Raw genomic sequence first — 57,671 nt, forward strand, 5'->3', positions numbered from 1 at the left:
TGCGACCACTTTCACGACGCAGTGTACTTCGTGGGCTGGGTACGTGCCTGAGTCTGCCCTTGCTTGACGCAATGGTCCCAACAGCGCAGGCGGCAGCGTCGAAGTTCAAATCGTTAGGGCAGTCATTGCATCGGCAACCCCGCATGATCTGTTGCTATGTTCCCAATGGTGTGAACATCTTGCAGTGGCAGCCTGAAACAACTGGGGAAGACTACCAGCTTTCGCCGACTCTGCAGGCTCTTAACAATCACCGAGACGAGTTCACCGTCCTGAGCGGCCTGGGACACCCGTCGGCTCGCGGAGGTCATAGCGGCGCCGATACTTGGTTAACGGCAGCCGATCTGAATGCAACCCCTGGTAGTGACTACACCAACTGGGTTTCAGCCGATCAAATTGTCGCAAACCATCATGCCAGTGACACTCGGTTCGGGTCGCTACAACTATCTGACCGCAGTGGCACAGGGGCGGCCGGACATTCCAATACGCTCTCGTTCGGTCGAGGTGGGACGCCGCTACCCGCGGAAAGTTCCCCGCAGCGGCTGTTTGAACGACTGTTCGTTCCCGACAGTGCGGGTGACCGGCAAGCGACGCTGCAGCGTTACGCTGATCGCAAATCGATTCTGGACAATGTCTTAGGCGAGGCCCGGACGTTACAAAAAAGTCTATCATCGCCGGACCGGCAGAAACTAGAAGAGTATCTGCATAGCGTCCGCGAGACCGAACGGAGTGTTGCCCGCTCGCAGGCGTGGATCGATGTGCCACGAGCGAAGGTCGACTCCAAACATCTCCTTCTGGCGAGCCAACCGCACGATGCACACGACCGCTCGATGTGGCTTGATGTGATGCTGGAACTCTCCTACCTCGCATTCGTCACCGACTCCACGCGGGTGATTACGTACCAGTGGTCGCGGGAGGCGAGTGGCTATGGTGGTGGAGGTGAGAATCACCACGAGTTATCTCATCACGGTGGTGATCCGGGGATGCTAAAGAAGCTTGGGGTAATTGATCGCTTTCATCTCTCCCGCCTGAGTCGATTCCTGGACCTGTTGAAACAGACCGGGGACGGAGAGGGAACGATGCTCGATCACACCATGGTACTATACGGCAGCGGCATGAACTCGGGCTTGGGTGGTGGTCATTCACCCAAGAATCTACCACTGCTCCTAGCGGGTGGCCGTGGTTTGGGTATCAAGCATGGTCGGCACATCGGTCACGACGAAGACAAACACCCGCCGCTCAGCAATTTACTACTCAGCCTGATGCAGAAGATGGGAGTCGAGTCCGACTCATTTGCCGATGCCACTGGCACGCTGACTATCTGAACGAGCATGCGTCCCCAACGAGTGGTATGTCCTCGCAGCATACGTTGCACTATCGGTTGAATCGCGGATAGGGCGAGCCCACGCAGGGATTCCCCACACGTTCACCGCCCCGCATGTCCACCGCTCCCACGCGAGTGCCGGGGACTCAGTTGAACGATCACAATCTCTGTAGCTGCGGAGCGGGCACTCCTACATGAGAGGTCGCTCAAATGTGGTTATGAGCGCGAACTCTCTGCTGGCGGTCAGACGCCGTCCTGCTCTAGTTCTCCCAGCAGTTCGTCGAGCATGGATTGATCGAGGCGACGTCTCTCGTCGTCCAGTGCACCAGGCTCGGTGTGAATAGCATCCACTTCGGTGGTGCGCTCTGATGAGCCTGTATTCACAGGCAGTGTGATGTCGCCTTCCCCCAAGGTGCGAGCAACCATGGTCAGTTGCTGCGGCTCACTAAAATCTTCTTTCGCAGCAGCGATTGCGAACGCTGGGCGGACGCCTTGATCGGCCAATGCAGGTACGATCATCGGAGCGGCTCCCGCCAACGCCACATTTCGAACACCGACTGTATCACCGTTATGCACCCGGTGCCGGTCGAATGCAAATCGAACGAAGTAATATTTGAAGCCCTGTTCCACGTCGACATTAAATTCGACCGACTCCCACTGGCCCTGACTCGTCGAAGCCATATTGGCATGCACGAGCTGTCGATAATGAGGCGCCTCAATGATGCCCTCGCTGCGGATGGGGGTGCGATCGATTTTATACTGCTCAATGCCAAAGTAGTCGTCAACGCCGAATACAGAAACCATCATCTTGGCTCCTCCTTCACTTGAAATTCGGCGATAGTCAAACTGGAAATCGACGGCACCCGTCAAACGATTTGAATCCGTGATAATTTGATAGATCACCCCCTGACCCCAGCCATTGGCTGGGTCGATCACGGCGGTGTTATTCTGAATTAAGAAGTCACGTGCGGTCCAACCATCGTCTCGTGTGGTCTTCGAGTTCGCTGGACCAGTGAAATTTGGATCGATTAAAACGTTGCCCGTGGGCTGCTCGCTCACGCTGATCGTGCGCGTCGTGGTCGCAGTGCGGGCAGAACTATCCCATACCTGCAGTCCCACGGTGTAGGTTCCTGGGCTCAAATAGGTGTGCGTAATGTCGGCACCGATCCCATCATCAAATTGGCCGTCGTTATCAAAATCCCATGCATAACCTACATATTCCGCACCGACATCGGCATGGAAGTCCATTGACAAGCCGCCACGAGAAGTGTCGGAAAATGTGGGCGTAGCAGCTAGGCCCGCGACGCCGATCGTGTTGATCTGACCGATGTCAAACAACTCTGAAAACGGTGTACCAGTACCCTTGGTGGACGCCACAAACGCTTTTGACACATGAGAAAATGTCGCCTGATCAATGGAACTGATACTCAAGCGATTAAGGTTATTCGAACTATCGTTATGCGGAATAAAAGTTTGGAATCCGTATTGAAACCCTTCCACTCGCAGCCCATGGAAATCGATGCGATTGCTGTCGCCCTCGTTGTGGGAAACGCCAACGCCCTTGCTGTTGTTCCCTTGAGTGCTTCGCTGGAAAGCGACGGGTGAATCAATGTTTCCGATGACGAGGCCATCCTCATACCGCATCAGGCTCGAATAAAAGTTATGGACACCATTAACGACTCCCCAAATGGTGTAATCGCTAATCACAGATTTAATATCGTGAGCGGTACGGAGTCCAAATGTAAATGCGCCTTCTTGATCGTCGCTATCACGGTTATGCAACCACGTGTGGATGCCGCGGTACGCATTGTAGACCTCGACGCCGACCATCCCGCGCATCGGGACATTGTTGGGGGTGAATGTCGTGATGCCAGCATCGATGTAACGCTGGCGAACGGCAGGGTCATAAATCAATGAGACCGGGAGGGTTTCCACGTGCTGCAGGCCATCGGTATGATGCACCAGGTCAAAGCCAGCCCCATTGATACTCGCAGCAACATTGTCTTGCATCAGCAAACCAAAGCCGCCACCCTGCACCCAATACCCACTCCCAGTAAACCCTAAGTCGAATCTCGGTCCCCGTTGACCGTTCAAAAACGCTTCGTCATCGAAATTATTCTTGAGATCGCCAGTAATCTTGACGACCGTATTGCCAATCCATTCACCAATTTCATTTCCGTTCTCGGATACGATACCTGCGCCGACGACATCAAAAACGACATTGTCTCGCAGCACCGCATAGCTATCATGCTGAACGATCCCCCATCCCGGTGTCCCCCAAACCACGTTACCCGTTAGTTCGGCTTTTGTCCCGTTGTAGGATGTCGCGCCGATCATGTGCAGATGCAAGCCGTAACGTCCGCGGGGGTTATCTCCATTGCCTGGCGAGCCATCAACATTGACTACTGGATCGTCCACGATCTCGCGCTTGTCACTGCGGCCTAAATCCTTAAACTGCGCATAGGCGATATCGGCATTCGGATTGTGCATGATCATCACATGCCCGCGCTGTTGGTTGGGAACCGTCGCGTCACTGGACCGAATGACGATATTTCGAGTCAGGTTGATCACATAGAGTGATAATTCGTCGACAGTGAAAGTGTCACCGACTGGACGGACGTGTTCCCAGGCCGTTCCCGATTCCAAGGTCACAAGATTGCCATCAATCGCGGCAATGGTTACGACATCGTCGTGGAAACGAGCGTTTACGGCGTCGGCTTGATCGTACTGGTTGACTTGGAGTGTGCGATCGGTACTGGTCCCTGGAATCAGCAATTGGTCACCCACACGCCAACCGGTCACGGCGTCTGCGAGAACCAACTGAGTTTGACCAGCGGCGATGTCGGCTTGCGAGACGGCACGAGATGTCTTGACAGCACCATGAATTTCCGTGCTACCGTGAGAGATTAACCCACGCCCCAAAAGGGTCGGGTCAGTCGCTTGATCGATTACACCTCCGGTCGTGTCGATCAGAATCTCGGCGGTAACGTCGGGTTGTATCGGCTGCGTCACCGTACCGATTTGAAGTTCTCCCGTCCCCGTGACGGCCAGTGTCTCGACCATCATGGTCGTATCCATGTCGGTCCGCCAGCTCAACTGACCATCAACACGGATCCAGTGGAGGGGTAGCGTTAGCTGTGCGTCGAAGGCGACATGAATGCCCTCCGCAATCAGCACCTTGTCTCCCGCAGCTGGTTTCTGTCCATCTTGCCAGATAGCAGAATTCGACCAGTCGCCTGACTGAAGTGCCACGGCGTCTGCGTCCTGCAACGGCACTAAGTCAAGCAACGATTGGCTAGTGTGCGGCATCAACATGTCGCTGGAGTGATCCATCTCCGCTTGTTGAAACGACACGGGGGTGATGTCGTTGAAACTGGGAGACTCTGCTCCGACGACTGCCGCAACTGGCTGGGCACCGCTGGCAAGGGCTGTTGACATCGTCGGCATTTCCTCTGCGAGACCGGCGAGCAAACGGCGACTCTCGAGCAATTGATGAGTCAGGCGTCGAGGGCGAGATAAAGTCATGGTTGTGCCTTGACATACGTGGCAGCGATGTAGCTCGTGAAAGAGTTCATCCCAAAATGCGGATGAAGCCAGACCAAGAAGTGCCCCTTGCCGCCAACTCGGGAAGAGGACGTAGTATAGAGTGATCTATCATAGGTCGTCGTCAGCTCACCTGAAAGTTAGCGAATTTTGTTTCGTTAATTTTTCCATCAGCTCTGTGCGACGCGTATGGTTTCCATTTTAATCTGATGGCTCTGTCATGATGTGGTGCCAAGCTGAAGGTTAAAACGCCGTAACACGGTGATTCTCAAATAGCAAGTGACTGGAGTATAACCTGATTGATTTTGAACTGACCAAGACGATCGGAACCATCGCATTTTTGGTTACCACGGCGGCCTGCATCACAGCGGGGTTCTACAGCCCCCCTTCGCATCAACGATGGTGGTGGTGCATTGCCTTGATTTTTGCAGGCTTGACGCTCGACGTCGTTGGCGACTTTCGACACGAGATTACTTCGGTCATTACGGGCCGTATAACGCGTGCGGAGTACGCGGGGCGTCGACCGTTTCAGATCATCGTGCTGAGTGCGGTTGCGGTAGGGATCTGTTGTTCTGCAGGGGTGTTGCTTTGGCGATCGCCCTCGCGCTTAGTCCGCATAGCAGTCTGTGCTACCGCCCTTGCGATACTACAATGGGTGGTAGCAATCGTATCGTGGCACGCGACTGATAGCTGGCTCTATCAATCGGTGGGACCGACTTGCGTGGCAGCGGCGCTCTGGGCGTTGACAGGCCTGTCCGCGACGGTCCCAGCGTTCATCGTATGTTACGAGCGGAATGTCGGATGAGTGGCACATCCCTCTACGGCATGCGTCTCTGGCCAATCATTGGTTATCTAGCGGGCTCGCTGTTGCTGCCGATTGCGCCGTTCGGTCCACAAGCTGAAAATCCGAACTTCTTTACAAGCGTTCTTGGCAATGCTCTGCCATACGGTCCACTGATTAACCGCGCCACGATTTTGGGAGGGTTGTCACTGCTGATGGCAGGCCTGATCGGATGGTCAGCGCCGTCCTCCTCAAGGAAGCTGAGGTGGTTGGATGTACCGATGCTGTGCTGGATCATTTGCCCCACAGTGGCGGGTGTTTTCAATGCGAGCCCGTTTAGACAGGACATTCAGCAGAGTGTTTATTTGGCATTTGCGTGGGGGGCTCCCTACGCAGTCGGTCGTCTGTGCATCACGCACTGGGACGATTTACGAATCTGCTTGCTTGCATTTTTGATTGCCGGTGGCGTGACATTCGGCTTCGCGCTCATCGAGTTTGCTGGTGGGCGGTTTTACTACGAGGCGATCTACGGACCTCATCCCTTTCAAATGGAGGGCGAAACTCGCTATTTTGGATATCGACCGTTGCTCATGATGGAAGATCCCAATCAGTTCGGGATGTGGTTTGCCACCGTCGCGATCATCGCTTGCGCCTTTTGGCTGAACTCGCGACAATCCAATCAATACCAAACTGACGCAGGCCCCTGGCTGAAAGCCAGTCGGGTTTTGGTCCTTCCGGTGTTCCTGTTCCAAGCCATTGGCGCGAGCGTTTTGTCAGTTTTCGGGATGTCGCTCTTGATCATTCAGAATCCACGCGTTCTGTCTCGCGGACTACTGTTTGCAGGGGCCTTGGCCATCGTGCTATTCGCTTGCCGAGGACCGATTCTGCATTACGCTCGCCAATCACTGAACACGGTCCCAGCAGCACGCAGTGCCAAGGCGTGGCTGCAAGACCACTCCCTGGGATCTCTCAGTTGGCGATTGGCCCGAGAGGACGATCATCTGGCGCTGATCCGCCAACACCCCATCGTTGGCTGGGGTGATATTAATTTCTGGCGACTGAATTCAGATCGAGTCCGACCTTGGGGACTGGTGACTTTAATCGCGGGCGCGTACGGAACCCTCGGGGTTTTGTGTTGGGTTAGCCTGACCGTGACACCTATCTTGGCGTGGTTTCTATCTCACCACGCTGACGATCAACGGTTCTGCGTTTTCGGAAAAACGGTGCTCGTTTTGTTACTTGTCCAGCTGATCGATGCGTTTCTCAACAGTGGCTATCTGCTAACACTGGTCGTACTGCATGGCGGAATGACCTCCAACTGTACAGTGTTTTGCCGAACATCCACCCCCGGCGTCTCTACGGTAAAAACAAAAAAATAAACGCCATTCCTTCTCGGATGAGGTGGATGACGTTTACAGAATCATTCGAAAGTCGACTGAGTCAGACGATCAGGCTGCGAGAGGTGCAGCCTGGTTGCGACGACGACGCATCATGACGACACCAGCCACCGCGCCGAGACCGAGAAGAGTCATCGTGGCAGGCTCTGGAACCGCAGTCAGGCTCGCCATCACCTGAGTGCCAACACCGACGCCGGTGCCTTGAACTCGGAAGGTGACCTTGCCGTCCGAAGCGATCGAAGCCAATGTCGCGGCACTGACATCGTAGACTTGCGTCAACGTGGTCGCCGTTAGCACCGATGAAATCGGCGCAGCAAAAGCGAACCCGTCTAAGCGAGCTAAGGTGATCGCGGGAGTCATCGAAACGCCAGCAATGCCGGTGCTGTTCAACAACGTGACGGTAAACTTGCCGGTGTCGTTGGTTCCTGGAACGAAGTTCTTAGGAAGTGACTGAAAAGCTACCGTACTCCCCGAAGTCGGCAAGGAAGGCCCTACCTGGACAGTAACGGGCATCGCGGATGCCGCGCTGCTAAAGAGAACGCTAAGCGTCCCTAAAGCTACACTCAAAACAAATGTCTTCATGGATTGTCCCCTGAAAGGTGAAGAGAAGACGCCTCCGTACGTTCGGAGGTTGGCGGAAGTTTAGACAGCCCCCCCAAGCGATGCAAGCGTTACCGCGTACTGCGTGAGCCGCTGATCGATTGGCACTTGTCCCAACATTGAAACATGGGCACTCTTGATCACCCAAGGGCGGAACAGAGGACCTCTGACTGTCACTAAAAAACCTGGGAAATGTGAACGGCCTCAGCAGCGTGAATCATGATAAGTTGTTCGTTTGGGAAAAAATCCTGACACGAATGGACGCTTAGGGGCGGGGACCGTTCGAACGTCTCAACCTGGGGGTGGTCCTCCTCAGGCAGCAGCATTAGTATCCTGGCTCGTGGAGACAAAGGGGTGCCACCATTCCGTCACACCGTTGAAATTTGAACGATGATGCAGTCAGTTGACAATGGTTCCGTTGTGGCAGAATCCTTGGCGAAGGTGCCGCCCCCAGCTGACGCCGTGGTGCAATTGCAGGGCGTTTCCATCGACAACCTGACCGAGCAAGAGGTGATCGACAAAATCGCGTCGGGCATCAACCTCGGTTCCGGCGGTTGCGTCGTGACCGTGAACCTGGATCATATGCGTCGCTGCCATTATGACCCCAGCTACCTCGAACTGGTCAAGGAGGCTGAATTGGTCGTCGCCGACGGGATGCCGCTGGTGTGGGCAACTCGGCTGCAGAACACACCGCTACCCGAGCGGGTTGCCGGTTCATCACTCTCACTCTCTCTGGCGCATCGGCTCGCGGAAGATGGCCGGACTTTGTTCCTGCTGGGAGGGAACGACGGCGTCGCCGAAGAGGCTGGCCGAGAGCTCTCCAAGCGTTTCGCAGGCCTGAAGATCGTAGGTAGCTACTGTCCACCATTCGGATTTGAAAATGACCGAAACGAGCTCGATCAGATCACCCGCGTGCTGAAGTCAGCACAACCCGACGTCGTCTATGTTGCGTTGGGGTCACCCAAGCAGGAGCGTTTGATACAAATGCTACGGCATGAGCTTCCCCAGACCTGGTGGCTCGGCGTTGGAATCAGCCTGAGCTTTGTCACGGGAGATGTCAGCCGAGCACCCGAGTGGGTACAGCGGCTAGGTCTCGAATGGGGCTACCGGCTCATCCAGGAACCAACTCGATTATGGCGACGGTACTTGGTCGAGGGGCTGCCGTTTTTCGCACGAATGATGGCAACGTCACTGCGGCGACGCTGGCGAATTTTTAATTGACTCCATGTAGCAACGCAGCCAACTCAGCTCAGCTCTCAGGCGTCGATCCCAAACGCTCCATCAGGGAATCATAAGCTGCAAATTCAAGTGGGTGGAGCTCGGCTCGTTTTAGGCCGGCCCGCACAGCCCGCCGCAGATGCTCGGCGGCTGCGGCAGAATCGCCAGCCTTCTCCATCGCCTGCGCAAGATGGAATGTCACGATCGGGTGCGGGAACATCTCTGCCGCTGCGAGGAAATCCAATACGGCCGCTTTGCTTTGACCAGCAGCTAAGTGACAAACGCCTCGGGTGTCGAGGGTCACCAACGTTTCGCCGTTTAACTCGATAGCACGATTGATGAGCTCGAGGGCGCGGTTGGCATCCTGCTTTCGTAGCGATAGTAACGTCGCGAGATTGTTCATGGCGGCGAAATGCTCGGGATCACGACGTAAAATCGCGTCGTAGGTCTGCATGGCTCGTTTGTAATCGCCTTGCGCTTCCTGAAGTCGTGCCATTAGAACCGCGTAGACGATATTGTCCGCCTGCTCCCCTCCGACGCGGCGTAAAATTTCAGCGAGATTCCCGTACACCTGGTCGCAACCAGGATGAACCAAAACCGCATCGGCAAACGCCACCAACTCATCCTGGGACGCAGTCGATGCAATGCGATCGATAGCTTTAACCGCAGCCTCACATTCACCCCGGCTGAGCAACTGCATGGCGTAGCCAGCTCCGGGATACTCCCCGGAATCCGCAAGTGTCGCGGCCATTTCACGGGAAGCCTGTTCGAGCCTGCTCACGATGAGGTCACGATCCGCAACCGCGGTGCCAACCGTTCCTGACGCCTGTCCTGCGGCTTGATCTTCTTCGGAGCGCTCGTCAATGCCATTGATCAACCTTGTCGTCAATCGGTTCAGCAAGTCAAACCGTTGGGAATACGAAAGGGTGGTTGCGAACCACTGCTGCTCCGAGTCGGCCGTAGCCAGCTCATCGGCTTGAATCGTTAGCAGCTCCAAGAGGCGATCCACGTTCCCACGGCGCAAAATCACCTCAGCAGTTAATTCGGCAGTCTCCTCGTCATTGACCCCCGAATCCTGCAATTTGTCGAGCCACAATTGCGCCTCTGCAGCGTCGTCGTTGCCGAGCAACAGACGAACATAAGTTTTCACGTGCATGGGTTCACGGAGCTCATCGCTACTGAGTAGCGGCAGCATCCAGCGGCGTCCACGCGTCCAATCGCCGGTGAGGGCGGCTAGCTCTCCCACTACGAATTGATCCACCGTCGAGGGCTGCCAGCCCTCCAACTTCATCGAATCAAACTGCTTCAGGGCAAGATCCGGTTCGCTGGCAGAGCGGAAGATCGCATCGATAATGGCGGCCGCTCGCCGATCTTCAAACGCCATATCACGTGCTGATTTCGTAGACGCTGCCGCTCCCGCTTCCTGGAGGTTTTCTGCTATCAAGCCTTTTGCCTGTCCGTAAACGGAAGGGTCACGACTCGACGCGAGTAGCAGCGCGAGCTGCCGCCGAGCCCAACGTACTACCGCCGGGTCCAGCGGGCGATCCGAATGCCCGGCGTCTCCAACCTCTGTTTCAGTAACGGTGTCGCCACCGCCATCACGAGGCCCGCCTGAGGATGAAATTTTGGCTCCAATACCCAACCAACGGCTCAATCGAACAGCACCCTGGGCCGGTCCGTCGGCCGCGACAATAATTTGCAGGTAGCGTTGATAACTTTCCAGACCTTTCAAACTATCTGAGGGCACTTTGCGCAGCACGCGTGCTGCGTCATCGACCGAACCAATCCGTTGGTATCCGTCGGCAAGAGTGAGCAGCTGACTAGGATCATCCGATTCGATCGTCTGTTCATACGCCGTCAGAGCGTCACGTGCTTCGCTCATCCGTGAGTTTCGCTCCAAGTAACCAACCCAGGCTAGCATGGGGGCAGCGGCACCGGGGGCGATTTCCATAGCGCGCTCATAGGCCAGCCCCGCCGCCTTCGGATCCTTGCTCATCTCGCTGAGTTGCGCCAACCATAAGAAATCCTCAACCGCCCCGGAAGACTCCGCCGCCTCCTCCGCCAAGCGAACAGCACGTCCCAGATCAGCTACCTCGACACTCACCTCAGATGCGATGCGTGCCATCTCGGACGTGAAGGGCTGGCTACCGGTACGAAGCCGGCGAATCACTGAATCGGCTTCAGGAAAGCGTCCATGCTCTGTCAGCAATTGGATCAGCCTCCTGAGCATCTCAGGATTTCGCCAACCGAGGTCAACGGCTTGGTTGTATCTCCTGATCGCCGTTTCAATGTTGCCGGCGCGGTCATGCATGGTCGCTGAGAAGGCTGGAATCAGACTCCAATCCGGTCGTTGCGAAGCCGCCTCGGCAAGCGACTCTTGGACACGAGCATTCGTTTCTGCGGTGATCTCGAACATCTCCAATGCGACGTCTTCTTGAGTTTCGTGGTGTTTCGCACCCTCCAGAGAAATTGCCATCGCGTTACCATAGTACCAACGAGCATCTCGCCCGGAGATCTTCTCCAGTGCAGCCAGCTGCTCACGGAGCAGGTCCGCCTTCTGCCACTGAAACGCGATCTGCATCAATTGCAGGCGGGCAACGACGTTGCTGGGTTCAATTTCACTTGCCAAGCTCGCTAGACGTGCAGCATCTTCGTACTGCTCATTAGAAATAAGAAGCGGGACGATCGACCGAGCCAGTTCGAACTGTTCCTCCCGTGACCAGGAACTCGGCGGCTCGCTCCATTGACTCAGAAGCTCAGCCAGGTTCTCACGATTAGCCGCCGTCGCAACCGTGGCTTGGGCGTACCGCAGGGCGGGGCTGTCACCAATTGCCGCAATTGCTTCGGCGATTTTTTCTTCGGCGGCGTCGAAATCCTGCTCGGTGACCTCAAGCAAGATGCGAGCAGACCAAATACGGGGTTCTCCCGGCGCGGTGGCCAAGGCCTGTCTGGCGAGGTCCGGCTTTTCCTGCGCCACTAAAATTTCGGCATTCAGCAGTGCCACGTCAGCCGAGAACGAGGGCTGCTGAGCGAGAATCGCGATTAGCGACTCCAACGGTCCCCAATCACGATCTCCAGGCTCGCGGCCCAAGTTCTGCATTAGCAATAAGCGGGCGTAATTCAGCGGGGCTTGGATCGGCACATCCGGTCGATTCGCAATCAAGCTATACTCCTGCACCGCTTCGTCGACCCGCCCCGAACGCAGATAAGCCAGTGCGAGCCGCTCGCGTACTGGAAGCCATAGTGGGTCGTTGGCGATCACTCGTCTTAGCACCGCAATCTGCCGATCGGTATCTCCCATCTCCTCGTACAAATCGGAGAGCGTCAGGTCCACCAAACGAACAAGATCTGGCCGCTCAATGACGTCCGACCGGACCTTTGTCATTCGTTCCGCCGCTACGTTGACATCACCTCGCGCCGCTATAATTCTCGCATCGAGATAGCTCACCAGTTGTCTGGCATAGTCAATTGAACGCAGTTGGTCGGTGATGCGACGCGCGGATTCTACTTGATCATGTTCGAGATAGTCCGAAGCAAGCGCCCACAACAGCACTGCATCCGCAGGCAATCGCTCCACTCCTCTTTCAAGTATCGACGTACCACGATCGGACAAAGACTGCTGGACGTCAGGATCGACCGCCTGCTCACGCAGAGATTTGAGTGCTGAATGGGTGAGCCGATAGAACGCGCCATTGCCGGGAAACTTTTTGACACCCTCTTCGCTCCATTTGATCGCATCTTCGGGTCGCTTATCGGCGATTGCGACAGTCGCAGCAAACTCAAGCGAATCCGCCACCAACGATTGCGATTCGATGGTATCTTCAGCACTGTCACTGCGTGACGAGGCGGCGGCCATCTTCATCGCGGTCTCGGAGTCCGCAACCGCTTTCTGTAACGCTTCAGCCTTCCCACTATCGTCCGCACCCATGCCCAATCCATCTCCATAGACAGACAGGTGCCATTGACCACGCGAGATGTACGCCTCACCGCGATCCGGAAACTGATGCACCATTTGGTTGACCACCACCTCGCCCTCCGCTGGCAAATCCGCCAAATCCGTGAGCGTCTGGGCGAGCTTAACGTAGGTCTCCATGGAAGCTGCGTCCGTGGCGACCGCCTCCCGGTAGGCCTCGATGGCTCCTTCAACGTCACGGTTGCCGAGTTTCGCATCACCGAGCATCCCTTTCAATTCAGCAACAGTTCGCCCCAACAACGGGGGCAGTTCGGCACTCATTGACCCCGGTTTCGGCTCGAGACTGCCATCATCTTCCGGCAACGCATCAAGATAGGAAATCGCATCAGTGAATCGCCCTATCTGCAAACTGACTCGGGCGAGGCGAACTCGGTTACTGATATCATCCGGGGCCAATCTCGCTAGCTGCTGCGAAATATTGTAGGATCCGTTGAAATTCCCCACTCGTTCATAGGATTCCGCAAGTCCCACCAGTGTCATCTGGTTTTTGGCATCCATTTTCAACGACTGCTGATATAGCCGAATGGCGCCGCGGTAGTCTTCGGCCAATAACGCCGTTTTCGCCTGCTGGCTAAAAAAATCTGATTGCCGATTGAATTGAAAGTGATGGATAACGACAACAGCAACGACACCTACCACTATTATGGCCAATGTGGCCGCGAGAAATTTACGATTCAATTGATTCATGACGGAGTAATTGATGATGCTTTGTCAGACCTGGCAATGCGCACAAGCGGTGGCTCAGGCTTCGATTTGGAATACACCGTTTGAAAGAAACGGTTCGTTAAGGTAGGGGTCACTCGAATGACAACCCGCAGTTTTCGTGGCAGACGAGACAAGAATACGACGCATCACGCATGGTCACGGAGGCGACTGGAATCTCGGCCTAGCGCCCAGAAGCCTCTGCCAAGTTAATAATACAGGGCATTGCGACACTCGCGACTGTCCTGAATTGGCAAATCCAGATAACGCCAGCTCCGATGCCCGATTCAATGCTGAGCCCGATTCAATGCTGAATACGATCAGTACTGATATAAGTACTCGCCGTTCTTGGACGGGCAACCACTTACCACCACGCCCATGACGGGAACACCATGAGCTTTCAGTGTCTCGTGAGCAGCAACGACCTGAGGAATCCGACTCTTATCTTTCATCACCGATAGAACTGCGGCATCGACATGCTCACCAATGACTCGTGTGTCGACCACAGGCAGTACAGGCGGCGTATCGACAATCACGAAATCATATTCCGCCCGCAGTTCGCTGAATAACTGAGGAAGTGTTTTGGCGCCAACGGCTGATAGGTTTACCGGGCGACTCGAACCAGCCGTCATGAAGAATGCGTTAGGACTCGTAGCATGCACAGCATCCTTCCAATCGACATTGCCGCCCACTGCGTCAGAAACACCGACGCCTAATTCATAGCCAAGATTCTCATGCAGCGATGGTCGCCGCAAATCAAAGTCAATGAGAATCGTCCGGTAACTTGCTTGCGTCAAACCTCTCCATAGACTCGTTGCCAGCGTCGTTTTGCCCTCTCCCGAAACACCGCTGGTAACCATCAAGACGCTGGCCCGGTCAAACCGCGACATATTGACCAACATCGCAACAATCGAGCTGACAGAGTTACCAAATTCACAATCGGAGAAATTCTCGTTCGTCAAAACCTCATGGATCTTGCGATGGCGGGGGACTGATCCCAGGATAGGGACACTCAATTCTCGCCCGACACCTGAGACACTGTTGACGCGTTTTTTGGTAAGGTCCAAGCCGATGAAGCCTAAAAACGGCAAGCAGAAACCGATGAACCCCAACCCAGCGGTACCCACATATCTCTTCTTGCTACTGGAGTCGGCAACAGGGGTCGCCTCTGAAATCACGGCTACTCGGGAACCCGAGTTCAGTTCGATTCTGGTACGCTCAATTTCACTCCCGAGGCGGTTGAGCACGTCATCCAAAGACGCAATCTCCGCCCGCATCATCTCAATATCAATCGAAGATCGGCCGAGCTTTTTAGCCTCGGAGTCTAGTTCCACGAGGTCGTGCTCAATCCGTTCCTTCTGTTGCTGCAGAATACCAACTTGAATTCCTCTCGCCACGATGCGTTTGTCATGCTCCTCAGCATCGGCGAGGAGCCGAGCATGGCGCTGCGCCAGCTTTTGATCCTCGGGGGATAACGAAAGGTCAATTTGGCCCATTTCGCCCTGCGCGATTTTTCGCCCCTTTTCCTCAGCTGCCAGCTTGAGAAGTGTCGCCTCGCGTTCTTTCGCGTCTGATGTGAGCCGATCAAACCGATCAATTTTGTACTGGATCATCCCTTTGCCGTACCGCGTTTTGTAGAGCTCAATCTCCTCCTCCAAGGAACGGGCCATCGCTAGCAAGGATTGATAGTCTCGATCACTGGACAGAATGCGATCCGTTTCGTACGCGGTCAAAACCGACGACTCTTGATCTTCCTCACCCTCTTCACTATCTGCGGCATTGGCTTTCGCCCGGGACTCCAATTCTGTGGCGATCAATTCGGCTTGACGACGCATTCGCTCGGACAACTGCTGATATGCCTCGACTTCTCCCTGCGTCCGCATCAAGTCAAAGTTGACCTTGCCCAGCTCGGTCTGAACATGACCATACCGCTCGACGGAAAGCTGCTGCGCGATACTCAATGACTCAGAGTCTCCCGTTCCCAATGTGTCAGCGAGCTTACGAATTTCAGCGCGTCTGGCACGGACCTTGCCTTCCGCCTCGGCATAGACTTCCTCCAGACTATTCACGCGCTGCATCCGCTCATTGCGTTCGTCTAACACTGCCTCATTCATATAGGCTTTGACGACCGCGTCGACGATAATAGTGGACGCTTTTGGATCTTCCGTCTCCAAGGCGATCGTCATGACTTCCCCCTTACCCGGAAACTCGACTCGCAGGGACTCGGACAGCCATTGCAGGGGACTTGGTTTCTCCTTGATCTCCGGTAGATCTCGAACCTCGGGAACGGCTAATGCTTCATTAAGAACAAATGGCGTCTTGATCAGTTGAGCCTGCGTGTTCTTGTACATACTGAACGAATCTCGCCCGGCGTTGAGCCGATCGGCAGTCTGGAATACCAGCAGCGAATCGACTGAGTCGATTCGCAAGTACGCCATGGCGGTATCCTTCGGCGCTAACAAAAACCAGCCCACGACTGCCATTGGCGGCGCTAGCAGCAGCCCAGTTAGAAGCGCAACGGGCCAATGCCGGCGAAGAGAATGAAAGACAGATAGCGGGTCAAAGTTTTCTTGCGATTCAACCTCTGCCCGCGGTGACTCTGACCAGCCCGACGAATTGTCCGCATAGGATATCGATTGCCCACTGGACGACGAACGCTGGCCTCTCGAGGGTTCGAGAACAGCAGGAACCCCTGTTCCGTTCAAATGGTGATTGTCCATGGCTCTTTTGTCTGGTTAGTAAACAGATAGCCGACCATAACTCAACTGATGTTGGTTACGCTCTCTCGGCTTTGACGCTGCGTATCATGTTCGGTGTCAGGTTTTTCGAGCCGCTCGTCGCTACTGTCGGGAATAAATTCGACAAGAACCACAACACGCCCCACAATAATCCGATCGCTAGAAACATCATCCCCAGTCCCGCCCAATCGTGGACCGTGTCGGCCCAACCCGGGCGGTAGTAAGTTGCAACCGCGACCACCACGACTCGCCACGCATTGACGATCACGGCAATCGGAACGATGCATAACAACAGAATCGCTCGGTCGCGCAGAGGTCGTTCGACAAACATCGCCAAAGCCGATACCAAGGCTGTAAACGCGACGAGCATACGCAGCCCAGAACAAGCTTCGGCCACTCCGATCTCGGCTTCAGGCAACACGATGACGTTTCCCCTTGCGATCGCGGGAAGACCGAGGGTTTGCAATGCGAACACACTGATGGATGTCGCGACCGACTGAAGACCTGAACGTAAGGGCATTACGAAACCACCAGGCAACGGCAGCATCAATAGTAGGAACAGACAGGCAGGCATCATCACCCACAGGGCCCGCCACCCGCAAAGCAGCAAGATCAATCCAGCGACCAACGCAATGACGGAATACCCCTCCACGGGCAGTGCCCTGACAGCGATCCCCACCAACCGCAACAGAAACCCGATGCACAGCATGGCGATCCCCACTGCGACAACGGTTTTGGGCTGCTTTCGATTGAAGCCTTCAATCAGAACGCCTCGATGGATAAACATATAGGCAACGGATACAACTGGCACAAAAAAGCCATGTGAGTAATCCGCATTCCCCCACCAGACTTCTCCCAGCCGAACAATTACCGTGGCGTACGACAGCAACAGCGTGGCCAATAATGCGAATGCAAAAAGTGCCGACGAGGACATCGAAATTGGTGGCTCAAGCCTGCACTGTTGCATTGGTTTGCCTTACTGCCCCAAAATGCGAATGTTTTTCGCTGCCCGCCCCGCAGGGTAAACGCGACTAATGAAAACGATAGCTGTATCCGAGGTGGCGTCAGCTTAGGCTACCCCAAACATAGACGCAACCATTTTCGGGGGGGGTGCGCCGCCGTCTGAGCCCTTCGTTCGATCCGGATGCGTTAGCAACATTGCAATGGAAGGTAGCAAGCCTTAAAATCGACAAACTTATTTAAGCAAGTCACCCGTCCGCTGCCGCGTCAATCGCAGCGGCGAGCTAATTGACGAAATCAGCGAAGTGCTCGAGTTAGGCAGCCTAGACAGTTAATCGACATGCCGATTGCTGCCTTCGCTTTTTGATCGCCATTACCATTTACATTCACGAAAACTAACGTATCCTCTTCGGTCTTATCTGGCATCGACGTGTCCCCTGACACGACTTCTCTACCAATGCTATACGTCGCCCATTCGGAGGCAACCGATGAGACGATCGCGTTCAACATCTAAATCATCCTCGCGATTGATGGGAATTCAAAGACGTTGGCGGCAATCGAAATCGCTTTTACCGGGCCCCCTTGACGCCGGAGCGGATGCCCACGAATCATCGCAGTGGGTCGCGGGAATGCCTCTTCCGGTAAGTGACAGGCCCGTGGCCTTGAAAACCAAAAATAGAATTCAGGCTCGGCCGTATGCGGCAAGAAACTCAGGTCCAGGCTTCAGCCGGACGGGCGCCGCGCCCAACAATCCTGGACGCCGAAGCGCACCCCAGACCTCTGTTCGCAAGTGGTTTCTAATCGGATTCAGCAGCGTTGCGATCGTTTCACTCCTAGTGCTAATGAGTCAACCATTGCCAGTCCCTTCCGATGAGGAAACATGGACCCAATCATCGGGCGACGTGGCCAGTGCACAAATACCACAGAACGCTCCTCCAGAATCGCCAGCAAAGCTGGTTCCTGAAGTCTCCCCGTTAATCGTCGAAAATGAGATCCCAGCAAATTTCCTGTTCTGGCCGGTGATCGAGACTGCGATTGGAAAGACGTCGGGAGGTCTGGTGTTCGCCGCTTACAAGCATGACCCTGACACACCGGTACTTTTAGGCAACCTAAGCAGACTCGGCCCTACGGGTGGCCTGGATAAACAAATCGATGCACTGGACGTGTTCGCTTCCTGGCATTCAGTCTCGCTTTTCGACCCTCTGACTCGGCGTGCCCGGGGAGTCTGCACGAGCCGCCCAAAGATCATCCCAGGTGCCCGCCCGTTTCCCGCCACCTCACCTCATGGAGATGTTTTTGCGATTGGCAATCTGCCGACGAAACGTCTCAATGCATTGCCACTGGCGACGGAAAACCCGTCCGTGGATGACCAAGCTTGGGTCATTTTACCAGTCCAGGACCAGGGCTTCCGCGTGGTGTCGTGCCGTATCGCTGACTTCGACCATAACTGGATGAGCTTCGTTTTAGATGACACGGCCACACATAACCTGACCGGCAAGCTCCAATGGGCTGAACTCGCCGACGACAAAAGTCAACTTGATATCGGGGGTGCCCCGCTCGTGAATGCGGCAGCCGAAGTGATCGGCGTGGTCTCTGCACTGCGACACAATGACGATCGATGGACGGGCCAAGCGTCGTTGACGGCCTACTTCCAGGACTATCTCTAAGCCCGTAATCACCACCCCAATGCATTCCCCCCAGCCACCCACCCGTTCGCTGCCAGCGTTGGCCGCAGAGCAAACAAAACTCCTTCTCGATGCAAGGTTCCCCTGACCACTGCAGTCAAGCCTGACTTTTGAAGCGTCTAGACTCACAGCTAGCACGCATCAAAAAAAATCGCTGACAACCGTCTGAGCAGCAACACTAAAAGCTAGCAACGGGGAACTGCAGCCCCTAACAGCGGCAGCCGCGTGAGCCACTCTTTCCGGGTATTGATTGATCGTCGCAGGAACCTATCCTGAAGCCGCTTTAACGGCGGATCCTAGCCGGGCAGCTAGAAGCCTACTTCCTATTCACCGCACTGCTCGCGCTCAAATTCACGAAAATGATATCGCTTGTCGTTCCACGGCGAGCAATCACTTTCGCCACAGATTGAAAACGGCCCCACACGTTTGTCACTGAAGACAACCTGCCTCTTACCGTTACGACTCTCGTTGAAGGATAGCGATCTAATGAGTACGACTACAGCCGAACAGTGGGGATACGCTGATCCATCATCAGTGGCCGCCTACCAGGCACCGGCTGTCGATGAGTCGGCCCGTGTTTCCGATGGATATCAACGAATCAGCACTGAAACCGCCCTGCGGATGGGGCGATTGCAAGCATGGTACGACGTTCGGTCGTCACTACCCCTTGTCGTTGCAGACATGGCGATGGCAGCATCCGCCGCAGCACTGGCCGCCGCCGCGGGCCATTGGGCGGGGGAGTCTGTGCCTGCATGGTTCGTGCTTGGTGTGGTAGCGATGACGTTGCTGCTTCAACATTCGCAGTCGCTGTATCCCGCCTGTGGCACGACATACTCCATCGAATTTCGACGAGTTCTGAAGTCTTGTTTCTTGGTATGCGCCGGAACAGCGATCGGATTGCTCTTCGCCGCCCACAGCTCCGCATTGCCCTGGACTTGTTGGATAGTACTTTGCATCACTTTGACGCTATTGCTCAGCATTATTCGTCCCATCGTGCGGCGGCTACTCGCCACGAGCACCTGGTGGACACAGCCTGTGCTGGTGATTGGCAGCGGCGAGCGCGCCGCTCGCTTGTTTGACCGCCTTCAGCAAACCCGCAATGAAGGCTTGCGGCCCGTTGGCATTGTGTTCGACCAGCTCACTCACTGGACCAGTTCGCTGAAATCAGGGAACAGTATTCGGTCAACTTCGCACGCTCAAAACCAATGGCAAAATAGTGCGATGGCTAGAGCAATCGTCGATCGCGCGGGCAGCGACCAGAAGCTTCACATTGGGCCCATCTCGGCGCTTGAGGAAATTCTTGGTGACGCGAAAGCGTGCCGGGTTGTGGTTGCCGATGCCAACCGCCAAGACATGCGGTCATTCCAGAGCTTCCATGGCATTCCTCACGTCACCGTGCCTGTTCAATGGGACCATTATCCGACCGAGTCAGTACGAATTGTCGAGGCTGACGGCCAAATTGAAATGCATTGTCGCACGAATCTCACGTGCCCGCACGCACTGCTCGCCAAGCGGTGGATGGACCTGCTGTTGGTCGTGTCGACGTCCCCGATCTGGGTTCCGGTTATTCTACTGATTGGGCTGATGATCAGAGTCTTTGATCCAGGCCCTGTTTTTTATCGACAAATGAGAGTGGGGCGTTATCGCCAACCGTTTCTAGCTATCAAATTTCGCAGCATGGTGTGCGACGCTGATCAGAAACTCGCTGCATACCTCGACGCTCACCCCGAGTTAAGAGCGGAGTGGGCAGGTACCCACAAACTTAAAAATGATCCCCGCATCACACGTCTGGGTGCATTTTTACGCAAGACGAGTCTGGATGAACTTCCGCAGCTTTTGAATGTCCTGGTCGGCGAGATGAGCCTAGTAGGCCCGCGACCGATCATTGACTGCGGCGATTACGATCGCGAGTATATCGAGCAACACCCCAAGGTGTTCAGGATGTACCAAATGGTACGGCCTGGTATCACCGGTTTGTGGCAAGTAAGCGGTCGCAATGGCACCTCCTATCAGCAACGCATCCACTTCGATCGCATCTATTTACATAACTGGACGCTCGGCATGGACATTTTCATTCTCTGGCGAACCATCAAAACGGCTATCTTCCGTGAAGGGGCTTGCTAGGAGTTCCAGCTCATGATTTGGGATTCGCATTCTCGTTGGCAGTTTCAACCTGAGGGTCTTCCATGAGACAGACTGAGTCTCGGCTCCCTAACAAAACTGCTCCTCCTGAAGTGCCTTAAGCACGGGGCGCTTGATCGCACTGGCTACCTGCGGAATCCTTCCAGAGAAATAGAATGGCTCATCCGAAAAGACTTCTCATCACCGGCGGCGCCGGATTCATTGGTAGCAACCTTGTCCGCTTAGCGTTGTTGCAGGGCCACGAAGTCCTCAATATCGATTCTCTGACCTACGCAGGCAACGTCGGCTCACTCCGTGATGTCCAGAGCAACTCGCGATATCAGTTTGCGCGGATTGATATCACTGATGCGGAGTCGATTAATCAAACTTTACGAGACTACGCCCCCGATGCAGTCATGCATCTGGCAGCGGAGAGTCATGTCGATCGCAGTATCGACGGGCCAGGACAGTTCATCCAAACGAATGTCATTGGGACATTCAATTTGCTACAGGCCAGCCTGCAGCACTACCGCAACTTGCCACCGGAGAATGCAGATCATTTTCGATTCCTGCACGTCTCGACCGATGAAGTCTACGGCAGTCTAGGGGAAAGCGGTTTGTTTACCGAAGCCTCCCCCTACGATCCTCATTCCCCTTATTCGGCCAGCAAAGCGTCTTCAGATCATCTCGCTCGAGCGTGGGCGGACACCTACGGCTTGCCCGTCCTGGTGACTAACTGCAGTAACAATTATGGCCCCTACCAGTTTCCGGAAAAGTTGATTCCGGTGGTGATCCTGAAGTGCCTGCGTGGAGAGCCGATCCCGGTCTACGGCCTCGGTGAAAACATTCGCGATTGGCTGTACGTCGAGGACCACTGCCAGGCACTCCTTGCCGTTGTTGAAAAAGGGCGACCAGGGCAGACTTACAATATTGGCGGCAATAACGAGCTTCGGAATATCGATTTGGTGCGTTCATTATGCGAGATCATGGACGAACTCAAGCCAATGACGATGTGTGCCTCGCAAGTGGAGAGTGGCTCGGCGAGCGAGGCAAATTCAGGTTACTCGCAGCTCATCACGTTCGTCACCGATCGCCCCGGCCACGATGCCCGCTATGCGATCGACGCCAGAAAAATCAGCGAAGAGCTGAACTGGCAACCTCAACAGAACAAGCAATCTGGTTTCCGCAAAACGGTGCAGTGGTATCTCGATAACCAAGCGTGGTGGCAAGATATTTTATCAGGCGATTACCAACTTGATCGACTCGGCCGAGGGGCACGCAGCGCCTAGCTCGTTTTCATCGATAGCTACCCAGGCGTCGACGAAAATGGCTGAGTCAGCTTTCGTTTTCAATTTGGCGACGCCCATTACACCGTTGAGCCGAGCGACGATTTCTGCGCAACGCACGAGTCGGAACATCTCGCTGCTCGGCGATTCTTTCCCCCGCATTTGGTAATAAAAAAATGCCCCTCTCAACTAGCAATCCGTCGCTCGCGACTCAGTCGGCCGCACCGAAGGGAATCATCTTGGCAGGGGGGTCGGGCAGTCGGCTCCATCCGATCACCCGTGCGGTGAGCAAGCAACTCCTGCCGATCTATGACAAGCCGATGATTTATTATCCGCTGTCCACACTGATGCTCGCCGGGATTCGTGAAATCCTGTTAATTTCTACACCACACGATTTACCAGCATTCGAGCGTTTGCTGGGTGACGGCAGCCAATGGGGAATCAAACTCACTTATGCTGAGCAGCCCCGGCCCGAAGGCCTCGCCCAGGCATTCATCATCGGGGCTGATTTTGTTGATGGTGAGCGAGTCGCTCTGGTACTCGGTGACAACATTTTCTACGGCCAGGGGTTCCGAAAAATTCTAGCCAATGCCTCGACAAGAAACTCGGGCGCGACGGTATTCGGATACCGTGTGTCCGATCCCGAAAGATATGGTGTTGTGGATTTCGATGGGCAAGGGAAGGCTGTTTCGATTGAGGAGAAACCAGCTCAACCGAAGTCGAACTACGCCGTTCCTGGGCTGTACTTCTACGACAATGATGTGATCCAGATTGCTGCGAATCTCAAACCATCGCCACGCGGTGAATTGGAGATCACCGATATCAATCGCCACTACATGGAACGTGGTGAACTGATCGTCGAGCTATTCTCCCGCGGCTTCGCTTGGCTGGACACGGGTACCAAGGACTCGCTGCTCGATGCATGCAACTTCGTCGCGGCAGTAGAAAAACGCCAAGGCCTTAAAATTGCTTGCCTCGAAGAAATTGCTTTTGAGCAAGGGTTCATCACTGGCAGTCAGCTGCGCACTCTCGCCGCCAGTTATAAAAATGACTACGGCGACTACTTGATGCGATTGGCGGGCGCCGCTCCTTAGGACGCGAGGCCGCTTCGAACCCGTCAGTGGCCTTTACTCAAACCAAATCTTGTTTGCGTTTGGTGCGACGGCTGCCGGCACAGTCGCGGCAGATGCCGTGGACGATTAGACGGTGGCCGGTGACGCGGAAGCCGTGCTCGGCGGCGACATTATCCCGGATGTCCATGAGCGATTCGCTACGGAACTCAATAAGTTTGCGGCAACGAGTGCAGTACAAATGGTCGTGCTCGGGGTAGCCGTAGTCCAGTTCGTAGACCGTGCGGCCGTCGAGCTGGAAACTATTGAGCAGGCCAGCATCGACAAATTCACGCAGGGATCGATACACCGTGGCCGGACTGACGTAATCCGAATTGCCTTTTCGGGGCAGCTTTTCGATCAGCTCATCGGCATCGAAATGGGCGTGCTGAGCAAAAATTGTCTCGACGAGAAACTTCCGTGGTTTCGTTTGACGCTGCCCTCGGCTCTGCAGGTATTCCTCAAACCGCTGCTGTGGGGTGAGGGCAACTTCGAGGCGTTCGAGAGATTCGGCGCTAGACATAGGGAAACGTTACAGCAGATGCAGAAAAGATTGGTCACAGCGTAGGATAGCAAAAAAAAGGCCCGATGCCTCCGGGAAAGAAGCATCGAGCCTAATTTGCATTCGTTTTTCGTGAATTTCCTCAGCAGACGTTTATTTGTCTGTGAAGTCGAGGAACCACCAACCGTCGTCCCATTCCAAGCTTACCTTACGCCATCCCAAGGGGACTTGCGGGTAGGGGTAGAATGGGCCAATGAATGGGAAAGCAGACGGGCTGTATTGTTGCGGATACGAAACTGCTGCGTAATTGCCGTTGGCGGCGTAACCCGGCCATGCGTAGTTGGGGAGGTTGGGCGAATCGTAGCGAGGAGCACCCGCCGGAGCGGCAGGAGCCATTGGCACCGGTTGCCCCATCATCGGAGCTCCGCTGGCATACTGTCCGCCCGCCGCACCTGGGTAGGTGTCCCCCGTAGGCCCGTGGTTGACGATGCTTCCAGGAACGACCCGTTCGCCGTTGATCACCTGGGGACTACCGTAGCTGCCATAGGATGCTTGCTGAGCAGGCACGCCACGCTGCTGCATTTGAGCATGCATGGCTTGCATTTGCATTTGCTGTTGCCGCTGCATTTGAGCATGCATGGGCTGCGGTTGCATCGCATTGGCTGGCGGAAGTGGTTGCAATCCGCCGCTCGAAGCTGTCATCTGCGGCGAGTTGGTACGGTGCGTGGCTGTCATGGCCGGTGTCGTCCCACCAGCTGCATTACCAGAGGCTGTCACTTCGATGCGGTTCAGCACCCCACGCGCTCCCGGAGCATGCTCAGCGACCTTTTCAAGAAACTCGCGTTGCTCTTGCGAGGCAGCATGTCCTTCCAGGTCGATCATGCCATTGGAGACATTGACATCGACACCGAAATTCTTGACGTAGCCTTCCGCCTGAGCTCGTCCGATCGCTCGCACGACGGCTTGGGTGATCTGTTCATCATTCGCTCCGCTGCCTTCGCCGACCTGCTCGGCCATCACTTCCGATGCGGGCACTGGAGAATTGAGTTCAGCCCCCTCGTAAGCCGCAGTTGGACGCACGATTCCAGGCATAACCTCTTGCTTTGCGAGGCCGACTTTCTGCCCTGGTTCCGCCAACGCTTGAGCGAAGCTGAAGTCACTTTGGTCCTGCTTGGCTGAGGCAACCTCAGGGGCAGGGGCGGCGGTTTTGATCGCAGCGTTTGTTTTGTAAATTTTCGCGGGTTTTGAGCTGGCGACTTCCAACGCCGTCACTTCGAGCTCATCGACGACGTCGCGGATCCCGGCGATGCCTTCGGAAGCATCCAGAACGAGTTGGCGCTGTTCGTCACCGATAACCTTGCCGCGGAACAGGACGACGCCTTCGTCAACCTTCATGTCCAGCGAAAAGTCCTTCAGGTCACCGGTGTCACGACTCAGTTTGAGTCGTTCCATAATCGACTGCGCGATCTCTTTGTCGCCACCATACACCTGAGCAGGGCCCAGGGTGGCAACGGCAGCCATCGCCAGTCCAAAATATTTGCGTCGCATTGAAATGCCTCCCTACGGCCCTAATTGTTATTTTCCGCACCGGCTTGGCCCCATCAGGTTTGTCGATCGACGTCAAATCCTAATGCAGCGATTTCTAAAACCGCCGTCCGGTCCAACCGGTGCTACAGACTGTTTCGGTTGTAACGGGCCATGACCGGCAGGTTTTTTCGGATTTTGTCGGTAAATCGAACTTGACGTATCTGGAGTTGCTGTTTTAGGCAAACTTTGCGACTTCAACTGCTGTGATCCACAGAAAAGCACGAACCGCACCCTAAGAGTCGGCATGCGGGCGCTACCTGCCGTGATTCCCATACCTTGCCCCAGCGGCCGCCACTCCCACGCCTCGCCACTCCCACGCCCCGCCACTCCAAGGCCTCGCCAGTTCGGCCGCCTCGTCCCGGGCCTCAGTCTGCTGCGGTGACGTGGTGACCCGATCGAATTACAAGACGTTGCTTTCCGCCAGATAGGGCTGGCCGGGGTGAGCGAAGCAATGAGCTTGGCAAATCAATCGTCCTCGCCGTCCTCCTGCCCACTCGATCGCATCTCTTCGAGTGTGATCCGCAATTGTTTGCGAGCCCGGTTGAGGCGACTGCGGACGGTGCCAATGGAAAGGTCGAGGATCTCCGCGATCTCTTCGTACGACGCCTCATTCATTTCCCGCAGGACCAAAATCCCGCGGTGCTGCTCGCTGAGTCCATCAAGAGCGGCTTGGACCAGATTAACTTGATCCTGGCGGATCATGTTGGCATCCACTGCGTCGCCGCGATCGATCACGTCGCTTCCGAGTTCTTCGCGTTGGGCGTCGAGTGAAATCTTGACACGCTTGCGGCGTTTTCGCGAGAGCGCGATATTGAACGCGACCCGGTACAACCACGTAAAAAACTGACTGTTCTGTTGAAAAGTATCGAGTTTCAAGAACGCTCGGACGAAGGCTTCCTGTGTTACTTCTTCGGCGTCGTGGACTGAACCGGTCACCTGCGTCATCGCGCGAAAGAGCCGGTCCTGGTGTTCGAGAACGAGCAATTCGAATGCCTGCTCTTCGCCCGCCAAGGCTCGGCGAATCAGTTCGATCTCCTCACTCTCGGTCAATTCGCTGCTCAACACCTGGCGGATTTTCGTGTTTTGGTAGGACGCGGCCCCATCTTAACGGGTCCCGCAACCACAATGGAATCAGAAGCGTCACCAAACCATACGTCATCAGTACGTGCGGGGTTGCCTGTTCGGCCGGCCACCACCCGGAATCTGAGAGCGGGCGCCAACACGCAACCTGCACAGTCAGTACGACCGGCAGACAAATGGCAAAACGGCTCAATGCGTCACGATGCCCCACTGGCTCGGGTCCCCGCAGCTGTGCCCGCCCGCATAACCACGCCAGCACGGATGCGACAATCAGCACACCACTGGTTGCCTGCCAACCAACCATCAAACTGACTATTGCGATCAATAGCGTCAAATCGATCAGCCGCCCGGTTTGCTCACCCAACGGATCGAGTTTCAAATCAGCCCGCGGACAACACGATTTGGCGAGCACCCGTGCAAAGAAACCGGCCGCGGCCAGCGCCGTCAGGACGCGTAAAATTGCCTCGACCTGCATTGTGGCGTCGAGCACGCGCTCACCCGAAACTAGCCAATCTGCCGGTGGCCAGCCCGATGGCACCGTCAGCTGCCACGGAACAATCGCTAAAGAGGGAGAGATGACGAGCCCGCCCACCAACCACAGGGCGGCGAAGATTACCAGCGGCCTGGGGATGCGATTGCCATCGTAGCGAATCAGCCCCATTGCCCATGCAATTGACAGACCGACCAAATGAAATATCGCAGTCACGATCTGGGCGCCGCTAATCAGAGGCGAATCCATCGACCAGCGAAACGATGACGATCGAAACGGCAGATTGAAGCCATACAGTTCGACCGTGCCAATGAGGGCAAATGTGACCGCAACGCTCGCTTCGACAAGGGGGTAACGCGCTGAAATCGGCAACCGGCAGTCGCGGCATCGCCCCCCCAACCAGAGCCATCCCCAGACCGGGACATTGTCTCGAGCACGCAGCATATTGCGACAGCGTGGGCAAAAGGAATGACCGCCCACGCCCAGTCCTTGCGGCAGCCGCCACACGACCACGTTTAAAAAACTGCCTACGCTCGCCCCGCAGATAGCGAAAAACGTGAAGATGACCACCTCGTTGATCCGTGGCAAAATCGCGTCGTGAAAACTCCCGTGCCAATGCCCCGCCGAGGGCAGGTACCCTGCCGAGACCGCCCACGCCGCCACCACCACATATGCAACCCCTACGGTGCTATACGCGGCTAAGAGCAGGAAGGCGAGATATCGGTACGGATAGCGGCGGAAAAACAAACGGTGGGTGTTCCGGAAAACAAACAAGACGGGCATTGCGGCGAATCAATCGCAGATCTGTACGTGGGCATAATCGTGACGCTCAAGGAGAGCTTTGTCGAGGGACGCTCGTGACCAGACGTGTCCACCCCGAGTGCGATAGTACTGTTGTCCCGGCGAGTCACTTGCCGCCGACTAACTACCCGATCGTTTACGCTCTCGAAGGAATATTCTCATGGCTAAGTTCTACGTTCAATCCGGCACATTTCGTCGCGTCGTCGCTGCTGAATCGGGCATCAAAGCCGCCTTGTGGGCCGTCCATGAAGTGATGCAGCAAATCCTGCCGAACGAAGAGGAACGCGGCGCCCCGTCAACCGAATCGGTCACGATGCTGTCGGCTCGGGTACGCGTCGACGAACGCGGATTCGACCGCCATGATGCTCAGGAGTTGTCCACGATGGAAGTCATGGGGCAGTGGACCGAAATGGTCATGACGCTCGATCGATTGCAGCAGATGCTCGACGGAAATCCGCCGGCCACCCCCGCCGCCCGGGGCCGATTCAGTAATACCAATTTCTCCGATGGCCCCATTTCAGACGACTTGGCCGCCTGAGTGACCTATCCCCCGCAACCGATAAACGCAGAGAGTATGAGTCGCCTCGTCCAATTTATTGAAGTGTCATCAGCCACGCGCCACAGACAGCCGCTAGGATGCACGCGAGAACAGCTGAAACTCGTTTCCAATACGTGGCGGGATCACGAATCAGCAAAGGCTGGCCTTCTTTGATGAACTCTTTGCGGGGATGATAGAGGTCGTATACGAATTCGGCTGGCTCTTCGTAGCGAAGATTAGCATTTAGGTGTAGCGCTTTAGCCAGTGTACCATCGATCCACCCTGGCAGATCACTATGGGGCGTGATCGCTGTGGCATACCTCAGCTTGCTTTGCGCAGCGCGGGTCCGCGTACGTGCGAGATGGGGACCGTATGGCAATCGTCCCGTCAGCATTTGATAGGTGATCACCGCGAGCGAAAACACTTCCGACCGCGGCGTCCCGGCTTCGCCCCGCAGAACCTCGGGTGCCATGTACTGAACCGTGCCGAGCAGATTACTGGGCGCCAATTGCGACGTCGATTCGGCCAATCCAGCCACCCATGTCGATCCAAAATCGATGATTTTCACCGTACCCTCGCGGTCAATCAGAATGTTCTCAGGCCGTATATCCTGATGAAGCATTTCTTGACGGTGAAACGCTTGCAGCCCTTTGCCGATCTGCTGCACGATGCCGCGTACAACATCCAAAGGCGGCAGCGGATTGTCCCTCATCCACTGTGTCAGTGTTTGTCCGTCAATATATTCGGTGATCGTATAAAGATACTTTCGTTTCCGCGACGGCAGATATGCCTTCAGCACATTAACGTTATTCAGCCGCCGCGCCACCCACTCCTCACTGAAGAACCGATTGAGATGGCCTGGGTCTTGCTGCTGTTCCGTGGAGAGCGTTTTCATGACAACAAGATCACCGGTTTCCAAATCGGAAACCAAATACACATGGCTCCGACTGCTGGCATGAAGCTCACGAACAATTCGGAATCCGTCAAACTCGTCTCGCGGCGATAGTTGCGGAGGGAATGGCAGATCGATCAGGTCCGCGTGTACCTCGATGGAATTTGTTGCAGGGACCGATACGACGCGAACGATCTGAGCGGTTAGATTATCGTCACTCTTCTGCAGGACAGCCGTGTCGACAAGCATCTTGGCCGCAGCATCAAGATCGTTACAGCTTTCATCGATAATTCTGCAGATAGAATCGTCGTCAACGAAATCATAGACACCGTCACTGAGCAGAATGAACACGTCTCCGGGCTCCAGCACAAGCGATCGATAGTCAATTTCCAACTCGGTATGAAACCCGATGGCCCTCGTCAGGTAGCTCGTTCGTGAGGTCACACGCAGCTGATGGTCTTCGGTTAACAGGTCAAGTTGGCTGCCTCGCAAGCGATAAACACGGGTGTCACCGATATGAAACAAATGCGCCGTCGCAGACTTGAAAACTAAGCCGCTGAACGTGCAAACATACCCCTTGTCCTGATCTTCCAAATACCGGCTCTGACGAGACATCGAGTGCAACCAATAATTGGTTGCCGCCAGCACTTTGAATACGGAGTGCTTTACTGTCCAAGCTTCCGAGGTGCAGAAGTAATCATTCAGGAATGCCTTGACCACCGTCTCGGCGGCGACCTGGCTGACATCGCTGGAGCTGATTCCGTCGGCCAGCCCAACCGGGATTCCCTTCGTTGTGCGAAGCGGTTCGCTGGGAAGACAAAAGCCGTGAAAATCCTGATTGGACGGCTTGATGCCCGGGCTGGAATGCTGGCCGATGATGAGGTCGAGCTGCGTTGGCATTACGCCGCTTTAGCGTCAACAACGACACGTTTCGGCGCGGTTCGAACATGCGTCGTGTACAGCGTCAGTCCGGTCAGAGCGATCCCGCCAACCATATTACCCAGCACCACCGGAATCTCGTTCCAAACCAAGTAGTCCGCGACCGAGAACTGACCTCCCATAATCAATGCCGACGGAAACAGAAACATATTCACGACAGAATGCTCAAAGGTCATATAAAAGAACAGCATGATCGGCATCCACATGGCAATCACCTTGCCACTGACGTGCGTGGAAATCATCGCCCCGACGACGCCCATGGATACCATCCAATTGCAGAGCATACCCCGAATGAAAAGAGTGAGCATCCCGCCGGCACCGTGTGACTTGTAACCGAGCGTTCTGGCCTCGCCGATGCCCGCGATAACTGTCCCCACCTCGTTCGGTTCATCAGTGTATCCGAAGGTGAAGATGATCGAGAACATGACTGCGACCATCAATGCGCCAGCGAAGTTCCCCACAAACACTAATCCCCAATTTCGCAGCACCCCGCCGAGCGTGACACCTGGGCGTTTGTCGAGCAATGCCAGCGGAGACAGTGTGAAGACGCCCGTGAGCAAGTCAAATCCCATCAGGTACAGCATCACGAAGCCAACTGGAAACAGGATGGCACCGAGTAGCGGTTGCCCAGTCTGCACATTGATGGTGATTGCAAATACAGCCGCCAAGGCGAGGGTGGCACCGGCCATGAAGGCGCGAATAACCGTGTCCCGCGTGGACATAAAAATTTTGGATTCACCAGCATCGACCATCTTGGTCGTGAATTCAGCAGGGGCGAGATAAGACATCGAATTCTCTTTCTTAAGACGTTCAGTGGGAGGAGGAGTGAAATGCCTCTGCCTTCGCAATCATTGAGTATTGGGGCAGATTTAAATGGATATGCAAATAATAGATTTTGTGGGTGCTACTGGCCGTTTCGGCGAAAGCAATCGCAGTGGCTTCTTCTAAAACCTGGACGATTGCCGCCGGCATGCGGAGATGAGACTGTCACTCTAGACACAGGCCGCACAGGCTGAGGACATGTCGCATACAGACTGTTTGGTCAGCGAGTGGAGATCGGTGGCCAATAGTGCATCAAGTTGCGATTCAGGTGGAAGTTTCAGGTAAACTTCACCGTCATCAACCCGCACCGGGAACACTTTTACCGATAGCGGCTCACCTGAGAGTCCTTGCCCGGTCTTCAATGAGAATGTTTTCTTGTGCAGCGGGCACGCGACCTTCGGTTCTTCACCACGACTGCCCACGATGCCGCGGGAGAGGACGAAGGCGTTCATGTGCGGGCACATATTCTGGCAGGCATACCATTCGCGGCGCGCAATCATCAGCTTCTCGGCATCCCGATGCGCAAAGAATGATGTCAATCCGACCCTGTCGTACGCGGCACGCGACTCTTCACAGAACGTCGTCACTTGGCAAGATCGATCTTTGTCGAACCCAATCAGCTTTTCAATGAAGCGATGTCCGACCATGCCGTTGCCGATCACAACGATCTTTCGTTTCTGTATTGTCACGCCGAAGTACCAATGTCTGGATATGCCTGTCGTGCGCGCAGCGATAGCACTACGCCTGAGGACCAGCTGTAAACGCATCCCCCGTGCCAATCAGATTATTTTGTCCTCAAACACCGTTAATCGCGGCATTTCGCGCATCGAACGGCTGTGAGGTCTTTCCCAGACGCCAAAACTTTCAGCAGCGGGAGCTAAATAGATGGGCAGCCTCCTGTGCTCCCCTCTTGCCTGCACGGCGCGGGACGAATCGAGCGGACTCTCCGTGGAGATAAGAACGCCGGTATGCGACTCAGCGAAGATTGCGTCCCAGGGCAGGTCGCCGGGTGGGGGTCGATGGAATCAACAGCCCATTGACCAGTTCCCATACGCGATCACCAAATTAAGGAGCGGCGGAATTGGTTTCGGTTGTGAAGTCGAACTCAGGCGAGCGAAAGGTTCTCGTACAATACGATGGCTTGATTTGGGTGCAGACAAATCGATTCCGCCGAGTTCCCGCTGATCGCAGCTTGACTGTCCAGGATCGGAGGCGGGAAGCCCTCACTCAATTGCAAGAACTCTGCAAGCTCGGCTTGCGACATTGCATCGTCGTTGGGACGCAACTCCGGCGTGGAATCTGCCAGGCGGCACACCACGAAGAGCTGTTCATCGCCACGCCGAAACTGCAATGCGTAGCAGCCGCGATCGACATCTGTTCTCACAACCAGATGCTCACCTGCGAGTAAACCTGAGCGGACGAATCGATGACGCACGGCAATCAGATCGCGGTACCAGGAATGCATAGCAATACTGCCAGCACTGACCTCACCGATGCGCGCCGACTCAAATGCAACCGCGTCGGTCGGCAGCACGCCGCCGGACCAATCATGTTGCGGGTACTCACGCCGGCGCCCCTCGACGACTGCTTTACGCAGCGACTCGTCGCCAAAGTCAACGAAGAACGCGAACGGATTTTCGCAAGCGAACTCCTCGCCCATGAATAGCATTGGGATCGCCGGAGAAAGCACTAGTAGCGTCGCCGCAGCAGCCTGGGTTTCCGAAGCGGTAATCTGATGAAAGCGTTGCCCGAGCGGATGGTTGCCAATGAAATCATGATTTTGGATGCAGTAAACCACACTCGATGTATCTACCCGCAGGGCCGTCGCGTTTCCAATTTCTTCACGACCACGGTCGCCACGGACGTCACCCCGAAAGACGAACCCACGATGGAGCGCGCGAGCTAAGTCTTGGTGCGGTTCATAGGTACGGACAGTCAAACGATCTCGAGAACGCACGCACGCTAACAAAGCGTGTGCGAAGTCGTCACCCCACTGAGCATCGAACCCGCAGCCATGTTCGCTCAGCGGCGCGGTCATGGAACCGTCGTACACATTCGTTTCGGCGATCAACCAGATCCGTCGCCCAACACGTTCCGACCACTCTCGAACTTCGCGGCCAAACTGACGCGTGATGTGCTCGTCGCTGTGATCGCGCATGCAATGAATGGCGTCGACTCGCAGGCCGTCGAAGTGAAACTCGTCGAGCCAATAAATTGCGTTGTCGATCACCAGCCTCCGGATCGCTTTCGCTGCGGATCCATCGTCAAAGTTGGGCGATGCGCCCCAAGGCGTGTTGTGACGGCTAGAGAAATATTCCCCCAGCGTCGACCAATAATTCCCTTCGGGGCCGAAGTGGTTATAAACCACATCGAGAAACACATTGAGCCCACGGGCGTGGGCGGCGTCGACGAAATGCCTAAGATCGTCGGGAGTCCCCATCGCGTTCATGGGTGCAAACCAATGCGTCGCGTCATATCCCCAATTCCACCTGCCGGGACACTGCGCAATTGGCATCAACTCTATCGCGGTGATCCCCAAATCAACGAGTTCATCAAGCCGCTCGATCGCACTGAGAAACGTGCCCTCGGACGTGAACGCACCTATATGAAGCTCGTAAATGACCAAGTCTTCCCGCCGAGTGGGGCGCGTGTGGTCGTCGTGCTGCCAAGGAAACTGACGAGAGACCACGCGGGAAAATCCATGCACACCTTCGGGCTGGTAACGCGACGCTGGGTCTGGGATCGCAGATGCCTCTCCATCCGCATCGATAGCCTTTGAGCCCAGCCGCAGGCGATAGTCAGTGCCGACCGGACAGTCATCCACCGACGCGCTGAAGAAACCGTCTTGACTTCGTTCCAGCTCGATCAATCTCGTTGCCGCCGATGCCGCCTCCGGTCGCCTGAACTCCAGTGAAAGCGTTTGATGCGCTGGAGCAAAAACGGAGAACTGCGTGCGGCGATGCCCCACGGGAACAGCACCCCACGGTCGGGGAATCGTCTGATCGACCGTGATTGAACTTTCGCCCCTCGCTGGAAGACCGCATCCAGCTCGCCAACCGAACCAGCGTAGACCTTCGAGCACCCCAGCCGTGCTGGATTTTGACGCCAACAACAGGCGGTCGGTCCACCCCCGTTGAGCATGAGCTTGAAACACGCGTGCAGCGAGTCGCCGATCGGCATTCGCGACAACAACGGCACGGTATCCCGCGACGAGCGCCGCATAGTCGTTACCGGAATCACCGCAAAAAACGACCTCGTCGTTGCGATACCCTTGGTCACGGCACCACCAATCCAGTGCAAAGGCTTTCGAGACATCTTGAGGCAGCACGTCAACGAGACCATCGCCGTTAAACGGATCGACACTACTGATCACGCTGTAGGGCAGCGAGTTGCTCAAAAGATAGCTCTCGACGGCGTGGTGGCACTCCTCGACGGACTCCGCAGCGACGTAGTAACTGAGCTTGTGCCGTTTCTGCTTAAACGATTCCTGCATGCGAAATCCGGGTAGAGCACCAACTTCGTTGCGAACTCGTTCAATATCCAACTCGCCAACAATCTCGTCGAGGCATTTGGCGAAGCTGTCGCTCAGGCGATACTCCGACGCGAGCGTCTGCGCCGTCGTCACGCCGCCCGACTCGCCCTGCGAGGGCGTCTGGCAAACGCCCTGGTAGGATTCAGCGCCCTGGTTCGGTGCGGCACCTGGTATACGTTCGTAAAGACTAGTGCCCACGTCACATAGAATCCAATCGGGCTGAGGCAGTCCATCGGCAACGATCGCCTCGAAGACAAAATCCAGATGGCGGCCGGTAACGAAGAGCAGCGGAAATTTCTCGTCGGCCAATTGGCCTCGTATTTGCACCAGTGCCTGATCAGCCTCTGGATCGTTGCCCAAGGGAATGAATGTGCCATCCAAATCGGTGGCGAGTGCGCGTGGGCCGGGGGTGATTTTCATTTGCATAGAGACCGAGTTGATTTGCATGATCTGACACTAACAGGTTGTTTCGCGCGCAGATCGGCGTATGTTATGAGGGACATTGGCACCCCCGCGACTGTGGATTTTGTGCCCTCATGCATCGGCACCGCGAGGATTGATTGAGTTACTACCACTGAAATATTCCCTGGAAGGATACCCTCACGACATGTCTAACAAACCCGCCGCCATCATCGTAGGGGAAGTATTGTGGGATTGTTTTTCGGAGCGGGACGGTGGTCGACGCATCCTCGGCGGCGCGCCACTGAATGTGGCGTGGAATCTTGCCGGACTGGGACTCGATCCCCTGTTTATAAGTGCCGTTGGCGATGATGAACTCGGGCACGAGATTCTCGCGAGGATGAAGGCCTTTGGGATGTCGACGACCGGGATCGCAGTCGTGCCGGGTGTGCCTACCGGAACCGTGCAGGTCACAATGATCGATGGCGAACCCCATTACGAAATTGTCAAAGATGTTGCTTGGGATCAGATCCCCCGCCCAGATGCGTCACTTTCCGAAGCGATCAGCGAGCGTCTGGCGGCTTCTCATCGCACAGGTAATCCAGCATTGTTTTACCACGGCTCGTTAGCTTGTCGTGACGAGCGCTCACGCAGCACGATTGTCGGCCTTCGCGATCTTGTGTTGAACGATCCCATTGATACCCATGTGTTCTTCGATGTCAACTTGCGGGCCCCGCATTACGAGCGTTCAACCCTCGACCTGCTCCGGAAGTCGGCCGCCTACATTAAACTCAATTTAGATGAGTTGGCCGAGTTAAGCGATGGTATTCGCGGTGACGCAGTTGAACAAACAATGGCTGCGGGTAGATCGTTTGAGCAAGACCCTGATCAAGTGCCGTTGTCAGGCCTGTTGGTCACACGAGGGTCGGACGGCGCCCTGTGCTACACACCGGGTTGCAGCGAGCCACTGCAGGTTCACTCACCCGCACCAGAAGAAATGATCGATCCTGTCGGTGCCGGCGATGCCTTTGCGGCAGTCGTGATGCACGGCATCCTGGCGGGCCGGCCGTTTACCAATTCACTGCATGACGCTGTTGCGTTTGCATCGAAAGTCTGTGGGCTCGCAGGTGCGACCTGTGACATTGTTGATTTTTACAAGCTACCCTCCTGTTAAGTGTTGAATCTCGATATGAAATCGCCTGACGACGACGGGCTCCGAATCACCTTGCTCAGTCTCCACGGGTTGATCCGTGGCCACGATTGCGAACTCGGCCGTGACGCCGACACCGGCGGGCAGATCAAGTACGTGCTTGAGCTCGCGCAGGAACTCTCCACGCGTGATAACGTCGCATCCGTTGAGCTCGTTACTCGACAACTGTTTGACGATCGAGTTGGCCCAGACTACGCGCAGGTTGAAGAGCCTCTGAGCGATAAAGCCAAGATCATCCGCATTCCGTTTGGACCTCGACGTTACCTGCGAAAAGAGGCTCTATGGCCCTATCTCGAAACCTTCATTGATCAAATGCTCGGCCACTACCGCCGCACCGGTCTACCGGATTTGATTCATGGTCACTACGCCGATGCGGGGTACGCTGGCGCCCAGCTCGCCCGGCTGTTGCACGTTCCCTACGTGTTCACCGGACACTCGCTCGGCCGAGTCAAACGAGAGCGCATGCTTGCCTCGATCGCAAAATCCAAGAGCAAGAAGACACCTGAGGATCTCGAAAAGAAATTCAAGTTCAAGTTTCGCGAAGAGGCCGAAGAGACGGCGTTAGAAACCGCGGCGATGGTGATCACAAGCACCGGCCAGGAAGTCGAACAGCAATACTCGGTATACCATCACTACCAGCCTGACCGCATGGAGGTGATCCCACCGGGGGTCGATCTGACGAACTTCTATCCTGACGATCCCAACGACCCGCTGCCGCCAATCTACGATCAACTGCTACCTTTCTTGCGCGAGCCTGATAAGCCGATGATTGTGGCCATGGCCCGGCCCGACGAACGCAAAAACCTTGAGATGCTCGTTCGCGTCTACGGGGAAAACCCAAAGATGCAGGATCAAGCCAATCTTGTGCTCGTGATGGGCGGGCGGGACGATCTACGAGATTTGCCGCCGTCGCAGCGAAAGGTCATCACCAATGTGCTGCAGCTCATCGACGTCTATGACCTCTATGGGAAGGTGGCTTACCCGAAATCACATCGACCTGCGGACGTCCCCGATCTCTACCGCCTCACCGCCCGTCGCCAGGGTGTTTTTGTTAATCCCGCGATGACCGAGCCGTTTGGTTTGACATTGCTCGAGGCAGCCGCCAGCGGCGTACCGATCGTGGCCACCAACGACGGGGGCCCGCGTGACATTATTGCGAATTGTCAGAACGGCTTGCTAATCGATCCGTTTGATCGTGAGTCAATCGATCATGCCATCATGCGGTGCTTGAGCGAGCCGGAGCAGTGGCAAGAATGGTCCCAGGCTGGGATTACCGGTACGCGGGAGCATTACAGTTGGAAAAATCACGTCGATCGATATCTGCGAGATGTCTCCGAGATTATCGGCACATCCGCACCCCCAGTCCTGTCGCAGTCACCGTCGCGAACCAACAAGCGACTGCCCGAATTTGACCGGATCATCATGACCGATCTCGATAATACGATGACCGGTGACGAGGATGCGCTGCGTGATTTCATCGATCTGATGAAAAATGCTGGCAAAGATGTTGGGTTTGGTATCGACACCGGGCGTTCACTCGCCGAAGCGATGCACCTAATCGACGAACTGGGGCTTCCCCGCCCCGATGTGCTATCTGCGGCCGTGGGTACAGAACTCTACTATGGTAGTGGTTTGACGCAGGACCAATCGTGGCACCAACAAATCTCGCACCATTGGGATGGCCAGCGCGTGCACGAGGTTCTCGATGGAATCCCTGGGCTGTATCTGCAAAAAGACAAGGACCAGACCGAATTCAAGATCAGCTATCGGATCGACCCCGAGGTCATATCTTCGGTCGACGACGTGCGTAGACAGATGCGGGAGGCTGGCCTGAAAGTGAAGGCGATCCTGTCACTCGGTTCGTTCCTCGATATCATTCCCATTCGTGGCGGCAGTGAGTTGTCGCTCCGGCACCTCGCCTACCGATGGGGATTTGAGCCCGAACACATGCTCGTAGCGGGTGACTGTGGTAACGATGAGGGTATGCTCAAGGGGGCGACGCTTGGCGTCGTCGTCGGTAACTACAGTCCCGAACTGGAACACTTGCGAGGACTGCCGCGGATCTATTTTGCGCAAGGGCATCATGCCAGAGGCGTTTTAGAAGGCATTGAGTACTATGATTTTCTCAATCATATACGCATTCCAAATGATCGCGCCGAAGCTGAATCCTCCAAAGAGGACACCAACGAATCGCGAGACTCCCAACATAGCGATGCTTCAGCGACGCACTGATCAGACTTCAATTCACTTCGTTGGCAGTTTCTGCATTCGCTGAACCCGTCATGGTCAGCGGTGGGATCGAAGCGGGATGACGTTGCGATCAACCGACCCTACCGCAATTTTACGTGACAAACTCACTTCTGTGACGTATATCCCCTCATAGAGCGTCAGCGCATAGCGTAGGGGTTTCATTCATGCCGGGTGTCGTCGAGACTTTGGGAGGTTTCCGATGACGGACCACCACTAGCATTGAGATCCACGCTTGCCAGCATGATGTGCTGACGAGCATTTTCACGAGCCGTTGTGGCGTGAGCCACGGTTGATACCCTGCCTTCCCGAGACTTCTCGCCGCTTTTGCGAAAATATGATTGCCCTGAAACTGAATCCACGATCCCGCGACCGCCATGGCGTTGCCGAAAGCCGCAATGACAAGCGAGCGAGAATCGCGTTGGAGCGACTCTTGCCATCGCTTGAGTCATTCTGGGAATCCGAAGACGTTGATCAGGATGAAATCGACGAAGTCATGGACCGTCTTCAACGACACTGGCCACGCTTATTTGGGCTGCTGGTGGGGCTGTACGGTGAGCAGTGGGATTTCTTCTATCATCTCGAGCAGATCGTGATGACGATGGTTCGCGGGTGGCGGTTGCGTGACGAGTCCCTGCGCCAATCCGATCGTCAACGGATTAATAATCCCGGATGGTACACGTCTGAGAAAATTGTTGGCGGGGCACTCTACGTCGATTTATTTAGCGAAAACCTCGGAAAACTGCGTGACCAGATCCCTTATTTTCAAAAACTTGGCCTGACCTACCTCCACCTCATGCCGCTGTTCGCCGTCCGCCCTGGCAACAATGATGGTGGCTATGCGATTAGCAACTACCGCAGCGTCGATCCTCGCGTGGGAACGCTCGACGACCTCAAAGAACTCGCCGCGTCGTTACGCGAAGCCGGCATCCTGCTGGTGCTCGACTTCGTCTTCAATCACACCGCCGACGATCATTACTGGGCACAGCAGGCTCAGTCCGGCAACGAGGAGTTTGAAGACTATTACTTCCTGTTCGATGACCGCATCGTGCCGGATCAATATGAAAGGACGCTGAGAGAGATCTTCCCAACCGTGCGGCGAGGCAGTTTTACTTGGCACGATGGCATGCAACGTTGGGTTTGGACAACGTTCAATAGCTTTCAGTGGGACCTCAACTATCGTAACCCTGAAGTCTTTCGAGCGATGCTCGCCGAGATGCTGTTCATCGCCAATACCGGTGTGGACTTGCTCCGGCTCGATGCGGTCGCCTTCATTTGGAAACAGATGGGAACGATGTGCGAGAATTTGCCCGAGGCGCACGAGATCATCCAGGCCTTCAATGCGTGCGCCCGCATCGCTGCTCCCGGATTAATTTTCAAAAGTGAAGCCATCGTCCACCCTGATGAAGTCGTGCGGTATATCAGTGAAGAGGAGTGTCAGACTTCGTACAATCCCACGTTGATGGCACTGTTGTGGGAATCGTTAGCAACCCGAGACACCAAACTGCTGCAGCGTTCGCTAGCACGTCGACACAAGCTGCCCGCGCAAACCACATGGGTGAATTACCTTCGCTGTCACGATGACATTGGCTGGACATTCGACGATGACGACGCAGCTGCCGTGGGGATCAATGCCTATCACCATCGGCATTTCCTCAATGCATTTTACACAGGTCAGTTCGAAGGCTCGTTCGCCCGCGGCGTCCCCTTCCAACACAATGTCGACACCGGTGACATGCGCATCAGCGGTACATTGGCCTCACTCGCAGGTTTGGAGCAGGCCATCGAGCAAGACCGCGCTGATCTGAAGGAATTGGCCATTCGACGCATCCTGCTGCTAAATGCCTCCATGCTCAGTGCAGGGGGTATACCGTTGATGTATTTGGGTGAAGAGTGGGGCACCCTGAACGATTATGACTTTGTCAAAGATCCAGCGAAGGCTGGCGATACGCGTTGGGTTCACCGCCCCAAGATGCAGTGGGACTATCTCGACGAACTAGGCGACGACGGTTCAATCCGGGGACGGATCTTTAAGTCTCTGCAGAAGCTCATTGAAATTCGCAAACAAACACCGGCCTTCTCGGGGCTGGACATGGAGCTGATGGCGACTCAGTCGCCGCAGTTGCTCGCCTACGTTCGGGCCAGTGCAGGCAATCGCGTCATCGTCGTATCGAATTTCAGCGAGCACCCGCAAACGATTGACAGTAATCGGCTGCGCACCGCTGGGATGGGACGTTTTTTCGAAGACCTGTATACTGGGGAAACCATCACCACGGCAGAAGACGTGCATTTAGAACCCTACCAATTCCTATGGCTGCATCGCGTGTGATCGGCTGGTGGATCTGAGCATTCGTATCCGATGACATCCTCATTTTTTCCGGAAGCCGCTCAGCTTGTCGACCGTTTACGCAAGGCATCCTTGCGCATCGCGTTGGCGGAGAGCTGCACGTGCGGAATGGCGGCAGCTCTCTTGGGAGGCGTGGCCGGGGCCAGTGAAGTGTTTTGCGGGAGTGCGGTCACGTACCGCGAATCCGTCAAATCGGACTGGCTCGGCGTCGCCCCTGACACCCTGCGTGTATTCACAGCAGAAAGTCAGCAGACGACCGACGAGATGGCTCGCTGCCTCATTCAACGCACCCGCGAAGCGGATTGGGGCGCCGCGATCACCGGACACCTCGGTCCACATGCACCCGCAGCGATCGACGGACGTATTTTTGTCTCCCTCGCCCGCCGCCAAACCAGCTCCGCAAGCAATCCCGTTCTATCCCGCAGTGAGTTTGTACTGTCCACGGCATCGCGATTGGACCGGCAACGCGAAGCAGCGCAGATTTTCATCTGCTGGATCCTCAGCCAAGAATCGATGGCAGGGTGAAATAGGTCGTTATACGACAGATGCCCGTGCTCGCGGACACCTCACCGGCTCACCTCAGCGTCGATGCGCTGAGCATGTTAGAATCTCGCCACAGGCTCCGTGTCGCCTTGTTTTCCCTATCTCCTCCTCTGGCCGCTGCTCATGCTCGTTCACCATGGTGCACACGATGGCGTTACCGGTTCATGTCATCAATTGTTCTGGAACGACAAGAAATCGAGCCTGCTGGTCGACTGCGGAATCTTCCAAGGTAGCGATGCCAAGAAACACCCCAATCCCGAGGTTAAGTTCCCGCTCCGAGGTATCGAATGCCTCTTGCTGACGCATGTGCACATCGACCACGTTGGACGCTTGCCCTACCTGATGGCGGCTGGGTTTGACCAACCAATTTTCTGTAGCGTGCCGACGGCAAAGCTATTGCCGATGGTCATGGAGGATGCGCTGCGAATCGGATTCACGCGGTCCAAACGCTTGATCGAGAAGTTCACCCGTCAGATTGGTCGACTGCTCAAGCCAATACCCTATCACCAGTGGCATGATCTTCCCGGTCGTGCCAAGGTGCGTCTGCTGCCTGCAGGCCATGTCTTGGGTTCAGCCATCTTTGAAGTGGAACTTCCCGACGGCAAGCGGGTCGTCTTCAGCGGCGACCTCGGTGCTGGCACCAATCCTCTACTGAATCCTCCTGAGAGTCCTGAACGAGCAGATCTGCTCGTCCTCGAGAGCACCTACGGCGATCGGCTGCACCCAGCTAAGAATGATCGCCAAGAGGAGCTGGAACAGATCATTCGGCATACGCTTGCAGATGGCGGAGTGACGATCATTCCCGCATTCTCACTCGGCCGGACGCAAGCTCTTCTATACGAGCTCAATGGGATATTCGAACGCGTCCAGAAAACCGAACATCACACGCTGATGAAACGAGTTGATGTGATCGTTGATTCACCTTTAGCCTCGCGGTTCACGGCGATCTACAAAGACATGCAAGACCATTGGGGAGAGGAGGCCCAAGTTGTGCTGCAGACCGATGATCAACCGCTCGTCTTTGAGAATCTCACGACCGTCGGGAGCCATACCGAACACAGACAGGTCCTGGATATGGTTGAGGAGCGCGACCTTCCGGCAGTTGTAATCGCGGGCAGTGGAATGTGCACCGGAGGCCGCGTCGTGAACTACCTCAAACGTTTCATTGGCGATGGACGCACCGACATCGTCTTTGCCGGGTACCAAGCGGGCGGCACTCCCGGTCACTACATCTCTCGCGGCAGCGACTGGGTACGGTTGGACGGCCGCAAATTTGATATCGCTGCCAAGGTCCATCAATTATCCGGATATTCGGCCCACGGGGACCAAGCCGACTTGATTCGATTCGTCGACGACATGGAAACACCACCCGGAGAGATTCGCTTGGTTCACGGGGAGTACGGCCCTAAACGGACATTGGCCGCTGAGCTGACCAAACGGGGTTACTCGGTTGTCTGAATGATGTTTGTGCCAATCAGGCGACGCGGGTGAACCGGGACGCAACTGATGACGATGTCCGGTTTCACCACCCGGTGCCCATGTACCCAGCAACTAGCACCCCGGGCCCGATACCCAAGCACCCCTGACCCAAGCACCCGGGCCTCACTGGTAAACAGCCGGCTTCGTGGTCCCGCTAAGTCCCTAAGTCCCCGCCATCTGCAACCCGTCGAGTAATTCTGCGGCAGCAGCGGAACGGTTGAGCACATAGTAGTGGATCCCTGGGACTCCATTGTCCATCAAGTCAATGGTTTGTTGGCGGGCATGTTCAACGCCCACACGAAATTGATGCTCGGCCGAATCGTTCTTCATCATCGCCTCAGCGAGCTGGTTAGGAATCGCCGCCTTGCACATTCCCGCAATCTTCTGGGCCTGTTTAAAATTGGTCACAGGGAGAATGCCGGGCACGATCGGCACGTTGATCCCAGCACGGGAGCAGTCGTCGCGGAAGCGGTAGAAGTCGGAGTTCTCGTAAAACAACTGTGTGATAACAATATCTGCGCCCGCATCAACCTTACGCTTCAAATTGCCTAGGTCGGTCTGGGCGTCGATCGCTTCCTGATGCACCTCCGGGTAGCCCGCCACCGCGACCCCCAGGTTTGGAAAGTTCTGGCGGATTAAATCGACCAGTTCATTGGCGTACCGCAGACCGCCCTCGGTCACCGAGAACTCAGTGGTTCCTTTAGGCGGGTCGCCTCGCAACGCGACGATGTAATCGATACCCATCTCCGTCGCTTGGCGCAGATACTCGCAGAGCTGTTGCGTACTGGATCCGACACACGTCAAGTGCGATGCCACGGGCAGGTTCGTGAGCTGCTTGACCCGCTGCAATACTTCCAGCGTGGTTCCTTGGCTCGATCCCCCTGCACCGTACGTGCAGGTGAAAAAACGTGGTTGAAACTGCATCAATCGCTCGACGTTTTCACACAGCGAATCGATGCCATCGGAGGTCTTGGGAGGGAATAATTCGAATGAAATGGCACAGCCATCGGAGCGGTATTGGTCGGCCAGAGTCATGTCGTATTTCGGTAATTGGGGGATACGTAATTGTCGCTCGACTCTCCGAGCCAAACGGTTCCGCTGGAAATCCTATCGGCTCATTGGGCTGAGCGACAGTGGTTTTTCGGAGGGTCACTATCGAACGTCCCCCTCCACTTTACCTGCCCCGGCGAAGTTGGAGGAGATCGACCAGAGACGATCTGATGAATCCGCTGGGGTCAACGCCTCATTTTGAGCAGCCCCCCATTATAAGCGGTTCCTACGCGATGCCAATTGGGAACGCGGGGAATCGACAAACGTCCATTATCGCTGGTAGATGGGTAGGTAGTGATAGCGAACGCCGAGGCTGAGGATCGCCAGCGATGTTGCGTAGGCGATACCAAAATTGCGTTCTTCGCCATCGCCACTCACCCAGTGACCCGACCGCGTCTGTACCCGTAGCAGCAATTCCTGCGTCAGCCGCGTCGCAGTCTCCGCTGCCTCGCCACCGACCTGATGCATCCCCTGGGCGTAGTAGTACATCCCATAAAAGAAAAAGCGATCGTTGGTGCGAGGCGGATGTTCAAGCAACCAGGCGGCCGCCCCACTGACTAAGGGCGAGTCGTATCGACCACAGGTTTGCATCGCGAGCAGGCCAGCCGCCGTCATCGTGAATGTTGGCGAAAACGTCCCCGGCATGTAGGCAAATCCATTGACTCGTTCGCGCGGGGTGCCCGCCTCGTCGAGAGATGATGTGAATGAGTTCTCCAGATAGGAAACGGCGTTATCGATCGCGGCCGCAGGGACGTCGAGCCCATCATTCTTGGCCGAACGCAGGGCCATCACCTGCCAGACCGAAACGGAGAGATCCGAGTCTCGCGCATCGGGCGTGTATCGCCAACCGCCCTGCATGTTCTTGGGCTTGCTGACTGCTTGCGATTTCAAAATAACTTTAATCGCCGCGTCGAGAGCATCGTGGATGCGTTCGTTCTGGTCGATCGACGATCCCATTCCCAGCGTCTCGGTCAGCATCAACGTGGTGATGCCGTGACCGTACATCCGTGACCCATCTTGACGACCAAAATAGCCGTCCGTTTGATTGCGAGGCTGCAATACATATTCGATCGCTTGATTCAATGCACGACCACGTGGTGAATCGTCACCCGCGACAGTACCCACGCAAGCCAACGCCATGATCGCTAGCGAAGTCATTGCGGTAGCATTGGCACGATCAGCGATCGATCCGTCGTTTGCCTGTTGTCGCAGCAGCGCATCAATGCCTCGGTCCACCGCGAGATCGAGCGAGTCGGGGACGTAGAGATCGGTCAAGTCATCAGCCCGCGAAATCGTCCCGAGCCATGGGCTCCCCGCTGCCGCTACTCCTCCTGCGGTCCACTGCGATAGTAACTGCCGACGTGTGATTGACTTGGTCATTTCGTTTCCTCCCCGGCGTGATCAAGCGACTCGGGAGCGCCGCTGCGTGCCCGTGCCGCTTCGCCTGCAATGGTTTGGAAATAAGCTTCGATCGCACCTCGATAGGGCAACGGTACACTCGCTTTGCGATCTTGGATCATGTCGTCACTGGTCTTCTCACGCAGCGCTCCCCACTGCCCATCGGTACGAAGTCCACCATCCATGTCGAGCAATCCGCCAGCCGGCATCTCGAACAGGCCGCCTGACTGTGATCCTGGATTATCGGCTTGGTTCTGTGACTGCTGCCCCTGGTCGGAGCCAGGTTCTCCAGCGGACGCGATCTGATTGAGTCGTTGTTGGCGTTCGGCAGCTAACCGGCGGGCGGCCTGCTGGGCAGCGGCTGCCAGGCTAGGTGATGCCTCGCTCGCCGTGGCAGGGGATTGGACGGGCTGGCCCGCTGCGGGCGGATTCTCGCCCGCCGCGGTCTGCCCAGTGCCGCCCGTCGATTTGCCAGCACTGGAGTCGCCAGCACTGGGATCGCCAGCAGTCGATTTGCTGGCATTGGAGGCGTCTGTCACTGTCGTCCGGTCTGCTGAAGAACCAAACAGGGCTCGATCGAGTTCATCGAGAGCCCGAGCGAGCTTTTCCGGGCGATCGGCTTCGGCCAAGGTCCCAGTGCTCGTGGGATTGTTTGCCGCTGGCGGCATCGTCTCAGACGCTCCCGTCGGCAATTCAGCGGCTGTCGCAGACTTGGCCATGGCTGACAGGGTATCGGCCTGAGCCGCCAACTGCTCGGCAGCCCTACCGAGACTTTGATGTGCAGACGCAGTGGAATCGTCGCCAGAGTCAGTGGGGTCGCTATCGGCAGCTTGTTGCAAACCTCGCTCGGCTTTCTGCAGGGAAGACTCGGCGGTTTTATGCAGTTCGTTGGCCGCAGCTTCGAGCTGATTGGCGGCACCGGCATTCCCCAGACGATCTTCGTGGCGGGCCGCCCGGCTTAGGTCATCTGCCGCCTGACGGGTAGCTTGGCGAGTCTCCGCCTGGGATTTCGCCATCCACTGGGCGGAGGAACGACGTGGCTTGGAAACCTCGTCAGGAGCAGATTCTTGAATGAGTTGGTCTAAACTCGCGGCAAGTCGTGTCATTTCACGCTGAGAAATCTCACTGGTTTGCGCGAGTAATCCAGCGGTGGGGTTGTTCATCTCAAGCTTGCTCATCGACTGTTTCTTGGTCTGATCGTTGAACGCCACCGCTCGCTGTTCCGCTTGACCAGCCGCCTCCTGTGTGGCCTCCGCCGCGGCGGTCGCTCGCGATGCTTCCTCGACTCGTTGGCGAGTCTCGCGCACTTTCTCTTGCAAGCCTGGTTGGTCGGGCTGATCGCGGAGTTGTGTTTCAGCTTGGCTGAGTTGCTTCTCCGCATCTCGCTTCTGCTGCTCCGCCTGCTGGACACGCCGGCCGGCTTCCTCGCGTCGTTGACGCCACCAAGGAACTTGGCGTCCGAGAGATTTGATCCAGTCGTTTTGAGTACGGCGTTGTTCAGCCTCGAGTTGCGAGGCACGCTGATCTCGAGACTTTTTGCTGGGATGGATTGCGTCTGCCGTATCTCGCATGGCTGCTTGCTCCAGTTCATGTAATTTCTCTGCCGCGTGTTGGAGAGTTTCTTGCAGCTGCCGTGATGCTGACTGGATTTCTTCGAGTAGAGATTCTTGGCGCTGCACGCGATCGGCTTGGTCTACCGACGAACGAAGTTCCTCCCGCAGCTCACGCACGGTTTTGAGCGCGGCTTCGTCCTCAACCCGGCTACTAGCCCGCTCGACCGCCGCGAGCCATTGATCATTGACAGCGCGGGACTGATCAGTGAGCGACCTCAATTGATTCCGGAGCCGTCGCTTCTGCCCGTCGAGTTGCGGATCTGCTTTTTCGAGTTCTCGCTGAAGACGATCTTCCTGTTCGGCAGCCGCTCGGACAGCCTTCCCGACATCGGCCACCGTTCGCTGAGAAATCTCAGACAGGTTCGCCTGCATCGGCAGATCCCGTTGGAGTTGCCGTTCAAGCTGCTTAAGCAATTCTTCTGGGCTGGTCTGCGCCAGGTCGCTGGTCGCCGACGCGTCCTGAAGTGAGTCTTCGAGTGAGCTGGGCTGCATGTCCTCTCGCAGCTCCTGACGGGTTTGCGACAGTTCTTCGCCTGTCTGGGCCGCCGCGAAATGGGCAGCTGTCGTCTGGAGTGTCTCGGCGAGTTTTTCGAGATTCTGAGTTGCTTGGGCAGGCGAAGCTGCATTCTCCGGCTGCTTCATTGCCGCGGCAACCGCATTCATCTGCCGTTGGATCTTCTGCAAAGCCGCATCGGCATCACGAGCGAGCTCTCGCTCGTCGACATCATTCAGATTGGCTTCGTTTGCACGATCAACTAAGTCATCGGCCAGGCGATTGACCCGTTCCTGCAATTCATCGATTGACCGCTCGGACTCCTCAGTCTCGGAAGACGGTTCGCCTTGACTGGACTGAGGGGGGCTGTTTGTCTGCTGCTTCTTTGCCTCCGCTGCTGCTGCCTCGGCAAGCTCACTAGTTGTCGGCACAAACGCGCGCAACGTTGCCCGTGCGTCCACCATGGCCGCGTCAATGGCCGGCATTGCATCTCGATATCGCGTTGCCAGTGATTGCACGGGAGCAGCCGCGGAAACGGTCGGCTGAGAATCATAACGTCGTTTGGTGATCCAATCGCGAGCCTGATTGAATTCCGATCCCCAACGCGTGGCTTGTAAGTCATCAATCAGCTGATGATCGAGTTCGGCCGAGCGAAGCTGCTGCAGAGGCGTTTCGGAAAACACCTGATAGTGTTCCAGGCGGATGCCCTGGTCGATCGCTTGGTCGGCTGAGTCGTCTCCAAAACGTTCCCGATCAGCGATGTCTTGCAACTGCGCCGCTAACCGCGTCAACTGCCCACCTGCTTCCAATACGGTAGCAGCCCTCGCGACCCGATCGAACACGACGTTGGGTCGTTCATCGGCGATGGGAGCGAATCCCGCTTCCGTGATGATCTCCATCACCTGACGGATCAGCTTAAAATCGCTCGCAACGGAAACTTGCATGTCCGGCCTGATCCGCTCACGGGCCTCGGCTCGTTGATACTGTTTAACCAAGCCGTCTCGCTGGGCTGTGAACGCATCATGTCGGAGCTGCTCATGGGCGACGCTCGGTGCGATCTTCACGCTGTCCTGCTGCTCTTGTGCACGGTGCAATCGCTCGATCGATGCCTGCCATTCCCGGCCATCGCGTCCGAGAGTGTCGATGGCCGCGTGGGATTGCAGATCGGCGCGGCTGAGTTCTCGAACGGCACCGGCAATTTTATTAAACGTGTTGCCATGAACAACGGATCCAGTTTGGTGTTGCTGCATATCAAGCAATAACTGCGCAAGCGAGTCTCGAAAGTTTCTCTCGACATCCGGATTGCGATCTAACTGCAGTTTTTCATTCGCCTGTTCAATACGAAAAATTGACTCACCTAGAAAGCTGCGTAGATTCTGCAGGTGTCGCTGTGTTTCATCGGGCAGATCGTCCTCCAGCGATCCAATCAATACGTCCACCAGCCGGATCCGTTCCGACAACAAATTCGCTTGACCGGGCAGTCGTTCCATCGGTATGGCAGAATCTCTGTTGACAGATTCTTCGCTTACAGTGCCTTCGTCGACCAACAACGCCGTTTGTGCACGAATCGACTCCAAGTCATCTATAAGGGCTTTCGCCAACTTGCTGGCGAGCAACTGCTTGGGGAGCTCGCTAGTTTGCTTGATTCGCCCTTGGATCTGCCGAACCGTCGCAGCGACTTCGTCGACGACGCGTTTGCGGCCCTGTCGATCCATAGCGTCGCCCAGTTCAGCAGCATGCTGCCAGGATGCGAGGGATCCGTGCAGTCTCATGAGGGCCGTCATCGCGAAACGATCAAGCAGAGATTGCTGATCCGTCGAAACGGAGTCAGTGCTCCTCAACATCATTTCGGAAAGCGAGCGAGGCTCGAGCACGACCTCATCGGAGTCGCGGTCCTTCGCCAGTTCCCTCAACACGTCAGGATCCATGTCGCCAGCAATTTCATGCCATCGCTCGCTCAATGCACCGAGCGCCGCATTCAACTCTCTGTCGGGAACGAACCCGTCGCCATCTAGATCCTCTTTCGCTTGCTCGGTGGACTTCTTGATGCTTTCGAGCACACCTTGCAAATCCATCAACCAGGTGCTCATCTCCCCGGCGAGAGTTTGCCAAGCATAGAGGGCTGCGTGGCGATTGGGAGCAAATTGTTCACCGGCGATAAAAATGTACCGCCAGTCAGACTCGCCTCGCTTTCCCTGCCGATCCAAAGCAACCAAACGCACTCTCAACAGCGTGCCAGCGGGCAATGCCTCGCTCTGAGTGCCGGTGCCACTGAGATCCATCAGGTCGGCATCCCACAGGATGTCTTGCTGAGTGTCGACGGGATCAAGTTGCACCACCCGCTCGCGGATCGGTCCCGCGTCAACAATGGACTCAATCACATAGTGGTCCATCGGCAAATCATCTTCAATCCGTCCGGGGAAACTCAACATGGCAGCCGACGAGGCCAGCTGGCGTGTCGGTACCGTCCCTGACCACATCGATGTTGGTGATTGATCGACGACGGGATCAATCAAGCAGCGTGGGAGAAACGGGTTATCGAGCTCGCTCTGCATACTGATCGCGTCCACGCGGTAGCTGCCGGGTGTTTGAATCGCTACATCAAAACGAAACCGTGTGGGATCTCCCTCCACGCTGTGCATCGGCACAGCGACGTCATTGCCATAGTCACCAAACCAAACCTGCGGCGAGACAACGGGCTGGTCAAATGTCACAGTGACTTCAGCTGTCGTTCCGACTAACGCTTCGACATCACCGTGCTCGTCGCGCGACTCGGCATCGGGCAGCTTGGCATAGGATGGGAAACGATATCGTTTTGCGAATTCAACAACGCGCGGCCGGGGCATGGGTGTCAATGTGTGCCATCGCGACTCTGCATCACCGGCGAGTACCCGGTAGTGCACCGCGCTGCGGTCGACCTGGAGATTAACCGCGTACGGCTCAGCGGCTTCTGATTGGGAGACGTTCACATCGCCGGTTGCCTCGTTGGTGGCACCCGCAGTGGACAGCACTCCTCGCGGCGACATACTTAATTCACCTACACGTCCATCCTCACTTTGCCATTGCAGATGAACGTCACCGCTTCCCAACTTCTCTACCGCCGCCACGATGGCAATGAGGTCGCCGTGGGCAACGGATTTGGATGGGGGTTGTGGCGCGATAATGCGCAACTGAGTGATCGAGGCTCGTTCGATGGGTGCGAGGGGCACCAATGCGCGAGCTAGTCGCCGGGGTAGCTGAAGTGAAGGGATTAGACTCAACAACGCCACAGTCAAACCAGCGAGGATCGCTGTGACGAGCGCCGTTCGGACCAGTCGCCATGGCAACATGTGCCGAATATCGATCGATGAAAGTTCGCCGGCAACGCCGGACTGCAACGACGAGCGAAATTCAATGGACCCATTGGCGCTGCGTGGATCTTCGAGCTCCACCGCCGCGAGCAATCGCTCGCGCAGCGGTGGCGTCGCCGCTTCCATGCTTCGCGCGATCGCGGTCCAATCCCGCCTCCGGGATTGACGCACACCACACCACCACGCCGTCATCAACGCTGCCATATCAACCAGCAGCGTGCCGATGGTGCGCAGCAATGTCGACATTGACCAAAAATAATCGATCGCCACAAGCAGCAGCATGCCCACAATCAAGCAAAAGATGCCAACGGCGATCCCTCGGCAAAGCTGCAGACGGGCGCGGCGACTGGCAAACCGCTCAATCGCGGAGCGCGTCGGCGGCAGCAATTCGCTGGCAACCGGTGGAAGAGGGGACGCATTGACGTCCTCCAGACCGGCTGACGGCGACGGCAAAAGCATGCTGCCCGCACTCGATCGCGATGACTTACTCGAACTCATAGCAACCCCACTTTCTTACGAAACCACCACTCCACCGCCAGCAGTGCCACCATGATCGCGAACATCCACCAGGACTGCCACAGCAGCGTATCAGACTCGACGATCCGCCCCCCGGAAAGCGCATCGAGCGAGTTCAAAACTTCGTTCGCGGACGATTCGTGGACCGCGACACCGCCCCCCGACGTAGCGATTCGCTGCAGTGCAGCTTCGTCAACCGACACGCGATCAAGTTCGGTGGAACGTGGCGATACCACCCAAAACGGCATCGATGCTTGGAGCGCCGCTGCATCGTAACCGCTGGCCCGCACTCGCACGCGATATTCGCCGGCCGGCAAGGGAGCGGTTTCACCGAGGTAGGTCCGTCGTCCTGCATCGTCCAAACTGAGCGGCACCGTTGCAATCGGCTGATCATCGCGAAGCAGCACCGCATCGACAGTCGCCGCAGGCACTGACTCACCTTCATGGCGGTCGGCGTTCAGCAGTCTTACCCGAATCGTCGCGGCCTGTCCCACTCGGTAGTCAATTTTATCCGTCCCAATTGCAACGAACGCATCGCGGACGGCATAGGGCGGCTGCATCGCCGCGGTCATCAACTGGTTCCAAAATCGCCCCTGCAGTTGATTCTCAACTCGGTATCGCCATCGCCATGTTTGGTCCGATGCGAGATAAAAAACGCGTCCGGCTCCATACATCCGAGTGACCAACCATGGAACCTGCTTGCCTTGCGTATCGATCGCTGCGGCCCATACCTCCGCATCGGCGAGTGGCGTGACGACATCGACTACCGTCGGCGCCGGCAGGTGAGACCAAATTTCGTTGACTTTTCCTGGCAATTGCTCGTTTCTCACATCCAACAACATCACGGGATGTGATTGTCCTGCAGCGGTCGGCTCAATCGCACGAATGTTTCGTAGCGGTGCGGCGGTGGAATCAAATTGAACTGGGATCATGCCCGCCATGATGGATTGCTCGGCCAGAACTGCGAGGCGGCGGTACGAACCATCAACGACAATCAACCCGCCACCGCCAGCGACAAACTCCGATAGCTGCTCAGCATCCTGTTCGGTCCATTGATCCGGCGGGATCTCACCGAGAATAACTGCGTCGTATCGCGACCAAGCTCGGACGGATTCCGGCAGCTCCCCAGGGTCTTCACCGCGGCGGACCTGCGGCATATCGGTACCGCGACCAAACAAGACGGTATCTACCTCCCAGGCAGGATCTCTCGAAAACAGGTTTCTCAAGTAGCGGGTTTCCCATCGTGCTGAGCCATCGAGAATCAACAGTCGCCGATCACGGCTAGCCGCCGCAATGCGAAACTCCATGGAATCGTTGGACGCGGTTCCGTCTGCACTGATCATCGCAGACGGCTGGTTCTCCTGATTCGAAATAACCTGATCCCGTTCGCTTACCATTGACACCTGAGCTGACAATGCCAACGCCACCGTATCGCGATCAACGCCACGGAGTTCGTCCTGGTTCGCCTGCTGCATCAATGGTTCCACCGGAAAATTAAAATCAACGGGCGAACTCCCGTCCCCAGAAACGACTACGGTGTCCGACCAAACCGTCTGCTGACCGCTCTGAATCGCAACCCGCACACTTTTGCCTTCGTACCCAAAGTGTTTGACCCATACTCGTCCGGCGACGTGTCCGTCATCAGCGACCCGCTGAGGTACATCAACGTCGACGATGCCAATGTCCGCGGGCTCGTCCACACTTCCAATCCCGATGGTGTGAACCGTCCAGCCGACATCAGCGAGGCGCGCGGCAACTTCCCCCGCGTCCGCTCGCCCAGCCGAGTCGCGCCCATCGGTGAACAGCACGACCGCTCGCGATGCTTCCTCATCATGGCGATCACTTGCAATTTCCCGGCCTACACCCTCTGCGATTGCACGGAGTGGCGAACTCAAGTCGGTACCGCCCCCATTGGCATTCTCCAGCAACGCCCGCGTGTGGTCGTCCATTTGTCGTGTCAGGTCCCGCAGATCACCCGAATGAAGGGTTGGCATCTCATCGGTCGACGACGAACTCCACGCCAAGTTCGCGGAGTCATCGAACACAACAACATCCATCAGGTGAGTGTCTCGCAGTTGTTCGATCCAGCCTTCATGTCCTGGTTGGCCGAACAACAGATCGGTTGCCCGCCGCAGCCGATCCGGCGAAACCTGCGTTTGAGAATCCTGTTCGCTCATGCTTTGCGATCGATCGACCGCCCACACCACGCGTGCTGGATTGCCGATCACGTGACGGTGATGCCAAACAGGCCCCGCCAATAAAAAACAGGCAAGCACAACAGCGGTACCGCGCATCGCCGGCAGCAACCAAGACCAAGGTGGATCGATTTTCGCCGTTTCGCGAAGGTAGAGCAGCATCACGATCATTCCTGCGGACAATGCCCCCAGTAAGATCAGCCAAGTCGGCAGCTCAGAGGAGAATCGCAGGTTCGCAACCACGTCACTCATGTCGTTGCCTGGGCGTGAGAACGTGAAAAACGATTGGCCGATCGAGTCACCCCGAACTGCTGCCACATCACCTCAACAATCATCACCACCAACAGCAACCACAGCAGCGGTCGCCAAACCTCGACGCCAAACCGATCCCGCGTCGTGGCGGCAACAAGAGAATCTGCATCACTGAAAAGATTCGCCCCCATCCGCTCAGTGCACTCCGTAAGCAACTCCGGTGCAACGCTGCGCAGTGTCGACTCCTCCGCCGGAACCTCAACTACTCGAACCTGCGGCATGACCAACGGATCTGCTGCTCGATGGATCGGAACAGACGCCTCCACGGTGTCCTTACCGGAGTCGTTACTGGAGTTCTCCATATCGCCGACGCGGACATGCTCAAATCGATAGGCACCGACTTGCTGCGTGTCTGTGAATACGAGTGGAGCTCGAGCAGCGACCGATAGCGTTTGAGTACTTTTCCCGGGCATGGAAACTTCCCACACTCTCGCATCCGACTCATCGAAACGGCCAACGGGAACAATCACCATCGCGGTGCCAGGCAGCACGTCGCCTGGACAATCCGAGCCGACCATCTCCATCACGAGTTCCTGCATCATCGGGAGGAATACCGGTCGCAGTGGCAAGTTGGACCACGCCGTGTCGCAAGGGATGGCAAACTGCACCACCCGCCCGCTGGTTGATACTCGATCCGGTCCAGCCTCATCCCAGTCCGTTCCAGGCGCAATGGTTTTCGCAACGACCAGGGGCGCCCCCACATCGGTGTGAAGCCAAATCGACACTGATTTGTCGTGCGGCGTAATCGTGCGCAGTCGTTTGACGTCCACCGAATCGAATAGAGAATCCTCGGCATCGCCGAGCGATCGCCAAACCGCCAGCTTCGCTCCCGGTGGTTCGATTCGATAAAGCCTCTCCCCGGCACTTGTGACTTGCTGCGGTGAGGCAGGTAACCACGGGCACTCTGACCACGCCGAGGAGTCAACCTGATCTCCATCGAAAAACAGCACCCGTCCGCCAGCTGCGAGATAGTGATCGAGCAGATCCGTTCCATTGGGTAGGGAAGGTGGGCGTTTAACGTTGGCCAGCACGATCAGATCCGGGAATCCTTCTCCCGTCTCGTCAGCGATCGGTGACTCCGCTGCAATCATGGGCTCAAGAGTCTTCACCAAGGTCCTCTCTGACATCACCTGGGTTGAAACGAGATCCTGTTGGGCGATCGCGAGATGACGTGGCCCCCGAGTGCTCGAGCCTGGCCCCCGAGTGCTCGAGCTTGGCTCCCGAAAGCTCGAGCCTGCACGGCGAACAGCAGATTGAAACGCGAAGGGACTGAGTGCGACCTTGAGAAAATCTGTTTCACTGTGCAGTGGCTGCCGCGATGGTTGACCATCGACCAACCAAACACGGACGGGGCTCGACACCTCGATCGCCCACTCACGCCGATTGTCGGCGGCAATTGCGTCGGCGTGCTCAATCGACAATCCCACACTCGCCCCTCCTGGCTTCTCGAACGTGGTTTGCCAATTTAACTTTGTCGTGCCGTGAGGCTCGATCGAAACCGTCTGGGTGTGGAGCACACGCCCGTCCACCATCCAACCCGCCCGCAGATGAGTGACAGGCAATTCCGAGTCATTGCGGATCGATGCTGTCAGCAATACCGATTGACCAACAAGAATTGCGGCGGCGTCAGTGGATACCGACTCGACGAGCACATTTGCGAGCGTACTGGAATCCGCATCTGTTTCGGTGACATCTAAAAAATCAACTTGCGGCCGTGGCTCAAACCCGGCCAATCGCTCGTCGAGATGATCGATTACCTCCAACACCAGCGAGTGATTATCGACGCTGGATCCTGCGAACGTGTTCTCCTGAAAATCGGACACTAGCACGATGCGACGGTAGGGGTGCGCCGCATCGCGACACGCGTCGACGGCGGCCTGCAATGCTACAGATAGACTCATCGGTGGGCCATCAAAGCGGAGGTCGCGAATCATCTCGCGAGCGTCGCGGGGCGATCCACGCCTGGGTGCTGACACCAATTGGCTGCTCGACATGAGGATGACTTCGTCGCGCCGGGACATCGAATCAAGTAACGCGTTTGCAGACTCCACGGCCCGCACCGAGCGGCTTGTGGCCGACATGGACCGGCTATCGTCAATCATCAAGATCAATGACACCGGCGCCTGCCCCGCCAGCGAACGGCCGCCGATCGATGAGAGCAGCGGCCGTGCCATCGCGAGTGCCAACAAAATCGGAATAGCACAACGCAGTGCCAACAGGATCCATTGGTGCCACTGCATCCTTCGACGATTGGCATTGACAACGTCTTGCAACAGAAACATCGCCCCCCAATCGAGCGTGCGGAAGCGACTGCGAAACAATAAATGTATGGCCAGCGGCACGACAAACGCCGCCGCGCCTAATGCCATCGCTGCATTGATAAAGCTCATGGCATGTCCTCCAGAACCGTGCGGCGATGAATCACATCGCCTGCCGCTCCGGAGACCGGGCCTGCCATACGAAGTGTGATGAACCGTGACAGACAATCCACCAGCGGCAGGTCCGTGCTGATCAACAGGTGGTCGACATGATTGCGGCGACAGGCAGCAGCGATCATGTCATTGTGGCGATGCAACGACTCCAGATATCGTGTGCGAATTTGGCGAGCATCAATCACCTCATGTCGCTCGTCCCGTTCAAGATCACGAAAGTCAATCCGTTCGTCAAAGGGAAAATCTAACTCGTCGGGATCGACTACCTGCAGGAACACGACGTCCTGCCGCCCACCCCTGAGCAGCGTCAGCGACCGGCCGAGCGATTCGACGTCACCAAAGCCGTCGGAAATTAAAACGACCAACCCCCGCCGCGGCAACTTGACCGATGCTTGCCGCAACACCGTGCCTAAATCCGTCTCACCGCCCCGCTGTGACTGTGCCAGTGAGTTCAAAATCACGTTCAGGTGTGAGGGCAACATGCGCGGCGGTACATAGTCGCGGACTTTGGCGTCAAAGGTCATCACCCCAACAGAATCTTGATTGGAAAGCATCAAGTACGCAAACGCCGCGGCTAGACCTGTCGCATACTCTTGCTTCGTACCATCCCACCACGAGGGCGGTGGCGGGGACGTGGTACTCGACGCGTTTTCCTGCGCGTTGTGACTGACTGATCGTGCACGCTCGCCCCCGTAGGCCATGCTACCGCTCTGATCGACCAATAGCATGCAACGTAGATTCGTTTCCTCCTCAAACTCACGAATATACAATCGGTCACTTTTACCGAAGGCTTTCCAATCGATATTTTTCAGTTCGTCGCCCGGCACGTAGGGCCGATGCTCTTTGAACTCCACGCTAGAGCCTTTATGCGGAGATCGATGCCGTCCCACCGCTAGCCCCTCAACCGCTTGGCGGGCAACCAAACGCAATGATTCGATGCGTGAGACATCGCGGGCGCGAAACAAATCAGCAAGTCGCATGGAGGTAGGATCCGAGACGGGAGAGCAAAAGCTGGCAACCGCCTAGTCTAGCCCACCCGATCACCGCAGTCACGCGTTCGCGTATGTGGCGACCGCCCCCCGCTCGTTGAAATGCGACGGTTTCCGACTGTCCCCCTGCCAATGCGTCCCCCTGCCAATGCAGGATAGAGCGTTTACAGTAAGTAGTCGATCGAACCAGCCTTGCGGCGTCTTTCCCCCTAACATCGATCGGTGGTTTCTTGTGCCCCTCTCCACTTGTGCCCCTCTCCATTTGAGTTCGATGATGAAAATTGCTTTGCTCACCCTCTCCGTCCTATTCGCCACAGCAAGTACTTACGCCGCTGAACCGATCTCCCTGCGTGTACTCAGCTACAACATTCATCATGGTGAAGGTGTCGATGGTTCGCTCGACCTACCAAGGATTGCCAGCGTAATTCGCTCTGTCGAGCCTGACTTAGTGGCTCTCCAGGAGGTCGATCAGAAAGTGAAT

The 57,671-nt window shown here is 56.3% G+C and carries 33 protein-coding genes (2 of these 33 cut by a window edge); 14 read left to right on the forward strand and 19 right to left on the reverse strand.

From position 1 onward, the window contains the following. Nucleotides 1-1,322, forward strand: the 3' portion of a protein-coding gene (locus Poly21_RS01125; protein WP_146405142.1) for a DUF1552 domain-containing protein. 1 nt of this gene lie to the left of the window's left edge; the window shows 1,322 of its 1,323 coding nt (coding positions 2-1,323); only part of the start codon is in view: it crosses the left edge, with 2 bases visible at nt 1-2; its stop codon occupies nt 1,320-1,322. A 242-nt stretch (nt 1,323-1,564) separates the two neighbouring features. Here Poly21_RS01125 and Poly21_RS01130 read toward each other — a convergent pair whose 3' ends face one another. Next, nucleotides 1,565-4,846: a G8 domain-containing protein gene (locus Poly21_RS01130; protein WP_146405144.1), complete on the reverse strand. Its 3,282-nt coding sequence runs from the start codon at nt 4,844-4,846 to the stop codon at nt 1,565-1,567. An 819-nt stretch (nt 4,847-5,665) separates the two neighbouring features. Between Poly21_RS01130 and Poly21_RS01135 the strand changes: the two genes are divergently transcribed. Next, on the forward strand, nt 5,666-7,024 hold the full coding sequence (locus Poly21_RS01135) for an O-antigen ligase family protein (RefSeq protein ID WP_146405146.1): 1,359 nt from the start codon (nt 5,666-5,668) through the stop codon (nt 7,022-7,024). A 69-nt stretch (nt 7,025-7,093) separates the two neighbouring features. Here Poly21_RS01135 and Poly21_RS01140 read toward each other — a convergent pair whose 3' ends face one another. Further along, complete coding sequence (locus Poly21_RS01140; RefSeq protein WP_146405148.1) at nt 7,094-7,624, reverse strand: PEP-CTERM sorting domain-containing protein; 531 nt, start codon at nt 7,622-7,624, stop codon at nt 7,094-7,096. A gap of 408 nt (nt 7,625-8,032) precedes the next feature. On the opposite strand from Poly21_RS01140, the gene Poly21_RS01145 reads away from it, so the two are divergent. Further along, nucleotides 8,033-8,863, forward strand: a complete 831-nt coding sequence (locus tag Poly21_RS01145; RefSeq protein WP_302117119.1) for a WecB/TagA/CpsF family glycosyltransferase — start codon at nt 8,033-8,035, stop codon at nt 8,861-8,863. A gap of 28 nt (nt 8,864-8,891) precedes the next feature. On the opposite strand, the gene Poly21_RS01150 is transcribed toward Poly21_RS01145, so the two are convergent. The 3 genes from Poly21_RS01150 to Poly21_RS01160 all read right to left on the reverse strand — a co-directional run bounded on the left by Poly21_RS01150 (nt 8,892) and on the right by Poly21_RS01160 (nt 17,207). Beyond that, nucleotides 8,892-13,520: a tetratricopeptide repeat protein gene (locus Poly21_RS01150; RefSeq protein WP_146405150.1), complete on the reverse strand. Its 4,629-nt coding sequence runs from the start codon at nt 13,518-13,520 to the stop codon at nt 8,892-8,894. 335 nt (nt 13,521-13,855) lie between these two features. After that, nucleotides 13,856-16,255 (reverse strand): exopolysaccharide transport family protein, encoded by a 2,400-nt coding sequence (locus Poly21_RS01155; RefSeq protein ID WP_146405152.1) that lies wholly within the window; start codon nt 16,253-16,255, stop codon nt 13,856-13,858. Nucleotides 16,256-16,310: 55 nt separating this feature from the next. After that, nucleotides 16,311-17,207, reverse strand: coding sequence for an exosortase/archaeosortase family protein (locus tag Poly21_RS01160; RefSeq protein ID WP_302117122.1), 897 nt, complete (start codon nt 17,205-17,207; stop codon nt 16,311-16,313). A gap of 868 nt (nt 17,208-18,075) precedes the next feature. Here Poly21_RS01160 and Poly21_RS01165 point away from each other — a divergent pair. The 4 genes from Poly21_RS01165 to rfbA all read left to right on the forward strand — a co-directional run bounded on the left by Poly21_RS01165 (nt 18,076) and on the right by rfbA (nt 23,419). Beyond that, nucleotides 18,076-18,900, forward strand: a complete 825-nt coding sequence (locus Poly21_RS01165) for a hypothetical protein (RefSeq protein WP_302117124.1) — start codon at nt 18,076-18,078, stop codon at nt 18,898-18,900. Between the two features lie 504 nt (nt 18,901-19,404). After that, entirely contained in the window at nt 19,405-21,042 is a 1,638-nt protein-coding gene (locus tag Poly21_RS01170) for an exopolysaccharide biosynthesis polyprenyl glycosylphosphotransferase (RefSeq protein ID WP_146405158.1), read from the forward strand. Between the two features lie 173 nt (nt 21,043-21,215). Beyond that, the gene (gene rfbB, locus Poly21_RS01175) at nt 21,216-22,328 is read left to right on the forward strand and encodes a dTDP-glucose 4,6-dehydratase (protein WP_146405160.1); all 1,113 of its coding nucleotides are present in this window, start codon (nt 21,216-21,218) and stop codon (nt 22,326-22,328) included. A 173-nt stretch (nt 22,329-22,501) separates the two neighbouring features. Continuing rightward, nucleotides 22,502-23,419 (forward strand): glucose-1-phosphate thymidylyltransferase RfbA, encoded by a 918-nt coding sequence (rfbA, locus tag Poly21_RS01180; RefSeq protein ID WP_146405162.1) that lies wholly within the window; start codon nt 22,502-22,504, stop codon nt 23,417-23,419. A 37-nt stretch (nt 23,420-23,456) separates the two neighbouring features. Here rfbA and Poly21_RS01185 read toward each other — a convergent pair whose 3' ends face one another. From Poly21_RS01185 to Poly21_RS01200, 4 genes are all read right to left on the reverse strand, one after another. After that, nucleotides 23,457-23,957, reverse strand: a complete 501-nt coding sequence (locus Poly21_RS01185) for a Fur family transcriptional regulator (RefSeq protein ID WP_146405164.1) — start codon at nt 23,955-23,957, stop codon at nt 23,457-23,459. Between the two features lie 132 nt (nt 23,958-24,089). Then, on the reverse strand, nt 24,090-25,484 hold the full coding sequence (locus tag Poly21_RS01190; RefSeq protein WP_146405166.1) for a BON domain-containing protein: 1,395 nt from the start codon (nt 25,482-25,484) through the stop codon (nt 24,090-24,092). A gap of 504 nt (nt 25,485-25,988) precedes the next feature. Then, nucleotides 25,989-26,588, reverse strand: a complete 600-nt coding sequence (locus Poly21_RS01195; RefSeq protein WP_436967464.1) for an RNA polymerase sigma factor — start codon at nt 26,586-26,588, stop codon at nt 25,989-25,991. Next, a complete protein-coding gene (locus Poly21_RS01200) occupies nt 26,560-27,876 on the reverse strand; it encodes an A24 family peptidase (RefSeq protein ID WP_146405168.1) in 1,317 nt (438 codons plus the stop codon). The genes Poly21_RS01195 and Poly21_RS01200 overlap by 29 nt, the downstream gene beginning before the upstream one ends. Nucleotides 27,877-28,054: 178 nt before the next feature. Here Poly21_RS01200 and Poly21_RS01205 point away from each other — a divergent pair, with 178 nt between their 5' ends. Beyond that, nucleotides 28,055-28,432: a hypothetical protein gene (locus Poly21_RS01205; RefSeq protein ID WP_302117131.1), complete on the forward strand. Its 378-nt coding sequence runs from the start codon at nt 28,055-28,057 to the stop codon at nt 28,430-28,432. 55 nt (nt 28,433-28,487) lie between these two features. Here Poly21_RS01205 and Poly21_RS01210 read toward each other — a convergent pair whose 3' ends face one another. The 4 genes from Poly21_RS01210 to Poly21_RS01225 all read right to left on the reverse strand — a co-directional run bounded on the left by Poly21_RS01210 (nt 28,488) and on the right by Poly21_RS01225 (nt 35,037). Continuing rightward, nucleotides 28,488-30,224 carry a bifunctional protein-serine/threonine kinase/phosphatase gene (locus Poly21_RS01210; protein WP_146405170.1) on the reverse strand — a complete coding sequence of 579 codons (1,737 nt, stop codon included), beginning with the start codon at nt 30,222-30,224 and terminating at the stop codon, nt 28,488-28,490. After that, complete coding sequence (locus Poly21_RS01215) at nt 30,224-31,051, reverse strand: formate/nitrite transporter family protein (RefSeq protein WP_146405172.1); 828 nt, start codon at nt 31,049-31,051, stop codon at nt 30,224-30,226. Before Poly21_RS01215 ends, Poly21_RS01210 begins: the two co-directional genes overlap by 1 nt. Before the next feature lie 204 nt (nt 31,052-31,255). Further along, complete coding sequence (gene nirD / locus Poly21_RS01220; protein ID WP_302117135.1) at nt 31,256-31,774, reverse strand: nitrite reductase small subunit NirD; 519 nt, start codon at nt 31,772-31,774, stop codon at nt 31,256-31,258. Nucleotides 31,775-32,190: 416 nt separating this feature from the next. Continuing rightward, a complete protein-coding gene (locus Poly21_RS01225) occupies nt 32,191-35,037 on the reverse strand; it encodes an HAD family hydrolase (RefSeq protein WP_146405176.1) in 2,847 nt (948 codons plus the stop codon). A 187-nt stretch (nt 35,038-35,224) separates the two neighbouring features. Between Poly21_RS01225 and Poly21_RS01230 the strand changes: the two genes are divergently transcribed. The 5 genes from Poly21_RS01230 to Poly21_RS01250 all read left to right on the forward strand — a co-directional run bounded on the left by Poly21_RS01230 (nt 35,225) and on the right by Poly21_RS01250 (nt 42,821). Further along, nucleotides 35,225-36,190: a carbohydrate kinase family protein gene (locus tag Poly21_RS01230; RefSeq protein ID WP_146405178.1), complete on the forward strand. Its 966-nt coding sequence runs from the start codon at nt 35,225-35,227 to the stop codon at nt 36,188-36,190. A gap of 15 nt (nt 36,191-36,205) precedes the next feature. Then, entirely contained in the window at nt 36,206-38,458 is a 2,253-nt protein-coding gene (locus tag Poly21_RS01235) for an HAD family hydrolase (RefSeq protein ID WP_146405180.1), read from the forward strand. Nucleotides 38,459-38,810: 352 nt separating this feature from the next. Next, a complete protein-coding gene (locus tag Poly21_RS01240) occupies nt 38,811-40,802 on the forward strand; it encodes an alpha-amylase family glycosyl hydrolase (RefSeq protein ID WP_146405182.1) in 1,992 nt (663 codons plus the stop codon). A gap of 30 nt (nt 40,803-40,832) precedes the next feature. Then, nucleotides 40,833-41,345 (forward strand): CinA family protein, encoded by a 513-nt coding sequence (locus Poly21_RS01245; protein ID WP_146405184.1) that lies wholly within the window; start codon nt 40,833-40,835, stop codon nt 41,343-41,345. Nucleotides 41,346-41,486: 141 nt separating this feature from the next. Next, nucleotides 41,487-42,821: an MBL fold metallo-hydrolase RNA specificity domain-containing protein gene (locus Poly21_RS01250; RefSeq protein WP_146405187.1), complete on the forward strand. Its 1,335-nt coding sequence runs from the start codon at nt 41,487-41,489 to the stop codon at nt 42,819-42,821. A gap of 183 nt (nt 42,822-43,004) precedes the next feature. Here the strand turns inward: Poly21_RS01250 and metF are convergent, their stop codons facing one another. From metF to Poly21_RS01280, 6 genes are all read right to left on the reverse strand, one after another. Beyond that, nucleotides 43,005-43,877 (reverse strand): methylenetetrahydrofolate reductase [NAD(P)H], encoded by an 873-nt coding sequence (metF, locus tag Poly21_RS01255; protein ID WP_146405189.1) that lies wholly within the window; start codon nt 43,875-43,877, stop codon nt 43,005-43,007. 285 nt (nt 43,878-44,162) lie between these two features. After that, a complete protein-coding gene (locus tag Poly21_RS01260; protein WP_302117141.1) occupies nt 44,163-45,272 on the reverse strand; it encodes a prenyltransferase/squalene oxidase repeat-containing protein in 1,110 nt (369 codons plus the stop codon). After that, a complete protein-coding gene (locus tag Poly21_RS01265; protein WP_302117143.1) occupies nt 45,269-51,244 on the reverse strand; it encodes a hypothetical protein in 5,976 nt (1,991 codons plus the stop codon). The genes Poly21_RS01260 and Poly21_RS01265 overlap by 4 nt, the downstream gene beginning before the upstream one ends. Then, nucleotides 51,241-53,709, reverse strand: a complete 2,469-nt coding sequence (locus tag Poly21_RS01270; RefSeq protein ID WP_146405193.1) for a VWA domain-containing protein — start codon at nt 53,707-53,709, stop codon at nt 51,241-51,243. The genes Poly21_RS01265 and Poly21_RS01270 overlap by 4 nt, the downstream gene beginning before the upstream one ends. Then, nucleotides 53,706-56,159 carry a BatA domain-containing protein gene (locus tag Poly21_RS01275; RefSeq protein ID WP_146405195.1) on the reverse strand — a complete coding sequence of 818 codons (2,454 nt, stop codon included), beginning with the start codon at nt 56,157-56,159 and terminating at the stop codon, nt 53,706-53,708. The genes Poly21_RS01270 and Poly21_RS01275 overlap by 4 nt, the downstream gene beginning before the upstream one ends. Continuing rightward, on the reverse strand, nt 56,156-57,181 hold the full coding sequence (locus Poly21_RS01280; protein WP_146405196.1) for a DUF58 domain-containing protein: 1,026 nt from the start codon (nt 57,179-57,181) through the stop codon (nt 56,156-56,158). The genes Poly21_RS01275 and Poly21_RS01280 overlap by 4 nt, the downstream gene beginning before the upstream one ends. Before the next feature lie 280 nt (nt 57,182-57,461). Between Poly21_RS01280 and Poly21_RS01285 the strand changes: the two genes are divergently transcribed. Next, nucleotides 57,462-57,671, forward strand: partial view of an endonuclease/exonuclease/phosphatase family protein gene (locus Poly21_RS01285; protein ID WP_146405198.1) — the 5' portion only. Its footprint extends 573 nt past the window's final position; the window shows 210 of its 783 coding nt (coding positions 1-210); it begins with the start codon at nt 57,462-57,464; the stop codon falls past the right edge of the window.

This window comes from Allorhodopirellula heiligendammensis (genome assembly GCF_007860105.1).
GTDB lineage: Bacteria > Planctomycetota > Planctomycetia > Pirellulales > Pirellulaceae > Rhodopirellula > Rhodopirellula heiligendammensis.

Excerpts from the sequence above, each read along its gene's own strand:
- rfbB (WP_146405160.1), top strand. The coding sequence starts at position 21,216 with ATGGCTCATCCGAAAAGACTTCTCATCACCGGCGGCGCCGGATTCATT.
- Poly21_RS01245 (WP_146405184.1), top strand. The coding sequence starts at position 40,833 with ATGACATCCTCATTTTTTCCGGAAGCCGCTCAGCTTGTCGACCGTTTA.
- Poly21_RS01185 (WP_146405164.1), bottom strand. The coding sequence starts at position 23,957 with ATGTCTAGCGCCGAATCTCTCGAACGCCTCGAAGTTGCCCTCACCCCA.
- Poly21_RS01155 (WP_146405152.1), bottom strand. The coding sequence starts at position 16,255 with ATGGACAATCACCATTTGAACGGAACAGGGGTTCCTGCTGTTCTCGAA.
- metF (WP_146405189.1), bottom strand. The coding sequence starts at position 43,877 with ATGACTCTGGCCGACCAATACCGCTCCGATGGCTGTGCCATTTCATTC.
- Poly21_RS01150 (WP_146405150.1), bottom strand. The coding sequence starts at position 13,520 with ATGAATCAATTGAATCGTAAATTTCTCGCGGCCACATTGGCCATAATA.
- Poly21_RS01145 (WP_302117119.1), top strand. The coding sequence starts at position 8,033 with ATGATGCAGTCAGTTGACAATGGTTCCGTTGTGGCAGAATCCTTGGCG.
- Poly21_RS01270 (WP_146405193.1), bottom strand. The coding sequence starts at position 53,709 with ATGAGTGACGTGGTTGCGAACCTGCGATTCTCCTCTGAGCTGCCGACT.
- Poly21_RS01225 (WP_146405176.1), bottom strand. The coding sequence starts at position 35,037 with ATGAAAATCACCCCCGGCCCACGCGCACTCGCCACCGATTTGGATGGC.
- Poly21_RS01130 (WP_146405144.1), bottom strand. The coding sequence starts at position 4,846 with ATGACTTTATCTCGCCCTCGACGCCTGACTCATCAATTGCTCGAGAGT.
- Poly21_RS01235 (WP_146405180.1), top strand. The coding sequence starts at position 36,206 with ATGAAATCGCCTGACGACGACGGGCTCCGAATCACCTTGCTCAGTCTC.
- Poly21_RS01250 (WP_146405187.1), top strand. The coding sequence starts at position 41,487 with ATGCTCGTTCACCATGGTGCACACGATGGCGTTACCGGTTCATGTCAT.
- Poly21_RS01165 (WP_302117124.1), top strand. The coding sequence starts at position 18,076 with ATGAGTCAACCATTGCCAGTCCCTTCCGATGAGGAAACATGGACCCAA.
- Poly21_RS01170 (WP_146405158.1), top strand. The coding sequence starts at position 19,405 with ATGAGTACGACTACAGCCGAACAGTGGGGATACGCTGATCCATCATCA.
- Poly21_RS01230 (WP_146405178.1), top strand. The coding sequence starts at position 35,225 with ATGTCTAACAAACCCGCCGCCATCATCGTAGGGGAAGTATTGTGGGAT.
- Poly21_RS01135 (WP_146405146.1), top strand. The coding sequence starts at position 5,666 with ATGAGTGGCACATCCCTCTACGGCATGCGTCTCTGGCCAATCATTGGT.
- Poly21_RS01265 (WP_302117143.1), bottom strand. The coding sequence starts at position 51,244 with ATGAGTTCGAGTAAGTCATCGCGATCGAGTGCGGGCAGCATGCTTTTG.
- Poly21_RS01280 (WP_146405196.1), bottom strand. The coding sequence starts at position 57,181 with ATGCGACTTGCTGATTTGTTTCGCGCCCGCGATGTCTCACGCATCGAA.
- Poly21_RS01160 (WP_302117122.1), bottom strand. The coding sequence starts at position 17,207 with ATGTCCTCGTCGGCACTTTTTGCATTCGCATTATTGGCCACGCTGTTG.
- rfbA (WP_146405162.1), top strand. The coding sequence starts at position 22,502 with ATGCCCCTCTCAACTAGCAATCCGTCGCTCGCGACTCAGTCGGCCGCA.
- Poly21_RS01210 (WP_146405170.1), bottom strand. The coding sequence starts at position 30,224 with ATGCCAACGCAGCTCGACCTCATCATCGGCCAGCATTCCAGCCCGGGC.
- Poly21_RS01240 (WP_146405182.1), top strand. The coding sequence starts at position 38,811 with ATGATTGCCCTGAAACTGAATCCACGATCCCGCGACCGCCATGGCGTT.
- Poly21_RS01205 (WP_302117131.1), top strand. The coding sequence starts at position 28,055 with ATGGCTAAGTTCTACGTTCAATCCGGCACATTTCGTCGCGTCGTCGCT.
- Poly21_RS01140 (WP_146405148.1), bottom strand. The coding sequence starts at position 7,624 with ATGAAGACATTTGTTTTGAGTGTAGCTTTAGGGACGCTTAGCGTTCTC.
- Poly21_RS01200 (WP_146405168.1), bottom strand. The coding sequence starts at position 27,876 with ATGCCCGTCTTGTTTGTTTTCCGGAACACCCACCGTTTGTTTTTCCGC.
- Poly21_RS01215 (WP_146405172.1), bottom strand. The coding sequence starts at position 31,051 with ATGTCTTATCTCGCCCCTGCTGAATTCACGACCAAGATGGTCGATGCT.
- Poly21_RS01260 (WP_302117141.1), bottom strand. The coding sequence starts at position 45,272 with ATGACCAAGTCAATCACACGTCGGCAGTTACTATCGCAGTGGACCGCA.
- Poly21_RS01190 (WP_146405166.1), bottom strand. The coding sequence starts at position 25,484 with ATGCGACGCAAATATTTTGGACTGGCGATGGCTGCCGTTGCCACCCTG.
- Poly21_RS01275 (WP_146405195.1), bottom strand. The coding sequence starts at position 56,159 with ATGAGCTTTATCAATGCAGCGATGGCATTAGGCGCGGCGGCGTTTGTC.